General features: G+C 47.1%; 39 protein-coding genes and 11 pseudogenes. 25 read left to right on the top strand and 25 right to left on the bottom strand.

Annotation, left to right across the window (positions count from 1 at the left end):
• Positions 1-18: 18 nt before the first annotated feature.
• Positions 19-287, bottom strand: a pseudogene (locus D368_RS11355) (excalibur calcium-binding domain-containing protein).
• Positions 288-482: 195 nt separating this feature from the next.
• Here D368_RS11355 and D368_RS11360 point away from each other — a divergent pair.
• Positions 483-1,193, top strand: coding sequence for a YrpD family protein (locus D368_RS11360; RefSeq protein ID WP_128574809.1), 711 nt, complete (start codon positions 483-485; stop codon positions 1,191-1,193).
• Between the two features lie 136 nt (positions 1,194-1,329).
• On the opposite strand, the gene D368_RS11365 is transcribed toward D368_RS11360, so the two are convergent.
• The 3 genes from D368_RS11365 to D368_RS11375 all read right to left on the bottom strand — a co-directional run bounded on the left by D368_RS11365 (position 1,330) and on the right by D368_RS11375 (position 2,820).
• Complete coding sequence (locus tag D368_RS11365) at positions 1,330-1,701, bottom strand: iron chaperone (protein WP_063174180.1); 372 nt, start codon at positions 1,699-1,701, stop codon at positions 1,330-1,332.
• Positions 1,702-1,727: 26 nt separating this feature from the next.
• Positions 1,728-2,096 (bottom strand): iron chaperone, encoded by a 369-nt coding sequence (locus D368_RS11370; RefSeq protein WP_063174179.1) that lies wholly within the window; start codon positions 2,094-2,096, stop codon positions 1,728-1,730.
• 145 nt (positions 2,097-2,241) lie between these two features.
• Positions 2,242-2,820 (bottom strand): competence protein ComK, encoded by a 579-nt coding sequence (locus tag D368_RS11375; RefSeq protein WP_003155179.1) that lies wholly within the window; start codon positions 2,818-2,820, stop codon positions 2,242-2,244.
• A gap of 314 nt (positions 2,821-3,134) precedes the next feature.
• Here D368_RS11375 and D368_RS11380 point away from each other — a divergent pair, with 314 nt between their 5' ends.
• Positions 3,135-3,368, top strand: coding sequence for an IDEAL domain-containing protein (locus D368_RS11380; RefSeq protein ID WP_012117233.1), 234 nt, complete (start codon positions 3,135-3,137; stop codon positions 3,366-3,368).
• Between the two features lie 30 nt (positions 3,369-3,398).
• Here D368_RS11380 and D368_RS11385 read toward each other — a convergent pair whose 3' ends face one another.
• Positions 3,399-4,256: an SDR family oxidoreductase gene (locus tag D368_RS11385; protein ID WP_007610477.1), complete on the bottom strand. Its 858-nt coding sequence runs from the start codon at positions 4,254-4,256 to the stop codon at positions 3,399-3,401.
• A gap of 124 nt (positions 4,257-4,380) precedes the next feature.
• Here D368_RS11385 and D368_RS11390 point away from each other — a divergent pair.
• The 6 genes and pseudogenes from D368_RS11390 to D368_RS11415 all read left to right on the top strand — a co-directional run bounded on the left by D368_RS11390 (position 4,381) and on the right by D368_RS11415 (position 11,155).
• A pseudogene (locus D368_RS11390) lies at positions 4,381-5,902 on the top strand (FAD-dependent oxidoreductase).
• A 122-nt stretch (positions 5,903-6,024) separates the two neighbouring features.
• Positions 6,025-7,315 (top strand): annotated as a pseudogene (gene hemAT / locus D368_RS11395) (heme-based aerotactic transducer HemAT).
• Positions 7,316-7,445: 130 nt separating this feature from the next.
• On the top strand, positions 7,446-8,003 hold the full coding sequence (locus tag D368_RS11400; protein WP_029973185.1) for a biotin transporter BioY: 558 nt from the start codon (positions 7,446-7,448) through the stop codon (positions 8,001-8,003).
• 8 nt (positions 8,004-8,011) lie between these two features.
• A pseudogene (locus D368_RS11405) lies at positions 8,012-9,450 on the top strand (acyl-CoA synthetase).
• Positions 9,438-10,529: an acetyl-CoA C-acyltransferase gene (locus D368_RS11410; protein ID WP_101562868.1), complete on the top strand. Its 1,092-nt coding sequence runs from the start codon at positions 9,438-9,440 to the stop codon at positions 10,527-10,529. Before D368_RS11405 ends, D368_RS11410 begins: the two are co-directional and overlap by 13 nt.
• A gap of 50 nt (positions 10,530-10,579) precedes the next feature.
• A complete protein-coding gene (locus D368_RS11415; RefSeq protein ID WP_128574810.1) occupies positions 10,580-11,155 on the top strand; it encodes a histidine phosphatase family protein in 576 nt (191 codons plus the stop codon).
• A 15-nt stretch (positions 11,156-11,170) separates the two neighbouring features.
• On the opposite strand, the gene D368_RS11420 is transcribed toward D368_RS11415, so the two are convergent.
• Complete coding sequence (locus D368_RS11420) at positions 11,171-12,049, bottom strand: ABC transporter substrate-binding protein (protein ID WP_128574811.1); 879 nt, start codon at positions 12,047-12,049, stop codon at positions 11,171-11,173.
• A 487-nt stretch (positions 12,050-12,536) separates the two neighbouring features.
• On the opposite strand from D368_RS11420, the gene D368_RS11430 reads away from it, so the two are divergent.
• Positions 12,537-13,685: a S8 family peptidase gene (locus tag D368_RS11430; protein ID WP_077722018.1), complete on the top strand. Its 1,149-nt coding sequence runs from the start codon at positions 12,537-12,539 to the stop codon at positions 13,683-13,685.
• A 43-nt stretch (positions 13,686-13,728) separates the two neighbouring features.
• Here D368_RS11430 and D368_RS11435 read toward each other — a convergent pair whose 3' ends face one another.
• Positions 13,729-14,976 carry a M48 family metallopeptidase gene (locus D368_RS11435; RefSeq protein WP_486129254.1) on the bottom strand — a complete coding sequence of 416 codons (1,248 nt, stop codon included), beginning with the start codon at positions 14,974-14,976 and terminating at the stop codon, positions 13,729-13,731.
• A 154-nt stretch (positions 14,977-15,130) separates the two neighbouring features.
• Between D368_RS11435 and D368_RS11440 the strand changes: the two genes are divergently transcribed.
• On the top strand, positions 15,131-15,526 hold the full coding sequence (locus D368_RS11440) for a YhfM domain-containing protein (protein ID WP_063174170.1): 396 nt from the start codon (positions 15,131-15,133) through the stop codon (positions 15,524-15,526).
• Positions 15,527-15,573: 47 nt separating this feature from the next.
• Here D368_RS11440 and D368_RS11445 read toward each other — a convergent pair whose 3' ends face one another.
• From D368_RS11445 to D368_RS11460, 4 genes and pseudogenes are all read right to left on the bottom strand, one after another.
• Complete coding sequence (locus D368_RS11445) at positions 15,574-17,115, bottom strand: fatty acid--CoA ligase family protein (RefSeq protein ID WP_007409202.1); 1,542 nt, start codon at positions 17,113-17,115, stop codon at positions 15,574-15,576.
• A gap of 131 nt (positions 17,116-17,246) precedes the next feature.
• A complete protein-coding gene (locus D368_RS11450; RefSeq protein WP_003155203.1) occupies positions 17,247-17,891 on the bottom strand; it encodes an SDR family oxidoreductase in 645 nt (214 codons plus the stop codon).
• Between the two features lie 80 nt (positions 17,892-17,971).
• Positions 17,972-18,966, bottom strand: a pseudogene (gene lplA / locus D368_RS11455) (lipoate--protein ligase).
• 12 nt (positions 18,967-18,978) lie between these two features.
• Positions 18,979-19,713: an MBL fold metallo-hydrolase gene (locus D368_RS11460; protein ID WP_071392033.1), complete on the bottom strand. Its 735-nt coding sequence runs from the start codon at positions 19,711-19,713 to the stop codon at positions 18,979-18,981.
• A 169-nt stretch (positions 19,714-19,882) separates the two neighbouring features.
• Here D368_RS11460 and yhfH point away from each other — a divergent pair, with 169 nt between their 5' ends.
• Both yhfH and gltT read left to right on the top strand, forming a co-directional pair.
• A complete protein-coding gene (gene yhfH, locus D368_RS11465; protein ID WP_370465857.1) occupies positions 19,883-20,005 on the top strand; it encodes a protein YhfH in 123 nt (40 codons plus the stop codon).
• Positions 20,006-20,239: 234 nt separating this feature from the next.
• Positions 20,240-21,529, top strand: coding sequence for a glutamate/proton symporter GltT (gene gltT / locus D368_RS11470; protein WP_071392034.1), 1,290 nt, complete (start codon positions 20,240-20,242; stop codon positions 21,527-21,529).
• Positions 21,530-21,569: 40 nt separating this feature from the next.
• Here the strand turns inward: gltT and D368_RS11475 are convergent, their stop codons facing one another.
• Positions 21,570-22,601, bottom strand: coding sequence for a M42 family metallopeptidase (locus tag D368_RS11475; protein ID WP_395429546.1), 1,032 nt, complete (start codon positions 22,599-22,601; stop codon positions 21,570-21,572).
• A 131-nt stretch (positions 22,602-22,732) separates the two neighbouring features.
• Between D368_RS11475 and D368_RS11480 the strand changes: the two are divergent.
• Positions 22,733-22,926: pseudogene (locus tag D368_RS11480) on the top strand (hypothetical protein).
• 136 nt (positions 22,927-23,062) lie between these two features.
• Entirely contained in the window at positions 23,063-24,040 is a 978-nt protein-coding gene (fabHB, locus tag D368_RS11485) for a beta-ketoacyl-ACP synthase III FabHB (protein ID WP_003155217.1), read from the top strand.
• 50 nt (positions 24,041-24,090) lie between these two features.
• Here fabHB and D368_RS11490 read toward each other — a convergent pair whose 3' ends face one another.
• The 6 genes and pseudogenes from D368_RS11490 to D368_RS11515 form a co-directional block, all read right to left on the bottom strand.
• The gene (locus D368_RS11490) at positions 24,091-26,424 is read right to left on the bottom strand and encodes a YhgE/Pip domain-containing protein (protein WP_033574487.1); all 2,334 of its coding nucleotides are present in this window, start codon (positions 26,422-26,424) and stop codon (positions 24,091-24,093) included.
• A 74-nt stretch (positions 26,425-26,498) separates the two neighbouring features.
• A complete protein-coding gene (locus D368_RS11495; RefSeq protein WP_032874350.1) occupies positions 26,499-27,071 on the bottom strand; it encodes a TetR/AcrR family transcriptional regulator in 573 nt (190 codons plus the stop codon).
• A gap of 147 nt (positions 27,072-27,218) precedes the next feature.
• A complete protein-coding gene (hemY, locus tag D368_RS11500) occupies positions 27,219-28,652 on the bottom strand; it encodes a protoporphyrinogen oxidase (protein WP_003155220.1) in 1,434 nt (477 codons plus the stop codon).
• Positions 28,653-28,679: 27 nt separating this feature from the next.
• Positions 28,680-29,615, bottom strand: coding sequence for a ferrochelatase (gene hemH, locus D368_RS11505; RefSeq protein ID WP_003155221.1), 936 nt, complete (start codon positions 29,613-29,615; stop codon positions 28,680-28,682).
• A 75-nt stretch (positions 29,616-29,690) separates the two neighbouring features.
• A pseudogene (gene hemE, locus D368_RS11510) lies at positions 29,691-30,751 on the bottom strand (uroporphyrinogen decarboxylase).
• A gap of 123 nt (positions 30,752-30,874) precedes the next feature.
• Positions 30,875-33,016 carry a transglycosylase domain-containing protein gene (locus D368_RS11515; RefSeq protein WP_128574812.1) on the bottom strand — a complete coding sequence of 714 codons (2,142 nt, stop codon included), beginning with the start codon at positions 33,014-33,016 and terminating at the stop codon, positions 30,875-30,877.
• A gap of 122 nt (positions 33,017-33,138) precedes the next feature.
• Between D368_RS11515 and hmoB the strand changes: the two genes are divergently transcribed.
• The 3 genes and pseudogenes from hmoB (at position 33,139) to D368_RS11530 (ending at position 36,397) form a co-directional block, all read left to right on the top strand.
• Positions 33,139-33,639, top strand: coding sequence for a heme-degrading oxygenase HmoB (hmoB, locus tag D368_RS11520; protein WP_003155224.1), 501 nt, complete (start codon positions 33,139-33,141; stop codon positions 33,637-33,639).
• Positions 33,640-33,756: 117 nt separating this feature from the next.
• A pseudogene (locus D368_RS11525) lies at positions 33,757-35,141 on the top strand (hypothetical protein).
• Between the two features lie 68 nt (positions 35,142-35,209).
• Positions 35,210-36,397 (top strand): annotated as a pseudogene (locus D368_RS11530) (M20 family metallopeptidase).
• A gap of 20 nt (positions 36,398-36,417) precedes the next feature.
• Here the strand turns inward: D368_RS11530 and D368_RS11535 are convergent.
• The 3 genes from D368_RS11535 to ecsA are packed head-to-tail and all read right to left on the bottom strand — an operon-like array spanning position 36,418 to position 39,127.
• Positions 36,418-37,122 carry an EcsC family protein gene (locus tag D368_RS11535; RefSeq protein ID WP_058906677.1) on the bottom strand — a complete coding sequence of 235 codons (705 nt, stop codon included), beginning with the start codon at positions 37,120-37,122 and terminating at the stop codon, positions 36,418-36,420.
• A 42-nt stretch (positions 37,123-37,164) separates the two neighbouring features.
• On the bottom strand, positions 37,165-38,391 hold the full coding sequence (locus D368_RS11540; RefSeq protein WP_128574813.1) for an ABC transporter permease: 1,227 nt from the start codon (positions 38,389-38,391) through the stop codon (positions 37,165-37,167).
• The gene (ecsA, locus tag D368_RS11545) at positions 38,384-39,127 is read right to left on the bottom strand and encodes an ABC transporter ATP-binding protein EcsA (protein WP_003155231.1); all 744 of its coding nucleotides are present in this window, start codon (positions 39,125-39,127) and stop codon (positions 38,384-38,386) included. The genes D368_RS11540 and ecsA overlap by 8 nt, the downstream gene beginning before the upstream one ends.
• Positions 39,128-39,616: 489 nt before the next feature.
• On the opposite strand from ecsA, the gene D368_RS11550 reads away from it, so the two are divergent.
• From D368_RS11550 to D368_RS11560, 3 genes are all read left to right on the top strand, one after another.
• Positions 39,617-40,054: an HIT family protein gene (locus tag D368_RS11550; RefSeq protein ID WP_057080120.1), complete on the top strand. Its 438-nt coding sequence runs from the start codon at positions 39,617-39,619 to the stop codon at positions 40,052-40,054.
• A 136-nt stretch (positions 40,055-40,190) separates the two neighbouring features.
• Positions 40,191-41,270 carry a 3-phosphoserine/phosphohydroxythreonine transaminase gene (serC, locus tag D368_RS11555; RefSeq protein WP_033574481.1) on the top strand — a complete coding sequence of 360 codons (1,080 nt, stop codon included), beginning with the start codon at positions 40,191-40,193 and terminating at the stop codon, positions 41,268-41,270.
• 120 nt (positions 41,271-41,390) lie between these two features.
• Entirely contained in the window at positions 41,391-41,909 is a 519-nt protein-coding gene (locus tag D368_RS11560; protein ID WP_003155234.1) for a tryptophan transporter, read from the top strand.
• A 56-nt stretch (positions 41,910-41,965) separates the two neighbouring features.
• Here D368_RS11560 and yhzF read toward each other — a convergent pair whose 3' ends face one another.
• Positions 41,966-42,157: a membrane protein YhzF gene (gene yhzF, locus D368_RS11565; RefSeq protein ID WP_128574814.1), complete on the bottom strand. Its 192-nt coding sequence runs from the start codon at positions 42,155-42,157 to the stop codon at positions 41,966-41,968.
• Between the two features lie 117 nt (positions 42,158-42,274).
• Between yhzF and D368_RS11570 the strand changes: the two are divergent.
• Together D368_RS11570 and D368_RS11575 are read left to right on the top strand one after the other, a co-directional pair.
• Positions 42,275-42,630: pseudogene (locus tag D368_RS11570) on the top strand (YtxH domain-containing protein).
• Between the two features lie 179 nt (positions 42,631-42,809).
• Entirely contained in the window at positions 42,810-43,421 is a 612-nt protein-coding gene (locus tag D368_RS11575) for an HTH-type transcriptional regulator Hpr (protein WP_003155240.1), read from the top strand.
• Here D368_RS11575 and D368_RS11580 read toward each other — a convergent pair.
• On the bottom strand, positions 43,418-43,759 hold the full coding sequence (locus D368_RS11580) for a YhaI family protein (protein ID WP_015388481.1): 342 nt from the start codon (positions 43,757-43,759) through the stop codon (positions 43,418-43,420). The genes D368_RS11575 and D368_RS11580 overlap by 4 nt on opposite strands.
• Before the next feature lie 210 nt (positions 43,760-43,969).
• Here D368_RS11580 and D368_RS11590 point away from each other — a divergent pair.
• Together D368_RS11590 and D368_RS11595 are read left to right on the top strand one after the other, a co-directional pair.
• Positions 43,970-44,498, top strand: a pseudogene (locus tag D368_RS11590) (DUF3267 domain-containing protein).
• A gap of 60 nt (positions 44,499-44,558) precedes the next feature.
• Entirely contained in the window at positions 44,559-44,777 is a 219-nt protein-coding gene (locus tag D368_RS11595; RefSeq protein WP_003155245.1) for a hypothetical protein, read from the top strand.
• Between the two features lie 56 nt (positions 44,778-44,833).
• Here the strand turns inward: D368_RS11595 and yhzE2 are convergent, their stop codons facing one another.
• Together yhzE2 and yhzE1 are read right to left on the bottom strand one after the other, a co-directional pair.
• Positions 44,834-44,920: a sporulation protein YhzE2 gene (gene yhzE2 / locus D368_RS11600; protein ID WP_003155248.1), complete on the bottom strand. Its 87-nt coding sequence runs from the start codon at positions 44,918-44,920 to the stop codon at positions 44,834-44,836.
• Positions 44,921-45,044: 124 nt separating this feature from the next.
• On the bottom strand, positions 45,045-45,131 hold the full coding sequence (gene yhzE1, locus D368_RS11605) for a sporulation protein YhzE1 (RefSeq protein ID WP_017417375.1): 87 nt from the start codon (positions 45,129-45,131) through the stop codon (positions 45,045-45,047).
• 158 nt (positions 45,132-45,289) lie between these two features.
• Between yhzE1 and D368_RS11610 the strand changes: the two genes are divergently transcribed.
• Positions 45,290-46,150, top strand: coding sequence for a peptidylprolyl isomerase (locus D368_RS11610; protein ID WP_128574816.1), 861 nt, complete (start codon positions 45,290-45,292; stop codon positions 46,148-46,150).
• Positions 46,151-46,533 lie beyond the last annotated feature (383 nt).

Consider the following 46,533-nt stretch of genomic DNA (forward strand, 5'->3'; position numbering starts at 1 on the left):
TTTAAAGAGGCTTGTTTTTTATTTCTCACATGCGATATAGTCTTTATCCCGGTCAAGTCTTTTATTTGCATTGTAAAGCGCTTTTGATACATACGGCTTGTACTTTGTTCTGCCGCCCTTGTTTTTCACTTTCGACGATTTGGCCACGCCGCCTTTATACACCTTATTCAGCGCCTTGCAGTTTTGATACGTTTTACCTTTGTTTTCGCTTCTGCCGTCTTCCCTGCTCCGTATGAACAACCGAACACCAGGCCGAAAGACAAAAGCACAGCTGCCGTCTTTTTCATTTCTATCCTATCCCCTTTCCAGAATCATGTTGTATGGCTGAACATATCATAGTTCAAATAATCTCCATTTACAAGATAAATAGGAAAATAGTTTTAATTTATGTCCGCTCGTATATCTTTTATGGAATTTTTCCCAAAACCTTTTATAATATGAATTGATAGCGCTATCTGACTATGATGATAGGAGGAGAAATGATGATGAAAAAAGGGCTTGTTGCGGGTGTTCTTACTATAGCCGTTCTATTCGGCGCATGTACGGCGGATATTCCGGGGGTGATCAGTCCCAATACGGCGGAAGCGGCGTCCCAGCTCAGTAAAGGAATCGGCGGAAGGGCCTACCTGAACAGCACGGGCTCAGTTCTCGTCACGAAAATTCAGCTTCCAAGCTCGATTCAGGTGTCAAATGGGACAGCCTATATTTACTCAGGATTTACCGGAGGCACAGAGGCTGATATCGGGCTTCAGTACAGCGACACCTATCATGTATGGAAACCGATCATGAAAGTCGGTTCAAAGGGACAAGGCCAGGTCCGGTATCTGGAAGGAGAAAGCCAATTCACTTATACGAAAGGCTTCCGGCCCGGCAGCACCGTACAGCTGACCATTTACAAAAATCTGAACGGCAATACCCGCGCCACATATTGGGGCACGAATAATGACGGATACACCGGCCGCATCATCTCAGAACTCGCCCAAACAAATGTAGGCTCTGTCTCAAAATGGAAAGCGCTCGCCACCGTCGCGGTCACATCAGAGGATCAGCGCCCTTACATCAAATCAAACTTCTCAACAGCCTTTACAAACATCACGATCGACAATAAAGCAGTCACACCTGTGATTGATACACAGGATTTTGCCAAATTGACAGTGTCAGGCAGCAGCGTCAGCATGTCTGTCGTCAAATAAAGAATTTTGAACGCACGATTTCTGTCATCGTGCGTTTCGTGAGGGTCTGCCGGATACGCAAATCCCTTATTTTTCGGAATACGTTTAATAAAAAACAAACAGCCCTCCTCAGGGTTGTTTTTTAACATTTCTTTCATTATTTCCGCCAAAACGCTGAGCAGTCCGCCTTATCCTGGATATTGAATTGAATCATGCTTTCAAGCAGCTCATAATGCACCGGTTCAGTCCATTGAATTCTGAACAAACGGGAAGTAGCGCTGTACCCGGCTTGGGCGATGTCATCGGCAAAATGCGCAATTCCAGCTTCTTCGGGGGAAACACTTACATGATGCTTTGCTGCCGCAAAGCCGATAATAAACGTGCCGTGATCGGTAAACATCGGCGTGTTCCACTTGATCTGCGGTGTTAAACCCGGGAATTGCTCAGCCGTCCACGACAGGATTTCCTCCATTCGCAGACGATGATCAGGGCTGTCGATACTTGATAAATAGTCTTTGAAAACGTCCATGTCTTCCTCCTTCAACATCACGTCCGCTAGCGCCAAAACCCCGGATTTTCAGCTTTTTCCTTGATGTTAAATTCGATGATCTTCTTAAGCAGATCATCGTGCACCGGATCAGTCCACCGAATTCTGAACAGGCGTGAAGAAGCGCTGTACCCGGCTTGGGCGATGTCATCGGCAAAATGCTCCATCGTCTCTTTTTCAGGTAAAATGCTCAAATGATTTTTTGCCGCGGCAAACATAATGATATAGGTGCCGTGATCGGTAAATGTCGGTTTGTTCCACTTGATCTGTGCTTCTAAGTTCGGAAATTGGTCAGCCGTCCACGACAAAATTTCCTCTGCTTTGAGACGGTGATCCGGGTTATCGATTTCTGATACATATTTTGCAAACACATCCATGCCCATCTCTCCTAAAATGAAATATCATTACTCTTTACATCATCATAGCCAACAGACGGACACGATACAACTCTATCCGGGCATGTAAATCGAAAAAAGCCCTTCCCAAAAGGAAAGGGCCCGTCCCTTCACATCACAGCTTTCTCTAATATCTCTCCCCCAGCTCCCGCAAAATAAAGTCGTAGATCATTCTTGTCCGCTCTTCTTTCGGATACAGCATGAATTCCTGCCGCTTCGGGATATGACTGCCCATCCTGTCCTGAAAAGTGGTTCTGAGATAGGCGGTTCTGTAAACCTGATTTTCAAAAGAATGATAGGATACTTCCAGTTCCATCGTTTTGCCGTTTGAGAACGTGACCGCTGTGTCATCAAATGCCGTCGGTTGAAAATCTTTAACGTGCACATGAGATATCCAGCCGCATTGAGGCCTTGCAGAAGAAAGTGTAGGGAATAAAAAGATGTGATTTGAAGGGTCCACCATAATCGGCGGCTTGTGAGAAATTTTAATCGCTTCATATGTTCCCGCTTTTCTCCCGGCATAGCTGGAGCCAAAGTAGCGGCAGCTTCTGTCGATGATGTGAATCGGCTTCATGCTGACATACAGAATGCAGTCTTTTTCAATGACCTTCGACCCCATTTTACCGTCTATTTCCTCAGGCAAAACAGCAATGGTTGAACGATTTACTTCGTAGCTTTCTAAGGGTGCGTGTGTTTTCTGGCACATGATGTGCAGCCTCCAATCCTTTTCTTGAAAATTTATACTAATAATCTATCATCTGTCATTGGAAAACGACAGGTTTTTTTGAATATAGCTAAAAATCACCTTTTAAAGCTGTAATTTAGTCTTAAATTACTATTTAAATATTATTTTTCTTTTTCATTTCACCTCATTTATACAATGATCATTTTCGTTTTTTCGTCAATTTGCAGGATATGTCGATATATTTCCAAGTATTAGTTGTCTAAAGATTATAAAAATTAATTGATTTTTCCGGCCGTTATCCATATACTATAAAAAAGGCATTGGGGGGATTCTTTATGAAAGAGAAAAAGTCGTACACTGAGCTCATGAAGTCCCGCAACACGCAAATAGCAAACGAATTCGATGTGACAATGGCCGATATTTACATTCAAATGGTGCTTGATGAATCCTTGTATAAACGCCGGCTCGCCATGCTGACCATGCAGATTAATAAGGCGCTTGATGATAAAAATAAAGAAGCGTTCCTCACGCTTTCAAAAGAATATGCAGCACTCAAACAGAGTGAATAAGCCAATCCATATGGATTGGCTTTTTTTACATTATCCGTTTACGATGGTGCCGCCGTTCACATGAATCGTCTGTCCCGTGACATAGGAAGAATCATCGCTTGCTAAGTACAAATAGCTCGGCGCCACTTCAACAGGCTCTCCCGGGCGCTGCATCGGCACGTCTGAGCCGAAGACTTCCACTTCCTTCGCCGAGAAGCTCGCCGGGATCAGCGGCGTCCAGATCGGCCCCGGCGCCACTGCGTTTACCCTGATGCCCTGAGTGACAAGAGATTGGGAAAGAGATCTTGTAAACGTGACGATCGCCCCTTTTGTCGCTGAATAGTCAATCAATGTTTTGTGGCCTTTATAGGCGGTAATGGAGGCCGTATTAATGATTGAACTTCCTTTTTTCAGGTGGGGGAGCGCGGCTTTCGTTAAGTAAAACATTGAAAAAATATTCGTCTGAAACGTTCTGATGAGCTGGTGGCTCGTGATTTTCTCAATCCCCGGCTGCACGTGCTGCTCACCTGCGTTGTTGACCAGGATGTCAATGGAAGGAAAGGCTTGGCCCGCCTGGCGGATGACATCGTTGCAAAAGGCTTCGTCGCCGACATCCCCTGCGATCAGCAGACACTTCGCCCCCTCTTTTTCTACGTATTGCTTCGTCTCTTCGGCATCCTGATGCTCATCAAAGTAAACGATGACCACATTAGCACCTTCCTTCGCGAATAAAACGGATACGGCGCGGCCGATCCCACTGTCTCCGCCCGTGATGATCGCCGTTTTCCCTTCAAGTTTTTTCGCCGCTTTCGGTTTGTCAAAAACGGGACGCGGGTCCATTACATATTCAAAGCCCGGCTGCCGGTTTTGATGCTGCGGCGGCAAGGTTTTCTTCTTCTGATTCGCCATTTTGATCACTCCTTTACATTAATTACTATATTATGAGTAATTTGAGCATCTTATACGAATTTCATGTATGAACAGAGCCTTATTGGAAAAATTAAGAATATACAACAGAGGAGGTAAATCTGAATTGACTACTTTTTCAAACGAGGAACCGGCTTCCTATTGGAAAGCAACAGCTGACATTCCTTCCTTTCCCGCCCTCACTGAAGATACGGAATGTGACGTTGCGGTTATCGGCGGAGGAATTACGGGCCTGACAACGGCATACGAACTGACGAAAAGAGGTTTCCGTGTCGCTGTCATTGAAGCAGACCGGATTTTAAACGGGACGACCGCGGGCACGACCGCAAAAATCACCGCCCAGCATGATTTCATCTATGCCGATCTTATTCAGCAGATCGGCCTGACCAGCGCAAGGCTGTATTTCGAAGCCCATCTCCGCGCCATGGAAGACATGAAGCAGATCATCAAGGACCTTTCGATTGACTGCAGACTGATTGAACAAGACGCATATCTTTACACGAATACAGAATCAGGCGTCAAAAAAATCCGCAGTGAGCAGGAAGCTTATACCAAGCTCGGTATTGAACACGAGCTTGTGAAAGAACTTCCCGTCCCCGTTGATTGCAGGCTCGGCCTCGCCATGAAGAATCAGGCGCAATTCCATCCGCTTTTATATGGTGCGGCGCTCGTCAAAGAGATCGTTAAAAACGGGGCGCGGATTTTTGAACAGACGGCTGCGATCGACATAAAAAAGAACCGCAGCCGGAAGTGGTCACGAAAAACAGACACGGCATCAAGTGCAGCTACATTGTCTGCGCTTCCCACTTTCCTTTTTATGACGGAGGCGGGCTTTATGCCGCCAGAATGTATGCCAGCAGATCCTACGTACTCGCGGTAAAACCGAAACAAGCGTATCCGGACGGGATGTATCTCAGCGTAGACAAGCCGTCCAGATCACTGCGATACACCGATTTGAACGGTGAAAAACTGGTGCTTGTCGGCGGTGAAAGCCACAAAACAGGCCAAGGAAAAGAAATGTCCGGGCATTACGAAGCACTGAAACAATTTGCGGAAGACACAATCGGAGTTGAAAGCATCCCATATCATTGGTCTGCACAAGACCTTGTCACCATTGACAAAATTCCGTTCATCGGTCCGATCTCAGGCGATGAAGAACATATTTTGGCGGCGACCGGTTTTAAAAAATGGGGCATGACAAGCTCAGCGCTCGCCGCGAAGCTTTTGGCTGATCATATTCAAAACAAAAGAACCCGTTTTCCGGCCTGTTTATTCCGTCACGTTTCCACGCAGATCCCGGACTGAAAAAGCTGATTTCCTATAATGCCGACGTGGCCAAACACCTTATCTCGGGCAAACTTGAGAGGCCGGACGCTTCGCCTGAGAGTCTTGGGCCCGGGGAGGGAAAAATCGTAACGGTAAACGGCAAACGGGCCGGCGCCTATAAAGATGAAAAAGGCTGTCTGCATCTTGTCGATACGACATGCACCCATTTAGGCTGTGAGGTTGAATGGAATGACGGCGAACGGACGTGGGACTGTCCATGTCACGGGTCCCGGTTCACACCCGACGGCGGGGTTGCCGAAGGTCCCGCCATCAAGCCGCTGAAACGTCTCACCCAAGATTGACTAAACCATTCTGTATGAATGGTTTTATTTTTTTCCGCATTAAAATATTTTTATCAGATTCCTTCATTCAAGTTCCTTCCAAACCGATAAAAAGAAAAAGAGAATATCTGGGGGAACTTATATTGTTATTTAAAAAAGACCGTAAAAAAGAAACAGCATATTTTTCAGAAGCCGATGGAAAAAAACGCATCGCGCTTTCAAATCAATATGCAGATGTCCAAAAACAGCTGAAAATGGTCAGGCTCGGAAACGAAGAACTTCATGTGCTTGAAGAGCTGCAGCCGTTAATTAAAGAACATATCTCAACAATCGTCGATTCCTTTTACCGAAACCTGGATCACGAAAAATCATTAATGACGATCATTAACGACCACAGCACGGTCGAGCGCCTGAAAAAACATTACGGCGTCATATCCATGAGATGTTCGCCGGCACGATTGATGATGAATTCATTGAAAAAAGACAGCGCATCGCTTCCATCCACTTGCGGATCGGCCTTGAACCGAAATGGTATATGGGAGCGTTTCAGGATCTGCTTCTGTCGATGATGAACATATATGAAGCAACCATTCCGGATTTGCATGAGCTTTTAAAAGCGATCAAAGCGACGACGAAAATATTGAATCTTGAACAGCAGCTCGTCCTTGAAGCATTCCAGACTGAATATAACTGCCAGCGTGACGAACAAGAGGAAAAGAAAGCCCGTCTTCATCAGAAAATCCAGGAAACATCCGGATCACTCGCTGATTTGTTTTCAGAAACGAGCAGAGCCGTGCAGGAGCTGGTCGATAAATCTGAGGGCATTTCCGAGGCGTCAAAAGCCGGCACCGTCACTTCCGTACATGTCGAAGAAAAATCAATCGGCGGGAAAAAAGAGCTTGAAAGCCAGCAGCAGCAGATGAATAAAATCGACGCCAGCCTCCTGCAGATTGAAGAAGAAATGGACAAGCTGAATGACATTGCCCAGCAGATCGAAAAAATCTTCGGCATCGTGACGGGGATCGCCGAGCAAACGAATCTCCTGTCACTCAACGCTTCAATAGAATCCGCGAGAGCCGGGGAGCACGGCAAAGGGTTCGCCGTTGTGGCGACGGAGGTAAGGAAGCTTTCAGAGGATACGAAAAAACCGTTTCCACCGTATCAGAGCTTGTGAACAATACCAATACACAAATCAACATCGTGTCCAAACATATTAAAGATGTAAACGGACTTGTAAGCGAAACGAAAGAAAAAATGACGCAGATCAACCGTCTGTTTGATGACATCGTCCAAAGCATGAAAACGAGCAAAGACCAAACAGGCAAAATCGACGTTGATTTGCAGGCCTTTCTCGGCGGCCTTCAAGAAGTCAGCCGCGCCGTTTCCCACGTTGCATCATCCGTTGATTCACTTGTTATCCTTACAGAAGAATAAAGATAAACCGACCGGCCTTTTTCATAAAGGGCCGGTCTTTTTATTGTTAACTTAAAATATAATAGAGTTGACATATGTAAAGACTCGCTTTATTGTATAAACATATTTTGATAAGCTGGAGGAATACATAATGAAATTGACAGAAATGATGCATATTGCCGTGTTTACCGCCATTATGGGACTTTTGGGGCTGCTCCCGCCGCTTTTCTTATCCTTTACGCCGGTTCCGATTACGCTCCAGACGATCGGAGTGCTCTTATCGGGAAGCATCCTAAAACCGAAAGCGGCGTTTTTAAGCCAATTGCTGTTTTTGCTGATTGTGGCATGCGGAGCGCCTCTCCTTTCAGGCGGCAGAGGCGGGTTCGGGGTTTTTTTCGGGCCGAGCGCCGGATATCTCATCGCATATCCGCTGGCGGCATTCCTGCTGAGCCTCAGCATCCAAGGCCTTCGCTCAGCTGCTGTCCCCCATTTGTTTATCAGACAGTTCTTGTTCGGCGTGCTGTTTTTGTATGTCATCGGCATTCCCGTTCAGGCTTTTATGATGCACATTGATATCTTAACTGCCGTAAAGCTCAGCCTCATCTATGTGCCCGGAGATCTGCTTAAAGCGGCCGCAGCCTCATTCGCAGCCGTAAGAATCAGGAAAACTCTTCAAGCAAGCCGGCTTTTGCCGACGAAAGGAAGCTGATTTTAGTCATCATGATTACATCATCATATTCAGATACAGCCGGACAAGCGCCGGAACAGATCGCGATTCAGACAGAAACAGAACAGATCACCTATCAAACTTGGAACAGGCTGGTTAACCAAACCGCAAACTGGCTTGGCAGCCTTTCAGGTAAGCCGGAAAACATTGCAATATTATTGCCGAACGGCATCCCATTTTTACAACTTTTCGCAGGCGCGGCGCATGCCGGCTGCACGGCGGTTCCGTTAGATCCCCGCTCGGCAGCGGCGGAACTCGCGGACCAGCTGCACATCAGCAAAACCGGCCTCGTCATCTGTGACCGCCGGCTGAGGGGCAGACTGGACGGCGTCAAAACGCCTGTCATCCTGTGGGATGAATGCAGGCCTTTGATCGAGGCGGAAAAACGGAAGGCGCTTTTATCAAAAACGACGGCCTGCCCTTTTATACCGGATTCACCTCGGGATCGACCGGTAAGCCGAAAGCCTTCACCCGCTCTCACCGTTCGTGGCTGGAGAGCTTTTCTTGTACGAAACGTGAATTCGGCATTTCCCCTGATGACAAAGTGCTGGTGCCGGGCACGCTGCGCTCATCACACTTTTTATACGGCGCTGTCAGCACTTTGTTTATCGGCGGAACCGTCCTCCTTCAAAGAAAATTCAATCCGGCCGGAATGAAAGACCGGCTCAGACAAGCTGACGTTCTATATACCGTTCCGACAATGACGGACGCCCTGCTCTCACTAGAGGCGTTTCCGGATACACCGCTCAAGGTGATTTCTTCCGGTGCAGACTGGCCCGCTTCGTCTAAACAATCGCTGTCAGAGCGCTATCCCCATTTGCGGTTGTATGATTTTTACGGAACGTCTGAGCTGAGTTTCGTGGCGTTCTTATCGCCTGAAGACAGCGCCCGAAAGCCTGACGCGGCGGGCCGTCCGTTTGAAAATGTTACAATCGAAATCCGCCGGCCCGGCGGGGAACGCTGCATGCCGGGCGAAACGGGGAAGATTTTTGTGAACAGCCCGATGAAATTTTCCGGATACATCAACGGCGCAAAGCCTGATGATTCCGGCTGGATGACGGTTGATGACATGGGATATATCGATCATGAAGGCTATCTTTATATCGAAGGACGTGAAAACGGGATGATCGTATCAGGCGGCCTGAATGTATTCCCGGAAGAGATAGAACGTGTGCTCAACCGCTGTCCGGGCGTCAGAAAAGCGGCCGTCATCGGCATTCCTGATGATTATTGGGGCAGCATCGCCGTTGCGGTGATCGACGGACATGCAAATGTAAAGGAACTGAAGAAACAGTGCCGCGAGCAGCTGGCAGCATATAAAATCCCGAAAAAATGGCTGTTTTCAGAAATACCGGAAACAGCCGGCGGAAAGATCGCCCGTGCCGCCGTACAAAAGCAGGCAAAGGACATGATGGAATGGAAGCTGTAATTACGGATGCGAAGCGGACGATTTTCGCCCGGGAAAACGGCCTGTTAAAAGACTGTCTCCCTGAAGATTTGGCAGCTCCGCTGATCCGACATTTGAGCCGGAACATGCCCGAAGACATTGATGAAGTCCTGCTCGGAAACGCGACGGGCCGCGGCGGGAACCTCGCCCGGCTGTCAGCCTTGGCCGCCGGGCTTCCTTTGAGCGTGTCCGGTACGGCCATCGACAGGCAGTGCGGTTCCGGATTGGACGCCGTGAGAATCGCGTGCCACTTTGTTAAAGCCGGCGCGGGGAGCACATACATCGCGGGAGGAGCGGAGAGCAGCAGCCGTTCCCCTTTCTCATCCCGGGCGCGCTTTTCTCCTGAACACATCGGCGATCCTGATATGGGCATAGCGGCCGAGTATACGGCACAGGCTTACGGCGTAACGAGAAAGATGCAGGACGAATATGCCCTTCTCAGCTATGAACGGAGCGTCAAAGCGCACGAAGACGGCTTGTACCTCCGGGAAATTCTCCCCTGCCACGGATTCGCCTCTGACGAAAATATGCTGAAAAAGCGGAACATGGCGCCTCTCATCGCCCGCGCCAAACCCGTCTTTCAGCCCGGAGGCTCTGTCACCGCCGCCAACAGCTGCGGAATTTCTGACGGGGCGGCGGCAGTTTGTGTGATGGAAGAACAAAAAGCGCGGTCTCTCGGTTTAAAGCCGGGATTGCGTTTTATCGGAAGCGCGGTAAGCGGCGTCCATCCGCATTATCCGTCAGCAGCTCCGGTTTATGCCGTCAAAAAGCTTTTGAAGGAACGGGACCTGTCACCGGATGATATTGATATATACGAAATCAACGAGGCGTTTGCCGTCAAAATATGCGTTTTTTCACAGCAGCTTCAAGTGCCGTATTCTAAAATAAATGTCCGGGGCGGCGCTCTGGCCGTCGGGCATCCGTACGGGGCTTCCGGGGCGGCGCTTGTCACCCGGCTTTTTTATGAAGCAAAAAGACGCCCTGATGCCCGCTATGCAGCAGCAGCGATCGGCAGCGGAGGCGGAGTCGGACTGGCGCTTCTCTTTGAAGTGTTAACGTAACGGCAGTATAATAGATGATATCGATAAAAAATGATCGGAGTGGAGACTTTATGACTGCCGTTTGTTTAGTAAGACATGGAGAGACTGATTGGAATGCCCAAAAGAAGCTTCAAGGCAAATCGGATATTCCGTTAAATGCGACGGGAGAGCGTCAGGCGAAAGAAACAGGAGAGTACTTAAAGGGGTCCGAATGGGATGTCATCGTCTCGAGCCCGATGAAACGGGCCAGAAAAACGGCTGACATTATTAACGGGTTTTTGAATCTTCCCATTGTCGTCATGGAAGATTTCAGAGAACGGAGCTACGGTGATACGGAAGGAATGTCTTTGCCGGAACGGTCGAAGCGCTACCCGGATAAAAACTACCCGAACATGGAGACCGCAGAAGAGCTGACAGACAGAATGCTTACCGGTTTAGTGAAAGTTCAGGAGCGGTTTCCTGAGCAAAAAGTACTGATCGTCGCTCACGGCGCAGCCATTCACGCCCTCTTGTCCGCCATTTCTGACGGTGATACCGGCATACAAAACGCAAAGCTTGTCAATGCGTGCCTGAGCAATATCGAACGAATTGAAAATAAGTGGCGCGTCAAAGATTACAATGTAAGCAGCCACCTATCAGAATCATAACAAAAAGGCCCGAATTCAGTTTTGGGCCTTTTTAGCGAGCATTTTTTTCTGCAGATCATGTAATACGGCGTCCGCACCGTCAATGCTCCGGCGCTCCGTCCATACCGCCCTGTCCGCGCGGTAAACGCGGCCGTTTTTTACGGCAGTCAGCTGTTTCCAAAGGTGATTTTTTTCGAGTTCTTTCTCACCGTCCAGCAGTACGATGTAATCAGGATCGATATGCAAAAGCTGCCCGGGCGTCATTTTGATAGAGTCTGATTTCCCGCCGGAATCCGTCTGGACCGCATATGTAAACCCTGCGAGCGCCAAAAGCCGGGACGTAAAAAACTGATCATCCTTTACGGAAATGCTGCCATTTGCAGCGTCAATTAATAAAATCGTGCCGCCTTCTGCATCCAGCTTTCTTTTGATGTCATTCAGCTTTTCTTCCTGAGCCGACAATTGTTTCTCTATGATGCCCTCTTTACCGACCGCCTTTTCAATGGTAAGGGCAGCATCAACCACATCCTGATAATCCGCAGCTTCATTTTTCAAAGCGATTGTCGGAGCGATCTTTGTCAGCTCATGGTATATCCCCCTGTGCAGGCTTGAGTCTGCAATGATGAGATCGGGTTTTAACGAAGTGACCTTTTTCAAATCGGGATGTGACGGGGGCCCGACGGACGGACTGCCGTCGTTTCGCTCTTTCCGGTTATCCGCCGCGGCCGCCGGCTTTATGCCGAGATCATGGAGGGTGTCAATAAAGCCCTCATTCAATACGGCGATGCGCTGCGGGTGCGCAGCCACATGCGCCGTCCCCAGATCGTGCCTGACGGCGGTTTCATGTTCCTGTTCTGAGCATGCCGTTATGAAGAGAACGGATAAGATCATCAGCATACTGAAAATTGGTTTCATCTGTTCCCCCTCTTTCGTTTTTCCGCAATTATATCATTGACAATATAAGTATCAATGATATTCAATATCATTATTTTCATAAAATGGTTTCACAGCTTTCTCCGTCAAGAAAGCCAAAGACTGATTCATGCCGGCCGCTTTATTTCATTCCGCTTTCGTTTCCATCAGACTTCTGCATTCAACAAAAGGTGACATTTATCCTGTTTTTGCCGCAGCTTCTAAAAATGGAATCAAACCGTTCGACCCAGTAAACAAGAGAGCGATTGCGGCTGTGTACAAATACTCATGTCCTTCCATCGGTTTTTTCCATTAAAATTTAAATATTTCGGGTTCCTATTAAACGAAAGAGAGATGATATACCTAAATAGAAATAAAACAAACTGAAAAAAATTGGGTCTACTAAAATATTATTCCATACTATACAATTAATCCACAGAATAATCTGTCTATTGGTTATTCTGCAAATGAAAAAAGGAGTGGATAAAGAGTGAGAGGCAAAAAGGTATGGATCAGTTTGCTGTTTGCTTTAGCGTTAATCTTTACGATGGCGTTCGGCAGCACGACTTCTGCCCAGGCTGCAGGGAAATCAAACGGGGAAAAGAAATATATTGTCGGATTTAAGCAGACAATGAGCACGATGAGCGCCGCCAAGAAAAAAGATGTCATTTCTGAAAAAGGCGGGAAAGTGCAAAAGCAATTCAAATATGTAGACGCAGCTTCAGCTACATTAAATGAAAAAGCTGTAAAAGAGCTGAAAAAAGACCCTAGCGTCGCTTACGTTGAAGAAGATCACGTTGCACAGGCGTACGCGCAGTCCGTGCCTTACGGCGTATCACAGATTAAAGCCCCTGCTCTGCACTCTCAAGGCTTCACCGGATCAAATGTTAAAGTAGCGGTTATCGACAGCGGTATCGATTCTTCTCATCCTGATTTAAAGGTAGCAGGCGGAGCCAGCATGGTTCCTTCTGAAACAAATCCTTTCCAAGACAACAACTCTCACGGAACTCACGTTGCCGGTACAGTTGCGGCTCTTAATAACTCAGTCGGTGTATTAGGCGTTGCGCCAAGCGCATCTCTTTACGCGGTAAAAGTTCTCGGCGCTGACGGTTCCGGCCAGTACAGCTGGATCATTAACGGAATTGAGTGGGCGATCGCAAACAATATGGACGTTATTAACATGAGCCTCGGCGGACCTTCTGGTTCTGCAGCGTTAAAAGCGGCAGTTGACAAAGCCGTTGCTTCCGGCGTCGTAGTGGTTGCGGCAGCCGGTAACGAAGGCACTTCCGGCGGCTCAAGCACAGTGGGCTACCCTGGTAAATACCCTTCTGTCATTGCGGTAGGCGCTGTTAACAGCAGCAACCAAAGAGCATCTTTCTCAAGCGTAGGTTCTGAGCTTGATGTCATGGCACCAGGCGTCTCTATCCAAAGCACGCTTCCTGGAAACAAATACGGTGCGTACAATGGTACGTCAATGGCATCTCCGCACGTTGCCGGAGCGGCTGCTTTGATTCTTTCTAAGCATCCGAACTGGACAAACACTCAAGTCCGCAGCAGTTTAGAAAACACCACTACAAAACTTGGTGATGCTTTCTACTACGGAAAAGGGCTGATCAACGTACAGGCGGCAGCTCAGTAAAACATAAAAAACCGGCGTCGGCCATGGCCCCGCCGGTTTTTTATTATTTTTCTTCCTCCGCATGTTCAATCCGCTCCATGATCGACGGGTGGCTCCCTCTGAAAATTTTGACGAGAAACGGCGGGTTGACCCGGCTCAGTCCCGTATCGGCCAAGTCCTGAAACGTCTCAATCGCCGCTTCCCGGTTTCCGGTCAGCTCGATGCCGTAACGGTCGGCGGCGTTTTCCTGATACCGGGAGACGGCGTTCGTAATCGGATCAGAAGCAAAACTGAGAACGGATATGAGCAGCAATAACAGCGGAAGGGCGGCCAGATCTTCAGGCCCCTTTATATGAAGCATTCGGCCGAAGAATTTGGACAGCCGCTTATAAAGCTTGTCAATGATATAGAACCCGGCTAATGACAGCAGCAGATACCCGGCCAGTCCGATGTACACGTGCTTCATCACATAGTGCCCCATCTCATGCCCCATAATGAACAAAATTTCCCGATCCTTCAGTTTGTTAAGCGTCGTATCCCACAAAACGATCCGCTTATTCGAACCGATGCCCGTCACATACGCATTCAGCGCATTCGTTTTCTCCGACATATTTACTTCATACACATGGCTGGCCGGAATGTCGGCCTTGTCGGCCAGCGACAAAATTTTGCTTTCCAGCTCCTTGTCTTTCAGCGGATAGAAATCATTGTATAAAGGATCAATCACGACCGGCTGCAGGAAAACAAAACAGGGTAAACGGCACAGTAAGACACCAAGCGTAAAACCACCATTTTTTGTATGCTTTGTGATCAGCCAGTAAAACACAAGCACACACACGGCAAACAGCGGAAAACTGATCCAGAAATCAATGACATGGTCTCTTATCCAGCTTGCTGCTGTCTGCGTCGAAATATGATACGCAAGCGAAACCCGATATCCGATCCACTCTAGCGGAAGTGAAGCCGCCGTAACGATGAGTGAAATCACAAATACGAAGCTTACGATTTGCAGCACCCGAAAGCGCACCGCTGCTTCCAGCCAATGCTTTATTTTTTTGGCAAGCCCCGTAATGAGCAGCAGAAAAAATAAAAACCAATCTAACGGCGCTCCGATGAAAAATAAAAAATCCTTTACATTTGAAAAGTTTTCAGCGGCTGCCAGGCGGCCCGGGTCCATAAACGAGGACGGATCGGCTTTTGTTCCCTTTACGGCCTCCGGGACGGCGGAGTCTCCTGTCATAAAGAAATACCAATAGAAAAAAAGGCCGTACAGCACATAGGCAAGTCCCGCTGCCGCTATCCATTTGCGCATGGAAGTCTCCCTCCTTAGCCTTATGACTTACTCCTATTGTAAGCATAAATGCAAATAAATAGAACCAAGCCTCCGAAACGGATGTTAATCTTTTCACAACAGAAAAGAATGGAACAACAGGAAGCGGGAAAGACTAAAAGACGGAGTGATGAATATGAAAAAAATAATCGCGTTTATTGTAGTAATCGCCCTTTTGGTTATTGCTTTCTTCTATGTATACAGCCGGACCGGCGATGTGTTTCCATCAAGTAACGCAGATCTAATTATTCTGTCAGAGCACGGAAAAAAAGAAATCAAAATTAAAGACAGGCAGAATGTAAAAGATATGCTCGATATCTTGAACCAAGGAAAACAAGTCAAACTGACCAAAAGCGTGTCTCCCGATTACGACGGAACGGTCAAATACCATGAAGACCGTTTTGATTCATTCAGCATGTGGCTCGAAAGCGGCAATTATATAATGTACAAGCATAAAAACACGTATTACAAACTGACCCGGCATGATACGAAGCTTGTGCAAAGCATCATCAAGGAAGAATCGCAGAGCTGACCGGATCAGCATGTAAAAGCGAAGCCCCCGGCTTCGCTTTTCGTCCGTCATTTCGGAAGCATGTCCCGGACCGCCCGTCTCAGCAGCTTCCCGGTCGCGTTCTTCGGAATCTCATCAAGAAAAACCACTTCCGCCGGCCGCTTATATTTTGCCAAATGTGTTTCACAGTAATCAAAAACCGCCTGCTCTGTCAGCTCACCGTCCCCAGGCACTATATAAGCATGCACCGCTTCCCCCGTTTTGGCGTCAGGAACGCCGATGACCACGGCTTCTTTAATGCCCTCATGGCTGTAGAGCACTTCTTCTACTTCGCGCGGATAGACGTTGTATCCGCCGACGAGAATCATATCTTTTTTTCTGTCGACGATATAAAAATAACCGTCTTCGTCGCGCTTCGCCAAATCACCCGTGTACAGCCAGCCGTCTTTCAGCGCGTGCTCCGTCTCCTCGGGCATCTTGTAATAGCCTTTCATCACATTCGGCCCTTTCACGATCAATTCTCCCACTTGATGGTCGGGCAATTCGCGTCCGAGCGTATCGACGACTTTATTTTCGACATGTAAAATATTCGTCCCGATCGAGCCGGGCTTTCTCCCCCGGTCAAACGGATTAAAACAAGTAACCGGAGACGCTTCAGAAAGTCCGTACCCCTCCAGAATGGTGACGTCAAAGGTTTGTTCAAACGTCTGCAACAGAGCGACCGGCATGGAGGCCCCGCCTGAAATGCACAGTCTGACGGACGCAAAATCCTCCGCCTTGCCGTGCTCGTATTGATACAGATAGTTATACATCGTCGGAACGCCGGCAAAAATGGTTGCCTGTCGGCTTTTAATCAGTTTAAACACAGAAGCCGGGCTGAATTGCGGCTCGATTAAGACACACGCTCCGCTCATCAGAGGCGCATTCATACAAACGGTTAAACAAAAAACGTGAAACATCGGCAATGCCGCTACAATTTTGTCTTTCTCATTCATTCCTAAGTATCCGGCGACATCATTTGCATTGGAGAAAAGATTCTGATGGGTGAGCATGGCGCCTTTCGGTTTTCCGGTCGTCCCTGAGGTGTATAAAATGACGGCAGTATCGTCTTTGGACAATGTCGGATAAGTTCTGCTGCGCTCCGCCGGGCGGAGCATTTTTGTAAACGTTGTCATTTTTAAGCGCAATTGAGGGTCTTCTGTCGATGGAGCGTTCTCTGCTGTCTGGCTGATAATGATATGCTCCAGCAGCGGCAGCGAGCCGTGCAGGCTTTCAAATACGGGAATTAATAGGTCGATGCCGGCGATCGCTTTGACATCGCCGTTTTTCAGCATGTATGCGATTTCTGAAGGTGTGTATGCCGGATTAACAGGTATGACGACAATTCCCGCTTTTAACGCGCCGAAAAACGCAATAACAAAGTCAGGCGTATTTCCGAGCAGCAGCGCGAGATGATCCCCTTTTTTCAGTCCCCTGTCCTCCAAGCCGTTTGCAAATGCTTTGATTTTACCTGCCAGCTCCTCATACGTCATGTACTGATCTTGAAACAGACAAGCTGGTTTTTCCGGTTTCTGCGATGCCGTTTCTTCCAATTTGGAAACCAGATTCATTTTCCCACCCCTTTAAAAATATAATGAATGAATAGTCATTCATTTATCCGGAATAAACGTTCACTTTTATTATAGAAAAATATAGAAAAACACTCAAGGGCAAAAAGCCCCGAGTGCCTGAAAACCGGAAACTATAATTGTTTCAGCGCTTCACTGACCGGCGTGCCGCCTGCTGTCAGATCGAACGCTTTTTCATACGTATTCGGTTCATCAAGGGATGCGATAACGGTCTTGGCGACATCGTCTCTTGAAATGGAGCCTCTTTCTAAATCGGCTGCGGCTTTGATATTTCCCGTGCCGGGATCATTTAATAACCCGCCCGGCCGGATAATCGTATACGTCAGACCGCTCGCTTCAAGAATTTTATCCGCATAATGCTTTGCGGCATAATACGGCTTCAGCGCTTCATTCCAATTGTCGCGGTTATGAGCCTGAAGGGCGCTTACCATAATGAACCGCTTGATGCCGGCTTTCTTTGCCGCTTCTATCGCTTTCGCCGCTCCGTCAAGATCAATCAAAAGCGTCTTATCGTATCCGGTGCTTCCTCCTGATCCGGCGGTAAACACAATCGCGTCACAGCCTTCAGCGGCTTTCGCGATGTCTTCCGTGCTTCCTTCCAAATCTGCAAGAACGGCTTCTGTTCCCGCGGCTTGAAGCGCTTCTTTCTGCTCTTCTTTCCGGACCATCGCCCGCAGCGTATGCGTGCCGTCTTTTTGAAACAGCCCGGTCAGACGCTGTCCGATCTGTCCGTTTGCTCCGATGAGAAATACTTTCATCATGATCCCTCCCCATTCATTATGGTTCTATCATTTCACAAAAACGGGCGCTGATTCAAATCATGCGTTCGGCAAATGTTCTAATAAATCAGCTCGAGGAAATCTTCCAGCTCTATTTTGCCGAAATACTGTTTCAGATCGATTCCGGCCAGCGCCTCCCTGATAGCGGTTCTGTCATACTGTTTTCCGGTCAGCGCCTGTTCGACTTCACTCACATCTTTCGCACCGAAGAAATCACCGAAAATTTTGCAGTCCTGAATGATTCCTTTTTTCACTTCAAGACGCAGATCAATCGATCCGACCGGATAACGTTTCGAATGCTGAAGGTTGAATGCGGGCGACCTGCCGAAATTCCAGTCCCAGTTTTGATAGCGCTCTTCGGAAATCTTCCGGATCGCTTTCCAGTCTTCATCGGTCAGTTTATATTCCGGCACTTCGGAGAGATCATTTGTATTAAAAATATGGTGAAGCAGATGCTTTTTGAATTCGTCCGCCGTCATTTTGTCATCAAGAAACTCGCTGATGTTGGCGACACGGCTTCTGATTGACTTAATGCCTTTTGATTCGATTTTGTCTTTTTTCACTTTCAAGGCTGACACGACATGATCAATGGCGGAATCCAGCATTAATGTTCCATGGCTGAAAATACGCCCTTTCGTCGAAAATTGAGCGTTGCCGGAAATTTTTCTGCCGTCCGCGACGATGTCGTTTCGGCCGCTTAATTCAGCTTCCACACCGAGCTGGCGCAGCGCCTGAATAACGGGTTCGGTGAATTTTTAAAATTGTGAAAGCTGTCGCCGTCATCCTTGGTGATAAAACTGAAATTCAGATTCCCGAGGTCATGGTAAACCGCGCCGCCTCCTGACAGCCTGCGGACGACGATGATTCCGTTATCTTCTACGTATTTCGTATTGATTTCTTCTATTGTGTTTTGGTTCTTCCCGATGATAATCGACGGCTGATTGACATAAAACAGCAGGTATGTCTGTTCAGGGTCGAGATGCTTCACGCAATATTCCTCGATCGCGAGGTTGATCCTCGGGTCGGTTATGTTTTGGTTGTCGATAAATAACATGGTGCTCCTCCTTTATTTCTCCCACTTCAATCCGGAAGCGGCGATTGTCACTTCGCCCCCGAACACGGATTCCGCTTCTTCTTTCAGCTTCCGGTGCTCGCCGAAATGAGGCAGATGTGTGAGAATCAGCTCCCCCGCTCCGGCCTCCTCCGCGATACGTCCGGCTTCCAAACTGTTCATATGGCCGGCTGACGTGCCGTCCTGGTCCGCGTAAAAATTGCACTCGCAGATCAGCAGATCGGCATTTTCCGCAAACGGGATAAACGCGTCCTGGTAGCTTGAATCAGCCGTATACACAACAGAAGCTGCACCGTCAGTAATCCGCATCGCATAACAAGTGACCGGATGCACCGTTTTCAGAAAGGTAATGGTGAACGGCCCGGCAGAAAGCGGGCGGCCCGGCTGATAGGCCACTCCTTTTGTATGCGTTTTATATGTAAGACGCTCAAACTGTTCTATATCAGCATCATGCCCGTAAATCGGCAGTGCATGCGTCCCTTTTCCGAGAAAGGAGCCGACCTGTTTGGCAAATTGAAGCGGCCCGATATCAGCGATATGATCATGGTGATAATGGGACAAAATGACGGCATCAAGCTCTTCTGCCGGAACATAGGCAAACAGCTTCGATAATACGGCGCTTCCGCAATCAACGAGCAGAGAATAGCCGCCGGACTGAAACAGATAGCCTGAAGTTGCTTCGTTTGCGGCCGGAAACCCGCCGCAGCATCCAATAACTGTAACTTTCATATGACCCTCCGAATGTTTATGATAAAAAGATCCTTTCCTCCAATATACCTATTTTTCGTACAAATTGCATGTTTTAAACATTGTGCCAAAACAGCCGTTGATTTTCCGAAACTGTTATAATACAATGTAGAGACAAAACAATGAAAGAGGGATGGGTATGTTGGAAAAGATGTCGGATTTTTTCAGAAATTTACCCGGTAAGAAATGCGAAGAATGCGGAAATGAGATTGTTGAGCAGTATGAGTGTCACATTAATTTGTGCAATGACTGCTTGAAAATTAAGGATATGTGACAATAGGGCGCCGCACAATTCTAAATTGTGCGGCGCCCGTTTTTTTCGGCCGTCATCATACTTTCTGAATAGGGATTTATTCACCATTATTAGCAATTATCTGTACGTTTTAAAAGATTCAGTATTTTCAATCTATATTTTTCTATAGACGGATTGTTTTCTTTTCTATTATAATTTGTTCTAATAGCTATCTTTTTAGATACTTATTGCACTTTTTTCTTCGGGAGGTAATCTATGAAAAAATTACGCTTTGGACTAGCGACGCAAATTTTCGTCGGACTCATACTAGGGGTTGTAGTCGGTGTCATCTGGTACGGCAATCCTGCCATTCCAACATATTTACAGCCTATCGGCGATTTGTTTTTACGCTTAATCAAAATGATAGTGATTCCAATTGTCGTCTCCAGCTTAATCATCGGCGTTGCCGGCGCGGGAAGCGGAAAACAAGTCGGAAAATTAGGCTTCAAAACGATTTTGTATTTTGAGATCATTACCACTTTTGCCATTATTCTCGGGCTGGCTTTGGCGAATCTGTTTCATCCGGGAACAGGCGTTAATATACATGAAGCTCAAAAAACAGATATCAGTCAATATGTTGAAACAGAAAAAGAACAAAATAGTAAATCCATCGCAGACACATTCCTGCATATCGTACCGACAAACTTCTTCCAATCATTGGCCGAAGGAGATCTGCTTGCCATCATCTGCTTTACCGTGCTGTTTGCACTCGGCATCTCGGCAATCGGTGAAAAAGGAAAGCCCGTATTGGCCTTCTTTGAAGGTGTTTCTCATGCGATGTTCCATGTTGTGAACCTCGTCATGAAAGTTGCGCCGTTTGGTGTTTTTGCGTTGATTGGTGTTACCGTTTCCAAATTTGGGCTCAGTTCCCTGCTTTCACTCGGTAAACTGGTCGGTTTAGTATATGTAGCTTTGGCTTTCTTTCTCATTGTTGTATTCGGAATCGTCGGAAAGCTTGCCGGAGTAAACATTTTCAAATTCCTCGCCTATATGAAGGATGAAATTTTATTGGCGTTCAGTACGTCAAGCTCCGAAACCGTACTCCCCCGCGTTATGGAAAAAATGGAGAAAATCGGCTGTCCGAAAGGTATTGTTTCCTTTGTTGTGCCGATCGGATATACCTTTAACTTAGACGGATCTGTGCTGTACCAATCTATCGCCGCTTTATTCCTCGCTCAGGTATACCACATTGACTTGTCCATTTGGCAGCAGATTACCCTTGTGCTTGTCTTGATGGTCACTTCCAAAGGAATGGCTGCCGTGCCCGGGACTTCTTTCGTCGTCCTGCTTGCGACATTAGGCGCATTCAACATTCCTGCAGAAGGCCTTGCATTCATCGCCGGTGTTGACCGGATTATGGACATGGCCCGTACGGTCGTCAATCTGACCGGAAACGCGCTGGCATCCGTTGTGATGTCAAAATGGGAAGGCCAGTATGATCCCGTTAAAGGCGCGAAGGTCATGAGCCTCGCCAAAACAGAACAAAACACAACCATCTCAGGTTAAAATGAAAACCCTGCACGGAATGATTTCCGCGCAGGGTTTTTTATGCCATCGGCGATAGAACGTACCGGTGCAAAAGCTTCGCCGTATTAAGAAGCGATAATTCATGCGTGCGTTCAAAAGCGTGTGAAGCGTCAATTCCCGGGCCGATCAGCCCGTGGACGATGTCATGGCCCGAACGGATGGCTGCTGAGGCATCAGAACCGTAATACGGATAAATATCAAGCTGATAATCAATGCCATAGCGCTCCGCAAGCCCGGCCAGATGCTTTCTGAGCTGATAATGGTACGGGCCGCTCGCATCTTTCACGCAAATGGAGACGGTATATTCATCCGTAGACTGGCCGTCGCCGATCGCTCCCATATCAACAGCCAAGTATTCGACGGTCTCAGGAGGAATGTTGGAATTGCCGCCGTAGCCGATTTCTTCATTATTAGAAATCAGAAAATGCGTCGTATACGGAAGTTCGAGTTTCTCTTCCGTGATGCGGCGGATTAAATTCAAGAGCAGAGCCACGCTCGCTTTGTCATCAAGATGACGGGACTTAATAAAGCCGCTCGGCGTAATCTGCACACGCGGGTCAAATGAGATGAAATCGCCGACCCTGATGCCGAGATCGGACGTCTCTTCCTTCGTCCGGACAGGTTCATCAAGGCGGACTTCCATATTCTCCTGATTCCGCTCTGCCTTACCGGCGTCCTTATAGACGTGCACTGAAGTCTGATGCATTAAGATGGTACCTGTATAGGTTTTGCCGGAAGAAGTTTGAATCTCGCAATATTCCCCTTCAATTGAGTGATATCGGAAGCCGCCGATCAAGTCAATCTTCAGCCGGCCGTCCGCCTTTATTTCCTTTACCATCGCGCCGAGCGTATCGACATGCGCCGTCAGCAATCTGTGTTTCTTGTCATCACGGCCGGGAATTGTGACAAAAAGACCGCCTTTACGGTTTCTGTAAGAGGAGACGCCCCATTCTTTTAAAAGACTTTCTGTATAGGCGATAACCTCGTATGTATTGCCCGTCGGACTCGGAATCGACACCAGTTCTTTAATCAGTTCCATCGTATGTTTCATATTTGCCACAGGTCATTCCTCCTATCAATTTTATTCTTCTTAAAATATACTCTTTTGATCCATAACCCGTCCAATCTTTTCCTGCTCTTTTTTCATAGAATGAAGGGAGCATGAGCATAGGAGGGAAATGTATGATCAGCCGTAAACCGCACAAGCGGAAAAGGTTTCATAATGATTGGTTTGAGGATGATTGGTCTGGTGCAGCCTTCTGGTGCTGTAAAAAAGAAAAAGATCACTGTAAAAAGAAAAAAGAAGACCCTTGTAAAAAGAAGAAAGAAAAAAGAAGCATCATCATTCATGCCGCCGCTGCTGCCGTCATTGGTAATCGTTCACACAAGCCCGTTTTACAAATAGATTTCTCATGCTCCCCAAACAGCGGATGCTGCTTGGGTTTTTTATTAAAATTAGTACCAAGTAATAATATCAGGTGTTATAATCTGATATAAAGGAGTGATTTTTTCATGTCAAAATCTAAAATTACAGCAATCGGTACATATGCTCCGGCACGCCGATTAACAAACGCGGATTTGGAGCGCATCGTCGATACATCTGATGAATGGATCGTCCAGCGCACCGGTATGAAGGAAAGACGCATTGCCGGCGAACATGAATTCACATCGGATTTGTGTGTGGAAGCGGTGAAAAACCTTGCAGAACGATACAGCGGGACTCTTGATGATGTCGATATGATCCTTGTCGCCACAACGACGGCGGACTATGCGTTTCCAAGCACCGCGGCACGCGTTCAGGCTTACTTCGGCTGGCCGCACACGGGAGCGCTTGATATTAACGCCACATGCGCCGGACTCACTTACGGCCTTCAGCTCGCAGACGCATTAATTACCGCCGGTTCCCATCAAAAAGTGATTGTCATTGCCGGTGAAACATTATCAAAGGTAACGGATTATACTGACCGGACGACCTGCGTTCTTTTCGGAGACGCTGCAGGCGCCCTATTGGTGGAACGCGACGAATCAGCGCCGGGATTTTTGGCAGCCGTGCAAGGAACAGCGGGAGGAAGCGCGGACGTGCTGTATCGCACGGGACTGAGCGCAGAATTAAACGGCGAGCCGCTTAAAGGCGGAGGAAATATGGTGCAAAACGGGCGCGAAGTATATAAATGGGCGGCCAGAACCGTGCCTGAGGAATGCAATGCCCTTTTAGAAAAAGCCGGCTTTTCAAAAGACGATCTGGATTGGTTCGTTCCTCACAGCGCCAACATGCGGATGATCGAATCCATCTGTGAAAAACTTCCTTTCCCGCTTGAACGGACATTGACAAGCGTTGAATATTACGGCAACACTTCATCGGTTTCTATTATTCTCGCTTTGGATGAAGCTGTGAAAGCAAAAAAACTGTCGGAAGGCCAGACGCTGGTATTGTTCGGGTTCGGCGGCGGATTGACGTATACCGGACTGTTGGTGAGATGGGGATTTTAATCGAAATCTAAAAAAAGAGGCCCTGAGCATCTGCTCAGAGCCTCTTTTTCTTATGCTGTTATTTCTTCTTCCGTTTTGTGTTCTTTTTTGCTTTGCACCGTAAAATACACGATGGTCAGCGCGATCATGACAACGGCGATGCCCAACAGAATGGATGCCTGCTGCCACATATAGCCGTAATCGCCATTTGAAATGACGGCACGGAACCCGTTGATGCTGTAAGTCATCGGCAGTGCCCCGTGAATCACTTGATAGAATCCCGGCAGGAGTTCAAGCGGGAAGGTTCCTCCGCTTGCCCCAAGCTGGAGCACCAGAATGATGACAGCGATAAAGCGTCCCGGATTTCCCATCGTTGTCGCCAATAATTGAATCATCGACAGGAACGCGATGCTGGTAATCATCGTAAAGAGATAGAATCTCCAAGTGCTTTCCACATCAAGCCCGATTCCTTTTAACAGAACCGTGGCGACTATTACGGATTGAATCAGTCCGACGAGCAGAATGACGCTGAATTTGCTGAGGAACCATTCAAAACCGTTTCTCGGACGCCCTGAAGCTTCACTCAGAGGGAATACGACCGTCAGCATCAATCCGCCGACATACAAGCCCATAGAGAGAATATAAGGCGTCAGTCCGGTACCGTAGTTAGGCACGGAATGAATCGCGTTATCGTCCGTTTTTACCGGATCGGCAAACATGCTGTACGTTTTGTCATCCGTCTTAATGTCCCCGGTTTGATCAGCCGCATCTTTCAGCTGGCTGGACAATTGTCCGGTGCCGTCTAAAAGCTTGCTTAAACCGGTGCCGAGAGACGCTTGACCCTGCTCAATTTTGGACGAGCCGTCATGGATTTTGTTTTGCGCGTCCAGCAGTTTCGTTAAGCCGCCTGACACCTGGCCGCTCCCTGACACTAACGCTTCTGATCCTGATTTGAGCTGTCCGAACTTGCTGTTGTATTCGCCGATACCGGCCGTCAATTTGTTTTGGCTTTCAAAGACGGTCTGCGCTCCGCTGTACAATTTATCAGTTCCAGCCGTCAGCTGGTTAATCGCGTCTTGTACCGCCGCCGCGCCGTTATACAGTTTCGATGTGGACTGAGGCAGTGCTTTCAGCTGATCAGCCTTCGCTTTTACATCTGCCAGCGCGCTTTTTATGACTGACATATCCGGAAGCTGGATATCTCCGCCGGACGGAAGCTGGCTGACGATATTGTCTAAATCCGGAAGGTCGGCCTTCGGAAGCTTCTCATTCAGAAGCTGAACAAGTTTCGCTTTTTGCTCATCCGTTAAGAAATCACTGTCCTTAATCACCTTTTTGACCGCGTCATCCCGGGCATCCAGGCTGTTTTTCAGATCAGAAAGCTTTTTCTTAAACTGCTGCAATTCCTTTTCAGTCTGCTCAAGCTCCCCAACCGCTTTTTCAATATCTGAGAGGTTGACTGAATTGATCGCATCTTCAAATGCCGCCGCTTTTTGCGACACTTCCTGCGCCTTGCTGTTTAACGCGCTTAATCCATTCGTTAAATCCGGAAGCTTTTGCTGGAGCTGCTTTTGTGCGTCAAGGCTCGTTTTCAGCCCGCTGGCCACTTGGCCTCCTCCTGAAGCAATCTGTCCTGATTTATCTTGAATTTCGGCGCTTGCGCTCTGAAGTTTTGCGATAGAGCTGTCAAGCGTTTGAATTCCGCTTGTCACTTTCGCCGCTCCGTCTGCAAGCTGCTGTGTTTTATCGCCGATGGTGGCGGTGCTTTCAGTAAGCTTCGCTAAATTTTCCTTCAGCTTGGCGCTGCCGTCTTTCGCGTTTTTCGTGCCGTCGTCTATTTTCTTGGCGCCGCTGCTGGCTTTGCCGAGTCCTTTGGCAATATCTTTAAAATTGTCAAAAATGACTTTTGCGTATTGCTCCGTCACTTCTTTCGACACGGAGGCTTTCAGCTTGTCGATCGCCTTTTCTCCGATTGTCGCGCCGACATAGTTTGATCCGGCATTCGTATGATATTTCAGATCCAGCTTCTTCGGATTTTTATCCATTACCGTGCTGGCGTTTTTAGAAAAATCTTCAGGAATCTCGACCAATAAATAATATTTAGCATTTAATAAGTCCTTTAACGATTGATCAAGATCGCTTGAAAAATGCCAATCAAAATTATCATTTTTCTTTAACTCTTTCACAAGATCGTCACCGATCTGAAGATGTTTCCCTTCGTAGTCCGCCCCTTTATCCTGGTTGACAACGACAACCGGCAGCTGATCCACCGTGCCGTACGGGTCCCAGTACGCCTTCAAAAACACTCCGCTGTAGATCAGCGGAACGAATAATATGGCAATGATGGGGATTAACAGTTTCTTGTTCGTTACAATGTCTTTCCACTGGCTTTTTATTGTATTCAACCCTGTTGCCTCCTTCCGCAAACTGACTCATTTGACAAAACGGTCACGGCACTTAAAAAGTGAAGGATCATCTATTATTTAGATAATCCTTGACCAACATACATTTCCAGCAATTCGGCGATCGTCTCTTTTTCAAGAGGCGGATGGTTTTTTTCCCAGTCAAATATCAGCGCGATGTAGAGCTTGAGCATCACAAAAGCGGTCAGTTCCGGATCACACGGTTTAATGCTTCCGTTTTCAATGGCTGTTTCTATCTTTTCTTTAATGTATGACAGAATGGCCCGCTCCATTTTCGCAATGACATCCTGAACGGCTATTGTACCAATCTCGGCGTTCTCCTGAAAAATTTTAATAGTCAGCTGGTGTGTTTTTCTGAATTCCAAAATCGCGATAAGCGCCCGGTGAACATTTTCGTGAAATGAAAGCTCCGGTTTCATCGCTTCGTCTGCGTGTTCCTTCATTTCTCTTAAAATAGTGGTGAAAATATCATCAAACAGTTCTTCTTTGTTTTTGAAAAACGTGTAGATGGTTCCCTTCCCCACATTTGCAAGCTTTGCCACCAGATCCATTGTCGTTGCTTTGTAGCCGAATTGTGTAAAAGACTTCGTTGCCGCTTCCAGAATGAGCTTTTTCCGATCGACGGACATGTTTCCCACCTCGTTAAATTGACCGTTTGAACGTTTTAGTCATTTTGTACATAAGATAACTTATCACAGTCGCGAAGAAGATTCAAATGTTTTTTCTCTTTATTGGTGTTCCCTTTACAGAACGGGAACATGCAAAAAACCTCCGTTTTACGATAACGGAGGCTGGTACGTTTCAAATAAATATGCCAGTGAATCATATACGGCGGCTTTTCCCTGGTCGATACAGTCGGGGATGCCCACCCCTTCGAAAGACGCGCCCGTCGCGTATACGCCCGGATAGGAAGCTTTCAGCGCATCTCTGAACTCTTTGATGCGCTCCTTATGGCCGACATGGTATTGCGGCATGCTTTCGTTCCAGCGGGTCACACAGGTCATTTCCGGTTCGCCATTTATTTTCATTACTTTTTTCAAATCTTCCATTACGATTTTAATGATCTCGTTATCTGAAAGATCTACGATGGATTCATCTCCGGCCTTTCCGACGTACGCCCTGAGAAGTGTTTTGCCCTCCGGCGCCGCGTGCGGCCATTTTTTATTCGTCCATGTGCAGGCCGTGATGGAGAAATCGCTGTTTCTTGAGATAACGAATCCCGTACCTTCATGCTCCATTTTGACGGCTCCCTCAGGAAAACCTAAGGCGACGTTGGCAACGGACGTAGAATGCATGTCTTTGAGACATGAAACCGCCGGCAGATCAGAAAGCATTTTCGCCGCGGCTTTATGCGGGGCTGTCACTATGCATCCTTCCGCATAGAGCACTTTGCCGTTATCAAGCGTCACGGAATATCCTTTCTCCTCGCGGCCGATATGGGTGACTTTCGTTCCTTTCATCACCTTTGTCAGCGTAAGCTGCTTTTCCAGCTCCTCCACCAACGTTTGAAGCCCTGTCGTCAGCGTTAAAAACTGGCCCTGCTTTTTGGCCGTCAGCTGCTGTCCCGAAGGCTGCGGACGTGATTTTTTCATACCGAGAATCAGGCTTCTGTGCTTTTGCTCAGTCTGATAGAATTGCGGAAACGTGGACATGAGGCTCAGCTTATCAATATCTCCGGCATAAATCCCTGATAATAGCGGTTCTATTAAATTCTCAACGACTTCGTCGCCGACGCGTCTGCGGAAAAATTCACCCAGAGACTGATCTTCCTTCGGTTTGCTCGCAGGCAGGACAAAGTCAAGCGCCGCCCGCGCTTTTCCGGGTACAGAAAATAAACCGGTGGAGATGAACGGAGCGATTTTGGTCGGAATGCCCATCACCGCGCCCTTCGGCATCGGATGAAGCGTCTCATTGACGAGCACGTAAGACTGGCCGGTCGCATTGTTGACGAGCAGATGCTCAAGCCCCAAATCCTTAACGAGCTGCGGCGCGCTTTTTTTCCTTTCCAAAAAAGAATCCGGCCCCCGCTCAATGATGTAGCCGTCTTTATGCGCCGTCTGAATTTTACCGCCCGCTCTCGGGCCCGCTTCGATCAGGGTGACCTCAAGCGGCAGCTGTTTTTCCTTGATTTCTTTTTCCATGTAGAAGGCGGCGGCTAATCCCGTTATGCCGCCGCCGATGATGACCAGATGTTTTTTATCGCCACTCATTTTTATCGCCTTCTTTACCGTTTAATTCTACTTGTCCAGCTCTTTCAGCACGACCGCTGCAAGCGCGTCGATAAATTCAGGCTGTGCGTTCGGCATGGCCGGACGATAGTAGCTTGCGCCGACTTCTTCGGTCACAGCTTTGCATTCATAATCATTATCGTAAAGCACCTCTAAATGATCGGCAACGAAGCCTGCGGGCACGTATACAAATGCTTTATAAGGATGCTTTTGATACAGCTCGCGCGTGAGATCCTGCACATCCGGCCCGAGCCACGGATCAGGGGTGTTCCCTTCGCTTTGCCAGCCGACTGCGTAATCGGTAATTCCGGCGCCTTCGGCAATCAGTTTTGCGGATTCCTCCAGCTGGTCAGGATACGGATCGCCGTATTCTTTAATTTTTTCAGGAAGGCTGTGCGCTGAGACGATCAGCATCGCGTCATCCCGTTCTTCTTTCGGCATTGATTCATACGTTTTCTTCACCTGGCCGACCCAATAATCAACGAATTTCGGTTCATCATACCAGCTTTCAACAGACTTGATGGTCAAACCGCCGAGCTTCTCCGCTTCTTCTTTCGCGCGTTTGTTGTATGACTGGACGCTGAATGTTGAAAAATGAGGGGCGAGCACAAGGCTGACAGCTTCTGTAATGCCGTCTTTATGCATGTCCGCCACCGCGTCTTCAATAAACGGTTCAATATGTTTTAATCCGATGTACACTTTGAATGTTACGTCGTCCTGGATTTCATTTAAACGCTGTGCGAGCTTCTCCGCCTGCTCCTGCGTGATTTTTGCCAGCGGAGAAATGCCTCCGATCGCTTCATATCTGTCTTTTAAGTCTTGAAGCATGTGCGGCTCCGGCTTTCTTCCGCGTCTGATATGTGTATAATAACGTTCTATGTCCTCTTCTTTGTAAGGCGTTCCGTAAGCCATGACGAGAAGTCCCATTTTCTTTTTGCTGCTCATTTTGTTAAACACCTCTTTTGATGGTCTGTCTACCTTGATTTTGACAGGAAAATCTACTTATAACCAACGATCTGCTCAGGAAGATTGTTCCGTTTTTTTGGCAGCGGAATATTCATGTACAAACGCCGTCAGCTTTTTCAGCGTTTCCGGATTGACATCAGGGAATACGCCGTGCCCTAAATTGAAAATAAACCCGTCCGCTTTCATGCCTTGATCAAGTATCGCTTTCGCTTTTTCTCGATGACTTCCCAAGGCGCAAGAAGAAGCGACGGATCAAGATTGCCCTGAACCGTTTTTGTAATGCCTTGTTTTCTGGCGTCATCTATGCCGAGTCTCCAATCAAGACCGACGACATCAAGAGGAAGGTCATGCCAATCCCCGGCCAGGTGGCTTGCGCCTACACCGAACATGATCAGCGGAACTTGCTCTGCAGAAAGCTCCCGGAAAATTCTGTCCATCACCGGTTTTATAAACTGCCGGTAATCTTCGCGGTTCAGCGCGCCGACCCATGAATCAAAAATCTGAATGGCTTTTGCGCCGGCGTTAATCTGCGCTTTTGCATAAACGATAATCATGTCCGCGAGCTTGTCCATCAGCATTTGCCACGCTTGCGGCATACTGTGCATAAACGCTTTTGTTTTGTTGTAATTTTTAGAAGGCCCGCCTTCAATCATATAACTGGCCAGCGTAAAAGGCGCTCCCGAAAAACCGATGAGCGGAACATTCAGCTGTTCGTTTACGAGTAATCGGATCGTTTCCAGCACGTAAGGAACATCCTGTTCGGGATTCAGTTCGCCGAGCTTTTCAATATCCGCAGCAGAGCGCACCGGCTGATCGATCACCGGGCCGATTCCGTTTTTTATTTCAACATCCACTCCGATATAAGGAAGCGGCGTCATAATGTCTTTATATAAAATGGCAGCGTCCACTCCGTACTGCTCGACCGGGAGCCTCGTCACATACGCGCACAGCTCGGGCTGATGCGTAATTTCGACTAAGCCGTACTTTTCCTTCAGCTTGCGGTATTCCGGCTGAGACCTCCCCGCCTGTCTCATGTACCAGACAGGGACGTGATTTGTTTTTTCTCCCCGTGCCGCTTTTAAAAACGTATCATTAAACGCTTCTCGTTTACTCATCTGAATTTCCACCTTTCCTCCTGCAACCATACGTTCGTGTTCTTCGCCCATTACACTATACCTTGTTTTTTCTGAATGGTATAGAATTGAGGCTTAATGTTCAAAAAATCGCCGAATTCATGATTAAGAAGAAAAAAGCTTCGGCTGAACGTATTCCGTTCCCTCTCCTTCTTGATCCGTCTGTGAATTATATGGAACGACTTTGTATGAAGCCCCTGAAAACAGATTGGCGTACGGTATGTCAAAGCTGCCTTTTCCTTTCACCGAATCCAGAAGCTTGTCTTTTCCGTCTTTCTTCTCATATATTCGGTAAACAACCCGATCATCCTTTTGAATATCCCATTTTAATTGAACCGTAATCAGTCCCATCGCCTTAAATGTATAACGGGCCGACAGGGACTTTACCGCCTCCAGCTCAATCGGGCTGCCCAGTTCCTTCACATTTTCAGGCTTTTTGAATGTCCGGCCGTTTTCCCCCGCTTTTGTGACGATATCTTTAAAGAGTCTGACCGGGTATTGGCTGCCGCCTTTCAGGTAATGGGTTTTATCCGTTTTGTCATAGCCCATCCAGACGGCTCCCGTCAGTCCGGGAGTGTATCCCGCAAACCAGGCGTCCTTTGTCGCGCTGGGGACGCCGGTAAATGTGGTCGTGCCGGTTTTCCCCGCCAGGTCGCCTTGATAGCTGCCTTGTGAAGCGGTTCCTTCTTTTACGACCTGCTGAAGCATTCTCGTCATATTCCATGCCGTCTGTCCGCTGAAGACGCGCGTTTTGCCGTTTTTAGGCCCGGATAACGTTTCTCCGTCTTCGTCCGTGATATTCTCTATAAAAAATGGCTTCGTATACATTCCGTTTGCCGCAAAGGTATGATAAGCTCCGGCAAGCTGAAGCGGAGTGACGCCTTCAGACAGACCGCCCAGCGCAATCGCGAGTCCGTTGTCAGAAATGTTCATGCCGTTTTTCTCAAGATACGATTTTCCCGTATCCACGCCGATCTGCTTCAATGTCCAGACAGCGGGCGCATTTATGCTGTAAGTGATCGCATCCTGCATCGTCACTTCCCCCTTGTACTGTCCGTCATAATTTTTCGGTTTATACCCGTCGTAGGACGTCAGTTTGTCTTGGAGAAGCGAATACGGTTTGAACTTGTCTTCCTGCATGGCGGGCCCGTATACGGCAATCGGCTTAAACGTTGAGCCCGGCTGCCGCTTCGCCGTAACCCTGTTGTATCCTTTTGCCACATAGTCGCGCCCGCCGACCGCCGCGCGCACGCCTCCGGTTTTATTATCAATAAAGACGGCGCTTCCCTCTGCCGCCTGATCCGTCCCCGGAAAATAGCCGCTTTCCTTCATGAGGGTATATGCCGTTTTCTGCAGCTTGGAATCAAGTGACGTCCGGATCGTATAGCCGCCTTGAAGCAGCTGTTCTCCTGACATCGAATAACGGGATTCCGCCTCCTTGATGACAAGATCGATATAACTGTCAAACCAAGGCGTTTCTGATGTTTTCTTGACATGAAGCCCCAATGTCCGGCCCTGGGCTCTGACGGCTTCCTTGGCGCTGATATAGCCTTGGTCGTTCATCATTGCAAGAATCGTATCGCGCCGTTCTTTATTTTTATCCGGATGCTGAATCGGCGAATAAAGAGATGGCGCCTTCGGAATCGCTGCCAGAACGGCTCCTTCCGCAACGGTTAAATCTTTTACTTCTTTATTAAAGTAGTAGTGGGACGCGGCTTGAATGCCGTAAACGCCATGGCCGAAATAAAGCTGGTTCAGGTACATTTCAAGCAGCTTGTCCTTGCTGTAATCACGCTCAAGATTGATGGCGATAATGACTTCCTTCGTCTTGCGCAAAAATGTCTTATCATGAGTCAGAAAAATGTTTTTCGCCAGCTGCTGGGTGATCGTGCTTCCGCCCTCCACCTTGCCGCCTGCTAAAACATCCCGGAACACCGCCCGGCCGACAGACTTCACATCAATGCCGTGATGTTCGTAAAACCGTTTATCTTCAACGGCGATAAAGGCATCTCTCACATCTTCCGGAACCTGCTGAATGGATACCGGCTCGCGATTTTCCGTATAGAGGCTCGCGATTTCATCACCGTTTTGATCGACGATTTTTGAAGATGCGTGCAGTATTAATTTCTTTTCATCGATGACATAATGGCCGAGAAATATAATGATAATGTATCCGATTAACGCGAGAAAAGCGGTTGCCGCCGCAATTACAGCCGGAATAAAGAATCTTTTTTTCTTTTTCAGCATAAGTCACCTCGCCTTTCTTAACTTGTAGTATGGGAAATATTGTTTCGAATTATGTCAGAATGAGTCGCCAATAGAAACTTATACCACTCTTTTGATATACTAGCAAGCAGGAGGTGGCTGATATGAAGGTTTATATTACATACGGGACAGCCGATTTTTTAAAGACGATTGCCAAGAAACACCCGAGTGAGAATATGGTGCTGATGCAAGGGGAGGATAATGCGGTTTTAATTCATGAAACAAATGGAGAAACCGTTTTTCAGGCGCCACATTCCTATGAAAGCATCGACAGCGTCGGGGAAATCAAAAATCCGGGCTACGCCGTCCTCAACAACATCGCCGTTACCCAGGAAGGCCGTCCGCTGTTTGAAAACCGGTTTAAAAACCGCGCCGGCAAAGTGGAAAATGAACCCGGTTTTAAAGCCATCCGCGTATTAAGACCGCTCGAAGGCGATACGTATGTCATTTTGACCCTGTGGGAAGAGGAAAAAGCCTTTCAGGATTGGCAGCAGTCAAACTCTTATCAGGAAGCTCATAAAAAACGCGGAACATCTGCCGGCATCGACACGACGTCTATTTTCTCCCGCCCGTCTTATGTAACCGCTTATTACGCAATAGACTGAAAACCGCCGGAGATTCTCCGGCTTTTTTAATGTCCCGATTTTACCCTTCGTTCTTTGCACCTTCCGCCCGCCTATGAATACCCTGTAGCAATCCTATTTATAAACGGAGTGGTTCAATTGGGGATCGGCGTCTACTCGGTACATCTGCTTTATGTTGCTTTTATCGCGGCCATTATCGTTTTTATGCTTCTCAGAAAAGATACAACCTTTATTTCACTCGCCGGCATTTTTGTGATTGCGCTATGGACGACGCATTCATTCTCCGCTTCGGTCAGCAGCCTGTTTCACAGCTTTACGTATGCCGCCGGAGAATTGCTGCCGACGATTTTTATCATTTGTTTTATCGTGGCGATGAGCGGCCTTTTGACCGAAACCGGTATTAATGAAGCGATGATTTCTCCGTTTGCAAAGCTGATGAAAGGGCCGGCTGTCGCGTATTGGGTTATCGGCTGTCTGATGTTTGCCATCTCTCTTTTTTTCTGGCCGTCACCCGGGGTGGCGCTGATCGGCGCTGTGCTGCTTCCCGCAGCGATCCGGGCGGGCCTTTCTCCGATCGCCGCGGCTATGGCGATGAACCTGTTCGGCCACGGATTCGCTTTATCGGGGGATTACGTCATTCAGGCGGCCCCGAAATTAACGGCCGATGCCGCGGGCATTCCCGTGGGCGATGTCATGCAGGCAAGTATTCCGCTCGTTTTGATCATGGGGTTAACGACGACAATCACCGCTTTCTTCCTCATCATGCGGGATCGAAAAAAACGAAGGCCCCCCTCTCCTTGGACAGCTCCGGTTCTTTGGACACAAGTATGTACCTGCCGAAAAAACTCAGGGTGATCCTGGCGGTTTTCATTCCGCTTGTTTTTCTCGCCGATATTATCTGCATGATCGTATACCGCCTCCAAGGAAACGATGCGACGGCACTCGTCGGAGGAACCGCGATCGGCATTCTCCTGATCATTCATTTCATTGTATATAAAGAGCGGCATTTAGAAAAGATCACCGAGTATTTTATCGGCGGTTTTCAATTCGGCTTTAAAGTATTCGGCCCCGTCATTCCGATCGCGGCCTTCTTTTATCTCGGTGACGCGGGGTTTAAAAATATTTTGAACACCCCGCTGCCGAAAGGATCTGCGGGGATCGTCAATGACCTCGGATTGGCCCTGTCCCATTCTTTTCCGATGTCCGGAGAATTCGCCGGCATCGCACTGGCCGCAGTCGGTGCGATTACCGGGCTCGACGGGTCTGGGTTTTCCGGTATATCTCTTGCAGGCTCGATGGCAAAGCTGTTTTCTGCCGCCCTTCATACGGACCCGGCCGTTTTAACGGCGCTGGGCCAGATTTCAGCGATCTGGGTCGGGGGCGGAACATTGGTCCCTTGGGCACTGATTCCCGCTGCGGCTATTTGTAAAGTTGACCCGTTTGAGCTTGCCAGGAAAAACTTTATCCCGGTTGCGGCCGGACTTATCGTCACGACGATCGCCGCCATCATCATTCTCCCGTAGCAAAAAGATTGAAATCTTCTGACATTTTCTATACAATCATGGGAAAAGCAGACGAGGGGGCATCGCTTTTGACGTTAACGACACTTCAAAAAAGCTTAAACGCTCAGCTTGACGGGCTGTATGAGGAAATGGTTGAAATCAGGCGTCACCTTCACATGAATCCCGAGCCATCCTTTAAGGAGAAAAAACACCGGCGTTCATCGCCTCATTTTATGAAAAGCTCGGCGTCCCCATCCGGACGAATGTCGGGGGCAACGGTGTCACAGCCTGTATTGAAGGCGGTGAACCGGGACCGGTCGTGGCACTCAGAGCTGATTTTGACGCTTTGCCGATACAGGATGAAAAAGATGTGCCCTATGCTTCACAAATTCCCGGCGTCATGCACGCCTGCGGGCATGACGGCCATACGGCGGCTCTCCTCGCGGCCGGAAAAAGTGCTGTACCGCAACCGGGAAAAACTGAAAGGGTCATTTGTGATGATCCACCAGCACGCTGAGGAATTATCTCCCGGCGGAGCAAAAGCAATGATTGAGGACGGCTGCCTCGAACATGTCGATGCCATTTTCGGCACACACCTATGGGCGACTGAACCCGTCGGAACGGTCTTATGCCGCCCGGGCCCAGTAATGGCCGCCGCTGACGGCTTTACGATTAAAGTCATCGGCAAAGGCGGCCACGGCGCGATCCCTCACGATACGAAAGACGCCGTTTTAATCGGCTCACAAATCGTCACAGCTCTTCAGCATATCGTCAGCCGGCGGGTAAATCCGGTGCAGCCGGCCGTCATCTCAGCCGGCTCGTTCACCGCTGAAAATCCGTTTAATGCGATTGCCGATCAGGCAGTCATATCAGGCACCGTCCGCTCATTTGACGAAAGTGTGCGCAGCCTGCTCGAAGCAGAAATAGAAGCCGTCGTAAAAGGAATCTGCTCCATGCACTCCGCTTCCTATGAATATCGTTTCAAACGCGGCTATCCCGCCGTCGTCAATCATCCTGAGGAAGCGGCGCACGCTGCGGCAGCCGCAGCGGAAACAGACGGCGTTACGAAGGTCGTTGAAGGAGAGCCGCAGATGGCGGGAGAGGATTTTTCCTATTATCTGCAGCATACAAAAGGCGCTTTTTTCTTTACGGGCGCCGCTTTAGAAAATGCGGAAACCATTTATCCTCATCACCACCCGAAATTTGATTTTAATGAAAAAGCGATGCTGACGGCCGCCAAGGTGCTTATCGGCGCCGCGGTAAGCTACCCCCGCTGACATAAAAAACAGCCGGTACATTACGTACCGGCTGTTGTGATTCTTAAATGAAAAACGTGCCTTGCCGTCTCACCGAGCTGTGACAGCAGTTTATAATTGGCCGCTCCGCCCACGGCGGCTCCGACGACCGGCAAAAGCTGAAACAATTTCACCACGTCCAGATAATCGCGGTATTCCTGCTGAAAAACTCTCCAATCGACATCATGCTTTTTCGAATCCCACTGTTCAATCATTGAGTATATGCGTTTCCGCTGTTCACCGCTTGAGAAAGCCAGCTGAAAAATAAACAGCAAGAACAATCGCTCATCCCTGTCTTTCACATCATAGCCGTAAATGGAGGCAAGATCGAACAGACATTTCATTTTAATGGATAGCAGCAAAGGAAAATCAGCCATCCCTAAAAAAATTCCGCCGGCCCCCGTACCGATACCTTCGGCTGCCGCGACCTTTTGGTACGATGCGATGGTTTGTCTGGCGAGGGCATCTTTTTCAGCAAGCGTCATACCGTTTGTATCCCGCTTGCTTTTCACCAGATTTGAACCCGTCATTGTTGCTTCGGTCATTTTTTTAATGCTTTCTGTGATGACGGCATGAATTTTATCGGGAATCCGCTCATTTATTTTCGCCTGCATTCCTTTAGAAAAGCGTTCAAGCATGGAATCTTTGCGCAAAAAACGCGCTTTCCATTGCAGTGCTTCCTGTATCAGCTGCTGATCGTCGGTCATCTGTGTCTCCTTCTTTCATTGAGGTTTCAAAAACCCGATTGATTACAGCTTGCCGTACTTTTTCAATCTTCCGCCCATATACGAAGGCATGATCACAAAAATCAGAACGGCTGAAGCAACGGCCGCATACAGCGCCCCGCTGACTCCCGCGGCATAGGCTGACGCTGCACAGAACAGCAGCGCCTGCACGGTTAATGCCGATTTCATCAGCGAAAAGAAACTTTGCAGCTTCGCTTTCTGATTGACCGGGTAAAGCTCCTGCAGAGAAAGATGATGAAAATGCCCGAACAGCGGAAGAAGCTGTATTCCCGTAATAAAGACGGTAAATACGGTTAACGCCGCCGTGATCCACGGATTGGCGGAAACGAGCATAATAATCAGGATAAAAATAATCGTGAGCCTGACCTGAATGCCGAGATAATCATTTGAACGCAGAAAGGCCCGCGCATACATATAGGAGAACGTTTTCCGCTGCTCAAACGGAATCATTCTGAGCAAAAAGTCGAGATACGCACGGCGTTTTGCCTGTTTTTTCAGGTGAGGCACATCGGTAAACAGATTGGCGATTCTGTAAAACCGCTGCTTCCTTCTTAATTCATATTCAATATGAGCTTCCCATTTCAATGATTTATGTTTTGCGGCCGATGTGAAATACACATAAAGGCCGGCCATCACAATGTAGACGGCGGCAGCGTACACATAAAACGACTGTAAGACGAAGTATAAAAGCAGCATATTGCAGATAAAGCGTATGACCGCATCCACCATTTTCATGCTTCTGTCATTCATAAACGTCATCCGCCACTCCATGGCCTGATTCCACGCTTTTACCGCCAGCATCTGAATAAATACTGCGGCATACGACGCAAGCGACGCCCCCGGACTTACAGCGAAAAACAGAGGCATGCATACAAGCGACAGAGCAATAAGCGGAAACAGCTGTGACAGATAGCTGTACTTAAATGAATGCTTAAAGTATGTCCCCATTTTCGGTTCAAGCGGCAGCAGAAACACGAGGTCCGCTTCCTTTAACAGCGTCCGGACGTATGAACCGGTCAGCACAAATGAAAAGAGCACCGCCATCACCCAAAATGAGGGAAAATGAACGGGAATGTCTTTGACCCACTTGCTGTACCAGCTCGCCGCGCCGGCAATAAAAAAGATCAGCACAATGACGAGATGATCATTGAGCATATATTTCATATACATTCTGGTTTCCTTTATATGCTCTTCAAGCCGGGACTGCCAAATAGTAGACATATTATTCATGGCCGGCGTCTTCCTTCGTCAGTTCAATATACAAGTCATCAAGAGCTGCGTCTTTCATGCCGAACTGCTCTCTCAGTTCTTCCAGTGTGCCGCTTGCCCGCACTTCGCCGTTATGTAAAATAATGAAAGCGTCACAGTAGCGCTCTGCCGTAGCCAGGATATGCGTTGACATCAGCACGCTTGATCCGGCTTTTTTCGCGGCGTCCATCCGCTCCAGCAATGCATTGATCGCCAGCGGGTCAAGGCCGAGAAACGGCTCGTCAATGATATAAAGCGAAGGCTCCGCGAGAAACGCGCACATGATCATGACCTTCTGCTTCATCCCTTTGGAAAAGTGAGCGGGAAACCATTTCAGCCTTTTTTCCATTCTGAATTCTTTCAGAAGCGGAGGAAGCCTTTTTTCAAGCGTTTCTTTGGAAAGGCCGTACGCCATGGCCGTCAGCTCCAGATGCTCTTTGAGCGTCAGTTCTTCATACAGCACCGGCGTTTCGGGGATGTACGTAAATTGCGAGCGGTAGCTTTCCTTATCCTCCGAAAACGTCTTGCCGTTCAGCTCGATCGAGCCTTTATGCGGGTCCATTAATCCGATAATATGCCGGATCGTCGTGCTTTTGCCCGCGCCGTTTAATCCGATGAGTCCGACAATCTGGTTCGGCTCAAGGGTGAATGAAACATTTTTTAAGACCGGGTTTCTCGTATAACCGCCGGTTAAGTCTTTTACCGATAGCAGAGACATAATTTCTCCCCTTCTGATTCGTTTTTCTTCATAGTACCAAAAATAAAGTCTGATTTGAAACGATTCCCTTTTTTCTCACGTGAAAAACGTGCATAGTTATCGTTTTGGCGGACATCATAATGTATGTAGAAGGAAACAGCTTTAATCAACTGAAAATGAGGTGTTTATAAAAGACGTCTTAGAACAGTTGGATGAAAATCAACATGTCCTGTGCTTACAATTTCTTCACACACTGCTTTGATGATGTTCTTCATTCATGATGAAATAATCAAATGAGGTGTTTGTCCCAGGAATGATTAAGCAGACCCATAAGTCTTCATTTTAAAAACAAATGAGGTGCTTACAAAAGGCATATTTAATTTTCTGTGATAAAGCTCGTACTTCTGCATCAGGGTGAACGCGCAGCCGTTCATCCTGTTTTTTGTTTTGGCCGTTTTTGTGGTACGATGAGAATATACATATATTTCTTTTCAGGGAGGAAACCCATCTATGCACAAAGCGGACGATTGTATTTTCTGCAAAATCATTGCCGGTGACATTCCGTCTTCAAAAGTATACGAAAATGAACATGTTGTGGCGTTTCTTGATATCAGCCAGGTCACAAAAGGCCATACGCTCGTGATTCCGAAAACACATATTGAAAACGTGTACGAGTTTACGCCTGAGCTTTCTAAAGAATATTTTGAAGCGGTGCCGAAAATCGCACGCGCCATCCGCGATGAATTCGAGCCGATCGGGCTGAATATTCTCAATAACAACGGTGAAAAAGCGGGCCAATCGGTGTTCCATTTTCACATGCATATCATTCCGCGTTACGGAAAAGGCGACGGTTTCGGGGCTGTCTGGAAGACCCACGCCGAAGACTATGCGCCTGACGATCTTCAGGAAATCGCTTCAACCGTCAGAAAACGGCTTGCCTCATCTTAAAGATGAGGTTTTTTTGCGTCCGGTAACACAAAAAACATAAAATTATATTTTTTCATATCAAAAAAATCAAAAAATTGTGATAGGATAATTGTATTATTTCTTACACTAAAGCGGAAAACAGGGAGAGATCGTAAACATGGAACGTACAACGAATTTCAATGCAGGACCCGCAGCCCTTCCACTGGATGTGCTGCAAAAAGCACAGAAAGAATTTGTCAACTTCAATGACACCGGCATGTCCGTCATGGAGCTGTCCCACCGGAGCAAAGAATATGATGCGGTGCATCAAAAAGCAAAAAGCCTTCTGAAAGAACTGATGGATATTCCCGACGATTATGATATTTTATTTCTTCAAGGCGGCGCAAGCCTGCAATTCTCCATGCTGCCGATGAACTTTTTAACGCCGGAGCAAACGGCTCACTTCATCGTAACGGGCGCATGGTCTGAAAAAGCGCTCGCTGAGGCGAAACTGTTCGGAAACACATCCGTCACGGCAACAAGCGCAGATTCAAACCATAACCACATACCGGAAGCGGACCTCACAGGAATCAAAGACGGCGCCTACCTGCATATTACGTCCAACAACACGATTTTCGGAACGCAGTGGAAAGAGTTCCCGAATTCACCGATCCCGCTCGTAGCCGACATGTCAAGCGACATCCTGAGCAGAAAAATTGATGTCAAAACGTTTGATGTCATCTATGGCGGCGCCCAGAAAAACCTCGGTCCGTCCGGCGTCACGGTCGTCATCATGAAAAAATCATGGCTTGAAAACGAAAACGCCAACGTCCCTAAAATTTTGAAATACTCCACTCACACAAAAGCCGATTCACTGTATAATACGCCGCCTACATTTGCGATTTATATGCTGAGCCTCGTCCTTGAATGGCTGGCTGAAAACGGAGGTGTCGAAGCGGCTGAACGGCGCAATCAGGAAAAGGCCGACGTCCTGTACGGCACAATCGACGCAAGCGGCGGGTTTTACGCGGGGCATGCCGCAAAAGACAGCCGTTCTCACATGAACGTCACATTCACCCTCCGCGACAGCAGTCTCACGAAAAAATTCGTTGAAGAAGCGAAAGCGGCTAAAATGACCGGACTCGGAGGCCACCGCTCAGTCGGAGGATGCAGGGCGTCTATCTACAACGCCGTCAGCCTGGCTGATTGTGAAAAACTGGCTCAGTTTATGAAAAAGTTCCAGCAGGAAAACGAATAAATTTCTTCTAACATAACGGTTCCTTTGATATACTGTTTGCATATCAATTTTTCCGGCCACCGCAATAAATGACGAGCATATTATTGGATGGCGAAAAAGCTTAGCAGAGGAGAGCTTAGTATGAAAACAAAAGAATTAGTCATTATGGCCCTGTTTGCGGCAATCGGAGCGGTGCTTCATTCCATTATGCCGCCGGTATTATTCGGAATGAAACCCGATATGATGCTTGTGATGATGTTTATGGGTATTCTGTTATTCCCCCGTGTGCAGAACGTGCTGATGATCGGGATTGTAACGGGAATCATTTCCGCACTCACGACATCTTTTCCGGGCGGACAGCTTCCGAATATCATTGAAAAACCGGTAACGGCGTTTCTGTTTCTCGCGCTGGCGCTTTTGGTGAAAAAGAGCGTGAAAACAGCGGCCGCCGCCGTCATTACAATAGCCGGCACCTTCATCTCTGGTTTGCTCTTTCTGGCGCTGGCCCTTCTGATTGTCGGCCTGCCGGGCGGATTCACCGCCTTGGTGCTCGCGGTCGTCCTTCCGGCGGCTGCGCTGAATGCGATCGCCATTATCATTATGCATCCGATTGTGCAGACGATCTTAAAACGGTCCAATATGATTGAAACGGTGAAATAACCGCATACCGAAACCTCTTCCGGCCGGAAGAGGTTTTTAATGTGTTTCAGCATGTTTTATACGAGAAGTTTTGTGAAAAAGATAAGGAACAATGCGAGGGCGGTTCCTGCTGAGCAGACGATGGCCTTTTGGCGGACGACCCGCTTCGGCGGATAAGAAGCGGTCTGGCCGAGCAGTTTCAGGTAATAAACGGCACCCGCCGCAAAGACAAGAGCCATACAAGATAAAACAATCATAAAGACAGACAACCTTCTCCCTCCTTTTCCCTTAAAAAAATATGCTAAAATAAAGCAAGCTATGTATAGAAGTTTATTCTTCTGAACAAAAATGATAAAAGTTATGAGAAAAAAACGGGGTGATTTCAAATGGCTGACGGACGTTCCCTTTTAACAGGCCTTTTCGTAGGCGGATTGATCGGAGGCGCAGCGGTGTTACTTTCGGCTCCTTCATCCGGAAAAGAGCTGCGGGGCAAAATCAAAGCGAATTGCAATTCAATTGAGGACACAATCAAACGGTTAAAAAAGACGGAATGGCGCTTAAGGACCAGCTTGTCCAAACGGCGAAAGAAAGCGCAGAAGTCATTAAAGACGTAGGCGGAGAGCTTCAGACCAGCATTAAAAGGTGGCAGGAGGAAATCAAGCCGCACCAGCAGGATCTCCAAAAGGAAATCGCTGATATTGAAGAGAAAATCAGACAGCTGGAGAAAACCTTACAAAACTAATATCCTATACAACCAAAAAAAGTGCGGACATATTGCGTTCCGCACTTTTTTTTGCGGTTTAAAGCCTTTCACAGCAACGGATGAAGAATTTATTATAAAATTCTTAAATTTTCATCTTTATTAATCTTTATTTTATTGGCATAATAGAGGAAAAGAAAATGTGAAGCAGGTGATCTGTATTGAATCGTGTTGAACCGCCTTACGATCTAAAAGAAGCTTTAATCTATACCCAAAAAATGGCGCAGCTGTCCAAAGCGCTCTGGAAATCTATCGAGAAAGACTGGCAGAATTGGCTGAAGCCGTACGACCTTAATATTAATGAGCATCATATATTATGGATTGCCTATCAGCTTAAAGGAGCTTCTATTTCAGAAATCGCCAAATTCGGCGTTATGCACGTATCAACTGCATTTAACTTTTCAAAAAAGCTTGAAGAACGGGGATATCTGAAATTTTCCAAGCGACTGAATGATAAACGGAACACGTACATTCAGTTAACAGAAGAAGGGGAAAATGTATTCGAAAGCCTGCTTGAGGAGTTTGACCCGTCGAGAAACGCGGTGTTTAAAGGCTCACAGCCGATCTACCACTTATTCGGGAAGTTTCCGGAAGTTGAAGAATTAACCTGTGTCATCCGCCACATTTACGGCGAGGATTTTATGGAGATATTCGAGAAATCATTGACAAACATAAACAATGATTTTGATAGTGAAGACGGAAGGCTGAAGAAAAAAACGGACGAATCGGCTGTCCATGAAACGGCTGAAGAGCTGGAACCGATCAACAGTTAATCAAAGTGCTTCATAATCTCAATAAATTCTTCCATCAGCGCTGTATAAAGCCCCTGCTCATACAGAGCAAAAATCGTTTCATGAACATCTAATTTTTCGTTCAGCTGTCCCGCAAAAAGCGCAAGGAGCTTGTCAAACGTCACAAAGCCTTGCGCTTTTTGCGACTTCAGCTCGTCCTCCAATTCGCGGCAGATCCGCCCGACCTCTTCTCCTTCTTCTTCGGTCAGCCCTTTTTCAATCATCATCGCATAAAAAGGGTACTTATCCATATCCACCGTTTTCACCAGCAATTGTATGTAATATTCTAAACGCCCGATACGCTGATCCATTGAATCCATCCGTTTCACTTCTTTCTATCTTTAATCTTATTTTAGCTGATAATGAATAGAGAAGAAAGGTTAAACCGTACATTTCCATGTTTCACCGAGCTCTTCTGTTCTTCCCTTTCCGGGGTTATTTTTTTCTTTAAAAAAGGATTGATTTTTTCTCCTGAAGAGAGTAAATTATTTTGAGATTGTATTCCATCTTTGTACGGAAGGATGACTCTGATGAATTGCTGGAAAACCATTAATCTGATCAAAGATTATGGTGCGGTTCGTTTATTATTGACTGCTGTAGGTTTTATGATCCTGTTTTTTATATGCAACTTCTTGGCATTCGGGCTGCTGCGTCCGAATATCAGTTTAAGTGACGGGCACGTGTTTGCTTTTTGTGTTCTGCTCGTTGTTACTTTATTTGTACATAAAGTCATACATGTCCTGCCGATGATCTGTAAAAAAGAAAAAGGAAATGAAAATGTACTTCTTGCGGATGCCGACATGGAAAGGCATACCGAAAACGACGATGCTGATTTCTACGATCAGCCCGTTTTTATTCATTACGCCGTTATTGTTTTATGCCGGACTGGCATTTCCGAGACACGCTCATTACTTTTATATGATTTCGAGCATTCATGCGGGTTATTGCCTGCCTGATCTTCTGTTTGCGCTGCACCTGGTCAAAGCGCCCAAATCATGTCTGATTGACCAGGAATCCGACGGTTTTGATATATTAGTAAAAAAAGTGCCGGAGTCTTGATATCCCGCTGATTTTTCAGGTTACATTCTATCTTTTTTAATAAATATTTGGTAATGTAATATGGGAGCAGTTCAGAGAGAGGGGGAATCTCCCATCATTTTATTCTATTTTATCGTGGCTGCCCTGTTTATTCTTTATTTCATAAACAGGCTCACAAATACATTATGCCTTGTCAGAGAGATTCCTGAAGACCGGCAGGATAAGGTATTCCGTTTTATTAATGTATCTATTTTAATTTTACTGATCTCTTCATTCGTCGAGATCTCCTTTACTGTGTAAACAGGCAAAAAAATATGGCTGACGGAGGTCTGACCCCCGACAGCCATATTTTTTTCTTAATAAAGCCAAGAAGCGCCGATGATGATCAATAAGATGAACAGAACAACCAATAATGCAAAACCGCCTGCAAATACTTCACCCATCTCCAAAAGCACCTCCTACAAAACGTTTTATTTTTCCAATTACATCATATGCAATTTACTTCTGAAACGATTAGGCGCCCGGGTAAGAAAACGGACCGCTTTTAGAAAAAGCGATCCGTTTCGCTTAACAAATGTAAGCTGCACCTACGATGATAAGCAATATGAACAGTACTACGAGCAGTGCGAAACCGTTTGAATATCCTCCGCCCATGGTTCATTACCTCCTTTTCATGATCAATATATTTGTATGTATCAGGAAAAAGTTTGACTAGACGAATGCCCTTTATTTAAAATCTTTTTACAGAAAGCCACAATATGTTATGATACGCATATGCAATTTAATTTGGATGATTAGGAGTGTTTAAAGGAATGAAGAAAATCGCGATAGCAGCTATTACGGCAACGAGCGTCCTGGCTCTCAGCGCTTGCAGCAGCGGCGACAACGACGTGATTGCCAAGACGGATGCCGGAAATGTAACAAAAGGCGAGCTCTACACGAATATGAAAAAAGTGGCAGGTGGCAATGTCCTGACACAACTTGTTCAAGAAAAAGTACTTGCAAAAAAATACAAAGTGACAGATAAAGACATTGACGCAAGGCTAAAAGAGTATCAAACACAGTACGGCGATCAATATACAGCCCTTAAACAACAGTACGGCGAAGATTTTCTGAAAGAGCAGGCTAAACTTGAATTACTTCAACAAAAAGCGGCGAAAGACAACATCAAAGTGACTGACGCTGATACGAAAGAATATTACGACGGCTTAAAAGGTAAAATCCGCGCGAGCCACATTCTTGTCGCTGACAAAAAGACAGCTGACGAAGTGGAGAAAAAACTGAAAAAAGGCGAGAAGTTTGAAACGCTTGCGAAAGAATATTCAACTGACAACTCAAAAGACAACGGCGGCGACCTTGGCTGGTTCGATAAAAAGTCAATGGATGAAACATTCAGCAAAGCTGCATTCGGTCTGAAAGTCGGACAAGTCAGCGATCCGGTCAAAACAAAATTCGGTTATCATATCATCAAAAAGACAGAAGAACGCGGCAAATATGATGACATGAAAAAAGAACTGAAAGAAGAAGTTCTTAAACAGAAATTAAACGACAACTCAGCTGTTCAGGCGGCGATTCAGAAAATCATGAAGAAAGCCGACGTAAAAGTTGAAGACAAAGACTTAAAGGATACTTTCAATACATCTTCATCAACCAGCAATTCGGGGTCAAAATAAAATACCGCTTAGGTCATCTCATCGGCTGTTCGCTTTGCCGATGAGATGGTTTATTAACAATAAAATAATCAGAAAAATTAAAATCCATACCATACCGATATTGCATGAATGAAAACATAAGCGTGCATAATATTTGATAAAAAATTAGTTTTCTTAGTTGTATCAAAATAAATTTCCCTATATATAAATATAAAGTTTTGTAAAGCATTAAACTTCCCCCAACTTTTTTTTATCAATTCCTCCCATATTTATAAAATTAATCTTTTGACTTTAAAATTACAGGTTATACTTATTCCCTTTTAATTTTAAATATATATAATTAACTTAATCCCAGTTGGAATTACAATTCAAAATAATAAATTTTAAACTGTTTTCTAATTAAT

Source organism: Paenibacillus lentimorbus NRRL B-30488 (assembly GCF_000411595.1).
Lineage (GTDB): Bacteria > Bacillota > Bacilli > Bacillales > Bacillaceae > Bacillus > Bacillus velezensis.

Coding starts and splice junctions, on each gene's coding strand:
- D368_RS11360 (WP_128574809.1), top strand. CDS start 483: ATGATGAAAAAAGGGCTTGTTGCGGGTGTTCTTACTATAGCCGTTCTA.
- D368_RS11365 (WP_063174180.1), bottom strand. CDS start 1,701: ATGGACGTTTTCAAAGACTATTTATCAAGTATCGACAGCCCTGATCAT.
- D368_RS11370 (WP_063174179.1), bottom strand. CDS start 2,096: ATGGATGTGTTTGCAAAATATGTATCAGAAATCGATAACCCGGATCAC.
- D368_RS11375 (WP_003155179.1), bottom strand. CDS start 2,820: ATGTGCCAGAAAACACACGCACCCTTAGAAAGCTACGAAGTAAATCGT.
- D368_RS11380 (WP_012117233.1), top strand. CDS start 3,135: ATGAAAGAGAAAAAGTCGTACACTGAGCTCATGAAGTCCCGCAACACG.
- D368_RS11385 (WP_007610477.1), bottom strand. CDS start 4,256: ATGGCGAATCAGAAGAAGAAAACCTTGCCGCCGCAGCATCAAAACCGG.
- D368_RS11400 (WP_029973185.1), top strand. CDS start 7,446: ATGAAATTGACAGAAATGATGCATATTGCCGTGTTTACCGCCATTATG.
- D368_RS11410 (WP_101562868.1), top strand. CDS start 9,438: ATGGAAGCTGTAATTACGGATGCGAAGCGGACGATTTTCGCCCGGGAA.
- D368_RS11415 (WP_128574810.1), top strand. CDS start 10,580: ATGACTGCCGTTTGTTTAGTAAGACATGGAGAGACTGATTGGAATGCC.
- D368_RS11420 (WP_128574811.1), bottom strand. CDS start 12,049: ATGAAACCAATTTTCAGTATGCTGATGATCTTATCCGTTCTCTTCATA.
- D368_RS11435 (WP_486129254.1), bottom strand. CDS start 14,976: ATGCGCAAATGGATAGCGGCAGCGGGACTTGCCTATGTGCTGTACGGC.
- D368_RS11440 (WP_063174170.1), top strand. CDS start 15,131: ATGAAAAAAATAATCGCGTTTATTGTAGTAATCGCCCTTTTGGTTATT.
- D368_RS11445 (WP_007409202.1), bottom strand. CDS start 17,115: ATGAATCTGGTTTCCAAATTGGAAGAAACGGCATCGCAGAAACCGGAA.
- D368_RS11450 (WP_003155203.1), bottom strand. CDS start 17,891: ATGAAAGTATTTCTCATCGGAGCAAACGGACAGATCGGACAGCGTCTG.
- D368_RS11460 (WP_071392033.1), bottom strand. CDS start 19,713: ATGAAAGTTACAGTTATTGGATGCTGCGGCGGGTTTCCGGCCGCAAAC.
- yhfH (WP_370465857.1), top strand. CDS start 19,883: ATGTCGGATTTTTTCAGAAATTTACCCGGTAAGAAATGCGAAGAATGC.
- gltT (WP_071392034.1), top strand. CDS start 20,240: ATGAAAAAATTACGCTTTGGACTAGCGACGCAAATTTTCGTCGGACTC.
- D368_RS11475 (WP_395429546.1), bottom strand. CDS start 22,601: ATGAAACATACGATGGAACTGATTAAAGAACTGGTGTCGATTCCGAGT.
- fabHB (WP_003155217.1), top strand. CDS start 23,063: ATGTCAAAATCTAAAATTACAGCAATCGGTACATATGCTCCGGCACGC.
- D368_RS11495 (WP_032874350.1), bottom strand. CDS start 27,071: ATGTCCGTCGATCGGAAAAAGCTCATTCTGGAAGCGGCAACGAAGTCT.
- hemY (WP_003155220.1), bottom strand. CDS start 28,652: ATGAGTGGCGATAAAAAACATCTGGTCATCATCGGCGGCGGCATAACG.
- hemH (WP_003155221.1), bottom strand. CDS start 29,615: ATGAGCAGCAAAAAGAAAATGGGACTTCTCGTCATGGCTTACGGAACG.
- D368_RS11515 (WP_128574812.1), bottom strand. CDS start 33,016: ATGCTGAAAAAGAAAAAAAGATTCTTTATTCCGGCTGTAATTGCGGCG.
- hmoB (WP_003155224.1), top strand. CDS start 33,139: ATGAAGGTTTATATTACATACGGGACAGCCGATTTTTTAAAGACGATT.
- D368_RS11535 (WP_058906677.1), bottom strand. CDS start 37,122: ATGACCGACGATCAGCAGCTGATACAGGAAGCACTGCAATGGAAAGCG.
- D368_RS11540 (WP_128574813.1), bottom strand. CDS start 38,391: ATGAATAATATGTCTACTATTTGGCAGTCCCGGCTTGAAGAGCATATA.
- ecsA (WP_003155231.1), bottom strand. CDS start 39,127: ATGTCTCTGCTATCGGTAAAAGACTTAACCGGCGGTTATACGAGAAAC.
- D368_RS11550 (WP_057080120.1), top strand. CDS start 39,617: ATGCACAAAGCGGACGATTGTATTTTCTGCAAAATCATTGCCGGTGAC.
- serC (WP_033574481.1), top strand. CDS start 40,191: ATGGAACGTACAACGAATTTCAATGCAGGACCCGCAGCCCTTCCACTG.
- D368_RS11560 (WP_003155234.1), top strand. CDS start 41,391: ATGAAAACAAAAGAATTAGTCATTATGGCCCTGTTTGCGGCAATCGGA.
- D368_RS11580 (WP_015388481.1), bottom strand. CDS start 43,759: ATGGATTCAATGGATCAGCGTATCGGGCGTTTAGAATATTACATACAA.
- D368_RS11595 (WP_003155245.1), top strand. CDS start 44,559: ATGGGAGCAGTTCAGAGAGAGGGGGAATCTCCCATCATTTTATTCTAT.
- yhzE2 (WP_003155248.1), bottom strand. CDS start 44,920: ATGGGTGAAGTATTTGCAGGCGGTTTTGCATTATTGGTTGTTCTGTTC.
- yhzE1 (WP_017417375.1), bottom strand. CDS start 45,131: ATGGGCGGAGGATATTCAAACGGTTTCGCACTGCTCGTAGTACTGTTC.
- D368_RS11610 (WP_128574816.1), top strand. CDS start 45,290: ATGAAGAAAATCGCGATAGCAGCTATTACGGCAACGAGCGTCCTGGCT.